We start from the raw sequence: 56,148 nt of genomic DNA, 5'->3' as shown, positions 1-56,148 counted from the left end.
CCACCCGTCGGAAAGCCTGATCGTGATCGGCATGTCCGCCGACCAGGCCCAGATCGCGGCCCGCTGGAGCCTGCCCCTACCCGCGGACGCCCTGGCACCCCTGACCCCGGTCCTGGAGCGCGAAAAGATCACAGAGCTGATCCTCGTCGGCTACGGCACAGGCCAGTTGGTAACCCCCGCCATCGACGAAGCCAGACGCCTGGCAGCGGCAGAGGGCGTGAAGATCGGCGAAGCCCTGCGAGCGGAGGACGGCCGCTACTGGTCCTACACCTGCGACCTCCCCCACTGCTGCCCACCCACAGGCACCCCCTACGACCCCACGACCAGCCCAGTGGCAGCAGAGGCAACGGTCCACGGCATGGTCGCGCTCCCCGACCGCCAGACGTTGGAACGCACCATCGCCCCGTTCACCGGCCCAGTCCGCATGTCAATGCGCGCCGCCACGGCCACCGCCGTAGCCGACCTCCGCGCCCGCCTGGCAGGTGCGAAGGACACCGAGGCCTTCGCCCGCCAGTTCGTAGCCGAGGGCCTGGTAAGGGTCCGAGCCGCCATCGCCTCCCACGCGGCCGGCCGCCGCCTGGAAGACGCGGAAGCAGCCAAGCTGGGCCTGGACCTCACGATCATCCGCATCCGTGACGAGGCCTGGACCCTCATGGAAGACGCCCACGCCCCGCTCTGGAAGGACCTCACCCGCAGGCTGGAGCCCCGCTTCGTCCCAGCGCCCGCTTCCCTGCTGGCCATGTCCAGCTGGCGCTCAGGTGACAGCGTTCTGGCGGTAATAGCCCTGGAACGCGCCCTAACCATAGACCCGGCCTATTCCATGGCCAACCTGCTGATGCACGCCCTGCAGCAGCTCCTGCCGCCTTCACTCCTGCGCGGCCGCCTTCCCACGCCCGCCGAACTGAACACCGCCATGGGCACCCCCAAAGCCGCCTGGCTCCTCCCCCTGACCACCCTCCTGGACGACCCCGCCGACGCCGTAACACCCTGACCCCGCAGCCCGCAGACACCGCCAAGGCCAGCCAGCGAACCCCCACCGGCGCAACCCACCACCCGAGCAGACGCCATGACGACCTAACCCACCACCCCCGAACAGACGCCATGACGCCGTAGTTCGCCACCCCCGAGCAGGCACCGTAACGCCCCCGTCACCACGCAGATACCGTCAGCGCCTGATCCCACCACCTGGGCGAACGCCATGACGGCCTGACCACCCCGCCGCGATCGCTGCGGCGGCCTGACCCAGCAGGCCGCCGCGTCGGCTGACCCACACCCCCGGCACCCGGCACCACGCAGACGCCGTCAGTCCCACCCCGGACGCCACAGGGCATCACGCATCACCACCGACACCACCCAGTGCCGCCACTGAGAGGTGCTGCTCCGGAGCGAGGAGGAAGATTGCGGGCACACGAAAAGGGCACGCGCCAGCCCGGCGCGTGCCCCGAAGGGCAGGCGGCTACAGCCCGCCCTCCTCCCTGCGCCGCTTCTCGTTGTAGGCGCGCATGCGCTGCGGATACCCGGTCAACTGCACGTCGTACACGGGCAGAGCCAGGTCACGGGCGACCTTGTGGATGACGGCGGGCGAGCCGACCCGTCGCCGGGTCCACTCCCCGTCGTCAGCCACGGCGACGGCCGTGGTGTCAGTGGCAAAGGTCTCCGGTTCGACGTAGAACTCGACGCCGCGCCGCGACTTGGCAAAGGCGATGAGCGCTTCGATGTCGGCGTCCGTCGCCTCCCGGTCGAACTTAGCGACCTTCGGCCCGCGCAGACGCCGGAGCCCATAGCGGTCTCGCCATCTCATGGTTCCTTTTTATATCGGTTTCGCGTCCGCCGCGTCGGGGCTGTTCTAAGGGAGACTTCGGGGTTCCTCCCGATCCCACATCACAGGAAAAGGATGCAGCATAGGGAAAGACCGCCTGAGCTAAGGAGAGGCATGGCCGCGATGACAGAGGCATCCACACCCCCGGGCGGCCCGGGACCGGTGCCCCAAGCCCAATTGCGGGTGACCAACCAGGACCGCGAGCACGTCGTGGAGCATGTCCAGGCCGCCTATGCCGAGGGCCGGTTCGACAAGCTCGAGTTCGACGACCGCCTCGAACGCGCCATGACCGCGCGCACGCACGGCGACCTCATGCCCATCATGACCGAGCTGTACGGCTCCCGCCCGGCAGCCCACCTACACCAGCAGACGATGGCCCCGGCACCGCCGAAGCACCACCACGGCCCCACGGAGAGCAACGAACGCCTGGGCGCGTCCGCGGCCCACCTCGTGGCGCTGATCGGTTTCCCCATCATCGGCCCGCTGATCCTGTTGCTGACCGCCGGCAAGACCTCGCCCTACATCCGCCGGCACGCCTTGGAGTCGCTCAACTTCCACCTCACGGTGACCGGAGCCACGTTCTTGCTCCCGTTCACCATCGTGGGCGTCATCTTGCTGCCGGTCATCTGGGTCGCCGCGATCGTCCTGTCGATCGCCGGAGGCGTGGCCGCCCTCTCGGAGAACGAGTTCCGCTACCCGCTGACAGTCCGCCTGATCAAGTAACCCCACCCTCAACCCGCAACCCAAGACCCACGGCCCAAGGCCCAAAGCCCAAAGGCCAAGGTCCAAGGCCACCAGCTACCAGCTACCAGCTACCAGCTACCAGCTACCAGCAAAAGGCAACCAGAGAGGGGCCTCCGGCCTCACACCAAGCGCCAGCCACGCTAGACCTGTGGCCCACCCGGCTCCCGCCCGAAAGCGGGAGACCCGGGCCCACACAGCACCCGGCCCACGCACCGCCCGAGTCCACACGGAAGACCGGGCCCACACGGGAGGACCGGGGCCCACATGCGACACCTGGCCGACAGGCAAACCGGGCCCAGGCGATCGCGGCGAGACCTGGCCCACCGGGCTCCGGGCCACACGGGGCGACAGCTACACCCCGCCTCGGCCAGCACCGGACACCGGACGCGCTGAGCTCAGGCCCACATGGAAATCGCGCCACAAGCCGCCTGTGTCAACCGCATGCAAGGCCGGCCCATCGGCAGTCCGGGCGACACGAGGCACCGCCACAGCAGACCAGGCCCACATCGGACACCGGACTACGCGCCGCGAGAACCGCCCACGGCAGGCACGTTGCCCACCCGGTCCACGGCAATCCGCCGCCGTGTGAGGGCATCCACGCGAAGGCCACCCGCCAGACAAGCAAAAGCGCGATTACCTGGCCAGGACCTCGTACTTGACGGTCATGACGCCCGAGCCGGTGTTGCCGATGGCGTCGAAGGCGGCTTCCGACAGGTCCAGGCACCGTCCGCCCACATAGGGCCCACGGTCGTTGATGCGAACCGTCACCGAGTCGCCGTTGTTCGGGTTCGTGACCCGGACCCGGCTGCCGAGCGGCAGCGTCTTGTGCGCCGCCGTCATCGCGGACGGGTTGAAGCGCTCCCCACTGGCCGTCATCTGGGGCTCGCCGTAGAAGGACGCCCCGCACGTGCCGGTGGAGACGACCCGGGTACGCGGCTTGGTGACCCGCTCCGCCTTGGCCACCTTGGGCGCGGTCGGCGCTTTGCTGGGGCTTGACGACGGCTTGGGAGACGCCTCCGGCTCACCGGGCGATGGGGTATGCGCCGGCTTGCCCTCGGATTGGACCGTTCCGCCGGGCGGCGGCTTCGGGATGGCGGTCTGCGAGGCGGCGGACGGACGGCCCGACGGGGTCTCGGCCGACGGGGCCGAGGGGGTGGCCGTGGTCTTCATGGCGGTGGCGCGCCGGGTGTCGTCACCGTTGGTAACCGCGGCCCAGGCGGTGGTCGAGGCGGCCGCGACGACGGCTACTCCGGCGGCCAGGGCGGTCCAGCGGCGCTTGCCGCTTGCGGAAGACCGGGCAAGGGGGTTCGGACGAGACGGCTTGGTCGAATGCTGACCCAAGGGGAACCACAGTCCTAGATAGGGGACAGGACGGGGAAAGGCCAGGCGAGAAGGGGTATCGGGCGCGCTTCAGCCGTTCCCGGAAGGATGGGGCGAGTCAACGCCCCGGCAACGGAGTGAACATACGCGACAAAGCCCGAGTAAAGGCAACTTAATGAGTCAAGTAGTGATATATATCACTTTGATCACAAGTTTCACTAGAGTTTTGAGGGTACGCGCCTGATCTTGTGGTGTCCTGGATTCCCGGCCAGCACTCTGCGTGATCAATTTGGCCGGGCCGTACCCTGGCACGATGATGAACACGCTCGCCGTCGAGAACTACCGGTCACTGCGCAAGCTGTTCGTCTCACTGGGGCGGCTCAACGTCGTGACCGGCGCCAACGGCAGCGGCAAGTCCAGCCTCTACCGCGCGCTGCGCCTTCTCGCCGACTCCGCGCGCAACGGCGCCGTCGCCGCTCTGGCCAGGGAGGGCGGCCTGGCGTCCACGTTGTGGGCCGGGCCGGAGAGCATCGGCCGGAGCGTACGCGAGGGTGTCCACCCGGTGCAGGGCACGACGCGTTCCGGCCCGGTCAGCCTCAAGCTGGGCTTCGCCGGGGACGACTTCGGCTACGCCGTGGACCTCGGCCTGCCCATCCCCACCGGCGGGTATGGCGGCGCCGGCTCCGCCTTCTCCCTCGACCCGGAGATCAAGGCCGAGGCGACCTGGGCGGGACCCATCCTCCGGCCTGCGACGTTGCTTGCCCAGCGGGGCGGCCCCGCCGTACAGATTCGTGATCGCGGCGGCAAGTGGGAGTTCGTACCGCACGACCTGCAGCCCTTCGACAGCATGCTCAGCGAGATGGCGGACCCGGTGCGCGCGCCCGATCTGCTGGTGCTGCGCGAGCGGATCAGATCATGGCGCTTCTACGACCATCTACGGACGGACGCGCACGCACCAGCGCGACAAGCACAGATCGGCACCCGCACCCCGGTGCTGAGTCACGACGGCGGCGACGTGGCGGCGGCGCTGCAGACGATCCGCGAGATCGGCGACGCGGACGCCCTCGACGCGGCCGTCGACCACGCCTTCCCGGGCAGCCGGGTGGAGATCGCGCTTGAGGGCACGCGCATGGAGCTCACGCTGAGGCAGGACGGTCTGCTGCGTGCGCTGGGCAGCGCGGAGTTGTCCGACGGCACGCTGAGGTACCTGCTGTGGGTGGCGGCGCTCCTCACGCCCCGCCCGCCGGAGATGCTGGTCCTGAACGAGCCGGAGACCAGCCTCCACCCCGACCTCCTCGAACCCCTCGGCGAACTGATCGCCGCGGCCGCCGAGGAGACGCAGGTGATCGTCGTGACGCACGCCAAACCCCTGGTCGCCGCACTGGAACGGCGTAAGGCCACGACGATCGAGCTGGTGAAGGAACTGGGCGAAACCGGAGTGGCCGGGCAGGGACCGCTCGACGGACCCAGCTGGAAATGGCCCAAACGCTGACATCAGACCATGAGTGACCGGACCGTGTCGACGGTGTCGGCCTCATCGACTCGTTTGTCCGGGCGATAGCGAATTACCCGGGCGAATCGCAACGCCATGCCGCCGGGATAGCGCGGCGAGCGCTGAACCCCGTCGAAGGCGATCTCGACGACCAGTTCGGGACGCAACGTGACCGTCCAGCCGTCGGTGGGGCCGTCGGCGATCTCCAGGAACCGTTCGGTCTGCCAGGCGAGCAACTCGTCGGTCAGGCCCTTGAACGTCTTGCCCAGCATCACGAAGCCGCCCTCGGGGTCGCGGGCGCCCAGGTGGAGGTTGGACAGCTTGCCCTCCCGGCGACCGTGACCCCATTCCGCCGCGAGGACCACGAGGTCGAGCGTGTGGCGCGGCTTCACCTTGATCCATCCGGCGCCACGCCGACCGGCCGCGTACGGGGAGGTGAGGGTTTTGACCACGAGCCCCTCGTGCCCGGCGCGCACGACCTCGGCGAAGAACGCCTCCGCCTTGGCCACGTCACCGGTGACCAGGCGCGGGGTGAGCAGCCCGGGCGGAACGGTCCTGGCCAGCGCCTCCTGCCGTGCGGAATAGGGCAGATCAAGAAGATCCTCGCCACCGGCCCGCAGCGCGTCGAAGAAGAACACGCTCAACGGCGTCCGCTCACGCAGCCGCGCGACGTCCAGCTTGCTGGCCACCCGGCTCGCCGTGACCTGGAAGGGGTACGGCCGGCCGTCCGGCTGAAGCGCGATCACCTCACCGTCGAGCACCAGATCGGACTCAGACAGGCCGAGCACGGCCTCCACCAGCTCAGGGACCTGGTTGGTGATGTCGTCAAGCGTGCGGGTAAAAACCCGAACATCCTCCCCAGACCGGTGCGCCTGCACCCGAATCCCATCCAGCTTCCACTCCAACGCCACCACACCCGAGGCGCCATCCTCAGACTGTTGGGCAGCGGCGTGCGACCTCGCCTGAGCAGCCTTCTCCAGCGCAGCGGCGACATTCGCGGCACTACCTGCCAACATGGGAGCCACCGGGCGGCCAACCTCCAGCCGGAACGCCCGCAACGCGTCAATCCCCCCAGAAAGCGCCGCCGCCCCCACCGCGGGCAGCCAGCCCCGCAACGTCAACGCCCGCCGCACATCCGCCGACGGCGCCCCGGAAGCCTTGGCCACAGCCTCGATCATGACCCCATCGAGCGCCCCCTGACGCAACTCCCCGCTGAGCAACCGGGTCAAAAACGCCTGCTCCTGACTGGTCAGCCCCGCGAACAGCTCCGTCACGAGCCCCTTCCGCGCCGCCTGCGACCCCTGCCCGGAAACCGCCTTGATCCGGCTCAGCAACCCATCCACCTGGGCCAGCGTGGCAGTGGCGGCCAGCCGAGGCGGCGGAATGTCCTGAAGCGTCCGCCACCCCACCCCGACCTGCCGCTGCGGCAGCTCACCGGACAGATAGGCGATGGCGATCTCGGCCTCATCGGGGCCAACCCTGCCGAGCAGCTCGGCGAGGTGTCCCACCTTCCCCAGCCGAGCCGACGTCCGCGTCACCGCCTCCGACACCCGGACCACGTCGATCAATAGCACACCCGCTATGTTGCCGCACCCCGCCGACAAAACCCACCAGCGCCGATGCCCCATCCTCAATCAGCCGCCTACGGCGCGTTCGCTCCTCCGTCACACCCCTTAGAGTCCGTCACACCCCTCAGAGCAAGCCCCCACACCCCCACCATCCGTTACGGCAAGCCCACCCACCCCCACCCGCCGCCGTGGGCGGGCGCCGATCGTGGGGATCGCTTCTCACGTCGGACGTGGTCCCCACCGCAACGGCCCACCTTGACCAGCCCCCGTGCCCCACCTAGCCCACCTGCGAAGGGCGCCAAGCCCACCACCCACCAACCCGCCGCACGGCGCCCCAAACCCCCGCTATCGCCACCAACCACGGGCGGAAACTCCCGCGCACACCACACGCACCCAAACGACGGCAAGGCTCGTGATGAGGACCACAGCAGACCAGGACGCAGCACGGATGGAGAGGTCACCCCGGCTTGCGAGCCTCGATCAGAAAGCGGGTGGTAGTGGCCACGAACGGCCCCTCGCTCTCCAGCCGCTCATGCAGCTCCCGCAACCGTGGCAAATACTCCTCAACCGTGAACCCAGGCACCATCCAGATCACCTTCCGCAGAAAGTAGATCACCGCGCCCACGTCGAAGAACTCCGTCCGCAACCGCTCGAACCGCAGATCCACCACCTCAAGCCCAGCCGCCTCCGCACCGGCCCGAGCGTCATCCGGATGCCGAGCCCGCCGCCTCTCAGCAGACAACGGCCCCAGAAAGTACTCGACCAGCTCAAACACACTCTCCGGCCCAACCTGCTGCGACAGATATGTCCCACCAGGAGCCAGAACGCGGCTGATCTCCTCCCACCACACAGTCACCGGATGCCGACTGGTCACCAGATCAAAGGCCCCGTCCGCGAACGGCAGCGGCGGCTCATCCGAGTCCGACACGACAACGCACCCCCGCGGATGCAACAGCCGGGTAGCTTTGGCAAGATTCGGCGCCCAGGACTCGGTGGCGACCATCAACGGCGGAAACCGCCCAGCCCCGGCCAGCACTTCCCCACCGCCAGTCTGAACATCAAGCCCAGCAGCAGCTCCAGCCAAACGTTCGGCCATGAACCGCTGATACCCCCACGAAGGCCGCACCTCCGTCGCCCGCCCATCCAGCCAGGAGAACTCCCAACCCTCAACGGACACCGACGCGGCCTCGTCCACCAGTTCCTCGAACGTGCGCTTCATAAGATCACCTTCGCAGCCCAACAACCCCCCAGTCGAGCACACACCCCAACCAAAGGCCCCCTCACCCCGCCCTCTGGTCCGCCCGAGGCGCACCGCCAAAGGCCGACCTTCACACCAGTGCGTCACGTGCATGCGGCCACGCGGATCGCGGCGTCGGGCGCCCTGCGGCAGGCCTGTTTGGCGGCACACCACGCACAGCCGCCACGCGGATCACGGAGCGCGGCGTGAACGCCCCACGTCGGCTGCGTCCTGCGTCAGCGGCCCCCGCGCAACGCCCTCTCCGCAGCGCACCACATGGCGGCCGCGTCAACACCCCAGGTCGGCTGCGCCGGCAGGCCTCCGTGGGCGCACGGCGCAGCGCGGATCGCGGCATCGGCGGCCCCGTGCAACGCCTTCCCCACAGCGCACCACGTGGCAGCCACGTCGATGACCGTCGCGTCGCCTGCCATGCGGTGCCCCCGTGCAATGCCTTCCCCACAGCGCACCACGCGGCAGCTACGTCGATGACCGTCGCGTCGCCTGCCATGCGGGAGGCGCTCTCCAACGCGAGTCGCCACATGGAGCCCAGCGGCGCGGTGGACACCCGTAGTGTTGCCAACCGCAGCGGCGCCCGGCGGCCTGTTCGGGCGGCAGGGCCGGTTGTCGGTGGGCGTAGGTGGCTAGCCCCTCAAAGGTGGCTACCGCCAGTAGGACGTCACCGAGTGGCCCAGTTCTTCGAACAGGGATCGGGTCAGCGGTAGGGAGATGCCCAGGACGTTGCCGTGGTCGCCGTCGATGCCGTCCACGAACCAGCCGCCGCGGCCCTCGATGCTGAACCCGCCGGCCATCTGCAGCGGCTCCCCCGAATCGATGTACGCCTTCAGCTCGGCCTCGGTCGGCTGGCCGAAGCGGACCACTGTGGTCGCCGTCTCGGCGGCCTCCCGGCCGGCCGCCACGTCGATGACGCAGTGGCCGGTCACCAGGCGGGCCGTGCGGCCGCGCATCATCCGCCAGCAGGCGGCGGTCTCCTCGGGTGTGCCCGGCTTGCCGTACGGCCGGCCGTCCAGCTCAAGGATGGAGTCGCACCCGATGACCAGCCCCTCGTCGAGGTCGGACGCCACCGCGCGCGCCTTCGCCCGTGCCAGCACGAGGCTGAGCGCGGCGGGCGAGTGCGCGGTGTAGGCGTCCTCGTCCACGCCGCTGACGATCACCTTGGGATCGAGCCCGGCAGTGCGCAGAAGGGCCAGACGGGCGGGTGACGCTGAGGCGAGGACGATCATCACCCCAGCTTACCGGTCACCAGTCGGGGTTCGACGTGCCCGGAGCGGCCGAGGTCGGCTGCTGTTGTTGCTGTTGCTGCTGGGGCGGCTGTTGCTGCTGGCTCTGCTGCTGTTCGCCGCCGAAGATGCCGCCGAGCACCGCGCCCAGCAGGTCGCCGAGGCCGCCGGTCTGCATACCGGCCTGTTCCTGGTTGAGGTCGTTGGCCACGGCTCCGGCGTCCATGTTCTGCTGGGAGGCCCGGTTGGCCAGCAAGGACATGATCATGGGTGCGATGAGCGGCAGCAGCTTCATGATGGTGCCGGAGTTGATCCCGGCGAACTGTGCCAGCCCCTGCGCCGCCTGCTCCGTCCCCTGTGAGCCGAGAACGTGCCCCAGGATCCCCTCCCCGTCCCTCGACAGGTTGGCGACGTCACCGCTGAAGGGGTCGGCGTCTACATGCTGGTCGAGTGCGCTGCGCAGCGACTGCGCGCCATCGTTGTCCTCGGCGTTGCGGGCCATGCCGCCCGCGATGGTCCCGGTCGCGGCCTCGACGACGCTGCGCGCCGTGGCCGTGTCGGTGCCGAGCAGGCCGGCGATCTGCTGCAGTCCGGAGTCGCCCAGTTGTGCGAGTAGCTCATCATTGAGTGACACGACAAGTCCCCCCGATCGTTTGTCTCGGGTGGACCTACCCTCCGCTTTATCGAGCTATTTCCCGAATTGACCTAACTGTCTACCAACACCCCTCAGATCAGGTACGGCCCGCCTCAAAACCCACCCGATCCTCCAACCCCTCAAAAACCAAGGGAACCGGACCCTCACACAAGCCCCTAAGGGGTCCGGAACCCGCGAAAGACCAGTCCGAGCCCGGGCTTGGCCAAAGGGCGGGAAATCGGGGCTTCGCAGAAGTCAGGCGGGGGATGGGGCCGCCCTGCGGAAGACCGGCCACAGCCAGGGCCTTCGGCAACATGCTCGGAGCCTCAGGCTAGACCGGCGGAGGACCGGGCCTCTCGGGAGCCCTGTGGACACCGGGGCTCCCTCGAAGGACCGGGCCTCGGAGGACCAGGCTGAGTTCAGGGCTCCGGGAGACGCCTCAGGGCTTGGGTGCGTCGGAGGACTCGCCGGTAACCCCGTTCGGGGTGCCGCCGCTCGGGGTGCCGCCGCTCGGGGTGCCGCCGTTCGAGGCGGACGCGCTCGGCGGGGTGGACACGTCCGAAGCGTCCGAAGCGGCCGCGCCCGGGGCGGGCGTAGCCGACGCGGGCGCGCCCGAGCCGGACACGTCAGAAGCGGCGACATCAGGCACCGGCGACCCGTCGACCGACGGCTCCGGCAGCGGGGCCGGGCCGGACGGGGCGTCCGTGCCGCGGGGAAGCTCGCCGTTGGCGCGCGGAGCCTCCAACGGGGTGTTCACCGGCCGGGTGACCCCGGCCGCCGCGTACGCGCCCGCCTCGTCCAGCGTCTCGTGCTCCAGCAGCGCCACCACGATGGCTTCCAGCTTGTCGCGGTTCTCCGACAGGATGCGCACCGCCACCTCGTAGCACTCGTCCACGATCCGGCGGGTCTCCTCGTCCACGGTGGCGAGGGTGGCGGGTGAGGCCTGGGGTTGCTGGCCGTCGTTCGGGAGGATGGTGAGGGGGCCGACCTTGGCGGACATGCCCCACCGGCCCACCATGCCCCGCGCGATCATGGTGACCTGCTCCAGGTCGTTCTCGGCGCCGGTGGTGATGAGGTCGTACACGACCTGCTCGGCGGCCATGCCGCCCAGGGCGCCGGCGATGCGGCCACGCAGGTACTTCTCGTCGTAGGCGTAGCGGTCGGTATCGGGGGTGGACAGGGTGACGCCGAGCGCCCGGCCACGCGGGATGATCGAGATCTTCCTGACCGGGTCGGCGCCGGGCTGGAGCATGCCGAGCAGCGCGTGCCCGGCCTCGTGGTAGGCGGTCCTGACCCGCTCCTCCTCCGGCATGACGATGCTGCGGGCGGCGCCGAGCTGCAGTTTCTCCAGCGCGTCGGTGAAGTCGGCGGTGCCGACCTTGTCCTTGCCGCGCTTGGCGGCCAGCAGCGCCGCCTCGTTGACGAGGTTGGCCAGGTCGGCGCCGGTCATGCCGGGCGTGGTCTTGGCGAGCTGGTCGAGGCTGACCTCGCCGGCCAGGGGCACGCCGCGGGTGTGGACCTGCAGGATGGCGCTGCGGCCGGCGGCGTCGGGCAGGCCGACCTGGACGGTCCGGTCGAAGCGGCCGGGGCGCAGCAGGGCGGGGTCGAGGACCTCGGGCCGGTTGGTGGCGCCGATGACGATGACGCCCTCCGCGCCGGAGAACCCGTCCATCTCGGTGAGGATCTGGTTGAGCGTCTGCTCGCGCTCGTCGTGCCCGCCGAGGCCGGAGGCGCCGCCGCGGGCGCGGCCGATGGCGTCGATCTCGTCGATGAACACGATCGCCGGGGCGACCTTGCGCGCTTCCTCGAACAGGTCGCGCACCCGGGAGGCGCCCACGCCGACGATCATCTCGATGAACTCGGAGGCGCTGGCGGAGAAGAACGGCACGTTGGCCTCACCGGCCACGGCGCGGGCCAGCAGCGTCTTGCCGGTTCCGGGCGGGCCGGCGAGCAGCACGCCCTTGGGCAGCTTGGCGCCGAGCCTGCGGTATTTGCCCGGGTCCTTCAGGTAGTCGACGATCTCGACGAGTTCGTTCTCGACCTCGTCGATGCCGGCCACGTCGTCGAAGGTGACCCGGATCTTGGAGCTCTCGACCGGCTTGGCGGCCTTCGACTTGCCGAGCCCGCCCAGGCCGCCGCCGCCCATCATGCTGGCGCCGCGCCGCATCACCCAGATCCACAGGGCCGCGAGCAGCAGCACGGGCAGCAACGACAGCAAAAGGTTCAGGAAGAGCCCGCGCCCGCCGACCGGTGCGGCCTTGATCTGCACTCCGGCGGAGGTGAGCTGCTGGTAAAGCTGGTCGGTATTGGCGAAGACCGGGATCTCGGTCTCGAACTTCGTATATTGCTTCTTGTCGTCGGGGTCCGTGGCCGCGGCCTTCAGGTCGCCCTGGACCGCGGTGCCCTCGGCGTAGACGTCCTTGACGTTGTTCGCCGTCACCTGTTTGGTGAACTCGGTGTAGGAGATCGTCTCCACCGGCTCACTGTCGAAGAAAGAGGAGATCAGGAAGAAGCCCGCGTACACCACGAGCAGCGTCACGACGAAGCGCCACCAATTGATCTTGGGACGCCCGGTGCCGGAACCACCCGGGAGGCCCTCGGCACGCCAGGGCTTCTGCTTGTTCTTGTCCTGCTCCTGAGGCGGCCCAGAGCGTTCCACGGCGTCACTCCCCCAAATCGCCGCATCCATGATCTCTACCCTAGAACACGGGCACCAGAGACGACGCGGTAGATGTCACGCCAACGCTTACGTTGCGTGTCCGGTATCGAAGCGAACACCAGTCCCGGCTTGCCCATTCCCCCGTCCAGCACGACGACGGCGGCGAACGAGGACCGCTTGCCGTACTTGACCTGGTAGGTCGTCGCCCAGCCGCCCTTGACCCGCTGTGAGGTCAGCCAGCGGACGGTGGCGCCCTTGGGGTGGAGGTTGAGCGTCCAGCGGGCGGCCAGCAGCGCGGTGTCGCGCGGATCCTTCTGCGCCTCGATCGGGACGGGACAGCTCACGACCAGGCCGCGCTCGGCGCGGCCACGCAACTTGGGGAGCACCTGCTTGCTGGTGAACGGCGCGCCGCGGTGCCGCTTCCAAGGACTTCCCAGCAGAGGTACGGCCACGCCGCTCCGCTTGTCGGCGAGCACGCGGCGGCCCGGCTTGGGCAGCACGGCCTTCTTCGGCTTCGCCGGCACCTCGGGCAGCCGGGCGTCGGCGTAAAAGGCCTCCATGGCGGTGTATCCGGGTGCCAGGGACGTACCGGGCGACGGCGTGGGCCTGGGGGTGGGCCGCGCCGCCGCCTGGGAAACCGACGGCGCCGGACTGGGCAGCGCGGGCACCGCGGCGGAGGGGGTGACGGCGGGCTCGGCCGTACCGGCGGGATGAACGGCCCCGTCGGCCGGCATCCCGGACGGGGCGGCCGGCACGGCACCGGATGCGGTGGCGGACGAGGTCGGCGGGGCGGTCGATGGCGCGGCGACCGGCCGTTCCGCGACCTCGTCCGGCCGCGAGGGAAGTGCGAGCACGACAGCGACGACGGCGACCGCCGCCGCGACGAGCACGACGAGCCCGCGATAGACGTCCCGCATGCGCAGGTCGCCGATGCGGGAACGCCTTGGCGGGGAGGCGTTTTTTGGCTTGTCCGCCGTTGTCACACGGGAACCCACGGTCCCACCTTCCCCATCGAGCACGACGGGAGCGTACGACAAATCCAGCTATTGCGTGCAAGAAGCTATGGAAGTGTCATCATGGCAGGGTGCACCAGGTGGAGCTCCGATTCCATCCCGCCTCGCGGGAGACGCTGACCCACACCAACCTGTCCGCGGTCCGCCACGACGGCGCCGGCCTCTGGCTGGCCGGTGACGAGACCGCCACGATCGAACATCTCGCCTGGAACGGCGAGCGTTACGACGACCAGCGCACCTTCCATCTCGCCGACTACGTGGACCTGCCGGCCGGCCCCCACGACGAGGCCGACATCGAGGGCCTGGCCAGGACCGACGGCCAGCTGTGGCTGGTGGGTTCGCACAGCCTCAAGCGCCGCAAGCCCAAGTCCAAGGACCCGGAGAAGGCGTCCAGGCGGCTGGCGACGGTGCTGCGCGAGGAGAACCGGTTCATCCTGGTACGCCTCCCGCTGGACCCGGTCACCAACAGCCCGCTGCCCGGCGAGATCATGTCGGGCAAGGACAACCTGGCCCGGCACCTGGACGACGACGAGCACCTCGCCCCGTTCCTGGCGCTACCCGGCAAGGACAACGGCCTGGACATCGAGGGCATCGCGGTCATCGGCCGCCGGGTCTTCCTGGGCCTGCGCGGGCCGGTGCTGCGCGGCTGGGCCGTGGTGCTGGAGGTGAACCCGGTCCCCGCCGACCGCGGCAGGCTACGGCTGGCGACGCCGTACAAGAAGCACTTCCTGGACCTGGGCGGGCTGGGCGTGCGGGACCTGTGCCCCTACGACGGCGACCTGCTGCTGCTCACCGGCCCGAGCATGGACCTGGACGGGCCGGTGCGGGTGGTGCGCTGGCGGGTCGGCAAGCACACGGACATGGTCGGCGCGCAGGACCTGGAGACCGTCGCCGAACTGCCGTTCGGGATCGGGTTCGACCATCCGGAGGGCCTGGCGATGCTGCCGGACGGGCGGCTGATGGTGGTCTACGACTCGCCGGGTTCGCACCGCCTCACCCCGCAGGGCGGGGTGCTGGCCGACATCATCGCGCTCTAGAGGAAGCCAGCCAGGGCGCTTCGGCGACGAACGTGCACGAGCCCGGCGCGATCTCGGTGAACCCGGCGTCGCGCACCACCGGCAGCCCGCTGCCGGACAGGGCGTCGAAACGCTCGCGCGAGGACGCGGTGCGGACGGAGACGGCCAGCCCGCGCTCGATCCAGGCCGCCCGCTCGGCCGTGCCGCTGGCCCACCAGGCCAGTTGCGCGGCGTGCCCGGCCTGGGCCATGGCCTTGCCCGCGCTCATCTCCAGCGCGGGGTTCTCCCACAGGACGGGCGGCTCGGCGGCCGGTACGGCGGCGCCGTCGGCCAGGTCGGTGCCGGACACCTGAAGCCTGGACAGGTCCTTGGGCCACCCGTCGAGCGGGACGGGCGGATGCACGCGCACTTCAGCCGACCGATGCTCGACGGTACGGCCTGGCAGCGCCAGCACCCGCGCCCACTCGGCCCCGCGCGCCCGGCGCACCACCTTGCGGATCTTCCCGGTGGCCTGCCAGGCGAGCAGTTCCTCGCTCCACTCCCCCGGGTCGGCCAGGACGCTCAGCACGGCCATGGCGGCCGCCTCCAGCGCGTCGGTGCGCTCGGGCGGCGCGGTCCGCTCGATCCTGACCACCAGCGGGAGGACCCTCAGTTCAAGCTCGTCGTTCATCGCTGACCAGCATGCCCGACGGCGTCCCGGTACGCGGGCGCGACCCCCTCCCGATGGCCAGCGAGAGCGCGGCGGCGACCAGGCAGAGCCCGCCGGCCGCGTACCAGGCCAGGTCGTAGGTGCCGAGCTGGTCGCGGGTGAGGCCGGCGAGCACGGCGGCGATCGCGGCGCCGATCTGGTGGGAGCCGAACACCCAGCCGAACACGACGCCGCCGTCGGCGCCGTAGATCTTGCGGCAGAGCGCGACGGTGGGCGGGACGGTGGCCACCCAGTCGAGGCCGTAGAAGATGATGAAGACGAGCATGCTCGGTTCGGTGGTGGCGGCGAACAGCCCCGGCAGCACCATCAGCGACAGCCCGCGCAGCGCGTAGTAGACGCCGAGCAGAATGCGCGAGTCCATCCGGTCGCTGAGCCAGCCGGAGGCGACGGTGCCGACGACGTCGAAGATCCCCACCAGCGCGAGCAGCCCGGCGGCGCTCGCCTGGGGCATGCCGTGGTCGTGCGCGGCGGGGATGAAGTGAGTGCTGACCAGCCCGTTGGTGCTGGCGCCGCAGATGGCGAAGCCGCCGGCCAGGAACCAGAAGGGCCGCGTGCGCGCCGCCGACCTGAGCACCGACAGCGCCCTGACCGCCGCGTTGACGGCGGGCGGTTCGGTACGGCCCGCCCCGGGCTCGGCCCCCAGCGCGGTCGTGCCCACGTCGGCCGGGTGGTCGCGCAGCAGCCACCACACGAGCGGGACGACGCCCAGCGCGCACCCGGCCACGGTCAGCGAGGCGACCCGCCATCCCGGCCCTTCGGCCAGGTGGGCCAGCACGGGCAGGAAGATGAGCTGCCCGGTGGCGCCCGCCGCGGTGAGCAGGCCGGTGACCAGGCCGCGGTGCCGTACGAACCAGCGCTCGGTGACGGTCGCGGCGAAGACCAGCGCCATGGAGCCGGTGCCCAGCCCGACCAGGACGCCCCAGAAGAGCAGGAGCTGCCACGACGCGGTCATGGCCAGCGTGCCGCCGCTGCCCGCGGCCACCAGCAGCAGGGCGACCGAGACCACGCGGCGCATGCCGAAGCGGTCCATGAGGGCGGCGGCGAAGGGCGCGGTCAGGCCGTACAGGACGAGGTTGATGGAGACGGCCAGCGAGATCGTCGCGGTGGACCAGCCGAACTCGCGCTGGAGCGGCTCTATCAGGACGCCGGGGGTGGCGCGGAACCCGGCGGCGCCGAGGATGGCCACGAAGGCCACGGCCGCCACCAGCCAGGCACGGTGCAGTCTTCTCACCGGATCATGCTGATGGATCCGGCGATGACCGCGAAAGTGGCCGGAGAGCCAATATGTGAAAGAATCAGGCCATGGTGCATCGTGTCGCGGTTGTCGTGCTCGACCATTTCGCCACGCTCGACCTGGGCGTGCCCGGCCAGGTGTTCCGGGTGGCGGAGACGCCGGACGGCGAGCGGCTCTACGAGATCGTGACGTGTTCGCCCGGCGGGCTGCCGGTGCGGTGCGACGCCGGGTACTCAGTGACGCCCGACCACGATCTCGGCGTGCTCGACACCGCCGACACCGTGCTCGTGACCGGCGTGCACGGCGGGCGGGTGATGGTCGACGGCACGCTGCCCGGCGACGTGCGCGCCGCGCTCCAGGGGCACCGGCGGATCATGTCGATCTGCACGGGCGCCTTCGTACTGGCCGCGGCCGGACTGCTCGACGGCCGCCCGGCCACCACGCACTGGCGGGAGGCGGCCCGGTTCGCGACGTTGTTCCCGCTGGTCGAGCTGGACCCCGACGTGCTGTACATCGACGACGGCGACGTGCTCACCTCGGCGGGCGTGGCCGCCGGGCTCGACCTGTGCCTGCACGTGATCAGGCGCGACTTCGGCAGCGAGGTGGCCAACCGGGCCGCCCGCCGGTGCGTGATGCCGCCCTCGCGCGAGGGCGGGCAGGCGCAGTACATCGACCGGCCGCTGCCCGACCCCGCCGGCACCAGCACCGCGGCCACCCGCGCCTGGATGCTCGGCCGGCTGGCCGAGCCGCTCGATCTGGCCACGCTGGCCGCGCACGCCGGCATGAGCGTGCGCACGTTCACCAGGCGCTTTCGCGAGGAGACCGGGCTGAGCCCGGCCAAGTGGCTGACCGGGCAGCGGGTCGGGCACGCCAGGGACCTGCTGGAGGCGACGGACCTGCCGGTGGACGAGGTGGCCAGGCGCGCCGGGTTCGGCACGGCGGTCTCCCTGCGCCAGCACCTGCACGCCGCGGTCGGGGTCTCGCCGCTGGCCTACCGCAACACGTTCACGCGGGCGGTTCAGGTCTGACGGCGCGAGTCCGCGTGCTCCTTGAGGAACTCGACGACGTCCTCGGGCAGCGGGGTGCGCAGCGCGAGCCGGAACGAACCCGTCTCCGGCTCCCGCACGATCAGCGAGTGGCCGGTGTAGACGAGCGTGGCGCGCGTCAGATCGACCCGGACGGTCCGGTACGCGACCTTCCTGACCAGCGTCGTCCCCTCCAGCCAGGCCGCCGTGCCACGCCTCAGGAAGATCCAGACGCCGATCAGCCCCAGGATCGGGACCCCGGCGAACAACCCCAGCGTCACCGCCGTCTGGAACGTCGTCATGCCCGCACCCAGCGCCGACATGCTCGCCATGGCCACAAGGATCAGCACCACGAGGCTCGCGCAGCCGCACCCGCTGCGCAGGCCCACACCCAGCGAGACGTCGAGCTTGATAGGGGAGGTCACGTCCCTAAAATAGCGGCGTGGTCGAATGGGTAGAGCGGCCACCTGCCTTGGAGAGTTGATGATCAATCCCCTCAACGTCCAGCTCTACTCCGTCCGCGACCCTTTGTCAGCGGACCGTGACGGAACGCTGCGCCGGATCGCCGGCATCGGCTACCGCGCGGTCGAGCCCTTCGACCCGATGAACGACCCCAAGGGCATGCGCGAGCTCTGCGACGATCTGGGGCTGGCCATCCCGAGCACCCACGCGTACGCGCTGCTCGGCGAGGAGACCGGCCCCGTCTTCGAGGCCATCGCCACCCTCGGCGCCGAGCTGGCGATCATCCCGGGCGGCATCCCGCACGAGGAGTTCACCGGCCGCGACGGCCTGCTGCGCACCTCGGAACGGCTGCTCGCCCTGGCCGAACAGGGCCGCGAGCACGGCGTGCGCATCGGCTACCACAACCACTGGTGGGAGATCGAGCCGGTGATCGACGGTCAGCACGCGCTCGAGCTCCTGGCCCCCGAGATCTTCCTGGAGGTCGACACCTACTGGGCCTACGTGGGCGGCGCCGACGTGCCCGCGCTCCTGCGCCGCCTCGGCGACCGGGTGCTGGCCCTGCACGTCAAGGACGGGCCGGGGGTGAAGGACCAGCCGCACACGGCCGTCGGCTCCGGCGTCGTGCCGGTGCCGGAGATCCTGTCGGCCAAGCCGGGCGCGCTGCGGATCGTCGAGCTCGACTCCTGCGACGGCGACATCTTCGACGCCCTGGAAGCCAGCCACGCCTACCTCAGCGCGCTGGAGGTGCGATGACCGGCGTGGCGATCGTCGGCGCCGGTGTGATCAGCGCCGCCTACCTGCGCAACCTGGCCGATTTCCCGGAGATCGAGGTGATCGGGGTCGCCGACCTCGACACCGCGCGGGCGGCCGCGGTCGCCGCCGAGCACGGGGTGCCGGTCTCCGGCGACCTGGCATCGGTGCTGGCGGTGCCCGAGGTCGAGGTCGTGGTCAACCTCACCGTGCCGGCCGCGCACGCGGCGGTCGGCCTGGCTGCGCTGCGGGCCGGCAAGCACGTGTACGGGGAGAAGCCGCTCGCGCTCGACCTGGACGAGGGCGAGAAGCTGCTGACGGAGGCCGAGGGGCTAGGGCTGCGTGTGGGCAGCGCCCCCGACACCTTCCTCGGCGCCGGGCTGCAGTCGGCCGGGCGGGCGCTGCGCTCGGGGATCATCGGGGAGCCTGTCGCGGTCAACGCGGCCGTGCAGGGGATCGGGCCGGAGGTGTGGCATCCGAGTCCCGAGTTCTTCTACCTGCGGGGCGGCGGGCCCATGTTCGACCTCGGGCCGTACTACCTCACGGCGCTGGCGGCGCTGCTCGGGCCGGCCGTACAGGTGGCGGGCAGCACGCGCAGGGCGCGCGAGGCGCGGGTGGCGGGCGCGGGACCGAGGGCGGGCAGCACGTTCCCGGTCGAGGTGGCCACGCACGTGCACGCGCTGATCGACCTGGCGAGCGGGCCGTCGGTGTCGGCGACGTTCAGCTTCGACTCGGCCGTCCCGAGGCACCAGATCGAGATCCTCGGCACCGAGGGCGCGCTGTCGCTGCCCGACCCCAACACCTTCGGCGGCCCGCTGCTGGTGCGCGGGCCACGGGAGGCGGACTGGCGCGAGCTTCCCGTCGAGGGTTCGCAGGTCGGCCGCGGCATGGGCGTCCTGGACCTGGTCAGGTCGCTGCGTGACGGCACGCCGCACCGGGCCTCCGGCGCGCTCGGCCTGCACGTCCTGGAGATCATGACCGCGATCACGGATTCGGCCGAGCAGGGCGAGTTCCGGCGCCTGCGCACGAGCGCGCCGCTGCCGGAACCGCTGCCCGACGGCTGGCTCGACTGATCGGCGGGGGTCGGGGAACCGAAGCCGGGATCCGCGCGTTGACCCGGACATGCGTAGCTCCTTCTTCGGCAACCTCGACCCCCAGCAGGCGCAGGGCTCCTTCGCGCTGCAGAACACCAAGATGCTGCGGGTACGGCTGCCGCAGGAAGTCCTGGCCCGCCAGGGCTCCATGGTGGCCTTCCAGGGCCAGATGGCCTTCGACTACGAAGGCTCCGGCGGCGTGGGCAAGCTCTTCAAGAAGGTCATGACCGGCGAGGGCGTGCCGCTCATGCGGGTGAAGGGCGACGGCCTGCTCTACCTCGCCGACAACGCCGACGACATCCACCTGTTTTACCTGGAGAACGAGGGCCTGACCGTCAACGGCCGCAACCTGCTGGCCTTCGAGCCGCAGCTGGCCTGGGACATCAACCGGGTGCAGGGGGCGGGCGTGGCCGCCGGCGGGCTGTTCAACACCACGGTCACGGGCACCGGCTGGGTGGCGGTCACCGCCCACGGCAGCCCGGTCATGCTGGACGCCGGGCAGGCGCCGACGTTCGCCGACGGGCAGTCGGCGGTTTGCTGGAGCGCGGGGCTCCATGTGGGTGTCAACCGTACGTTCAAGGCGGGAGCGCTGATCGGGCGGGGCAGCGGCGAGGCCATGCAGCTGGCCTTCCAGGGGCAGGGCTTCGTGCTGGTGCAGGCGAGCGAGGGCCCGCCGATCCCGAAGGCGTCCTAGGCGCTCAGCTTCTCGCACAGGTCCCAGACGGCGTCGCGGACGCGCTCGTCCAGCACGGTCCTGGGCCACGGGCGGTGCCGCAGGTTCTGGCCGAAGTAGGCGCCGCTCACGCCCGCCACCTCCGCGCTCGCGGCGAGGTGGACGCTGGAGCGCGCGGGCTTGGCCAGGTCGCCGAAGGCCAGCGGGGCGATCAGCCTGACCAGCGGCGCCAGCGGCCGGTAGACGTAGGGGAAGGCGGACATCGCGACCTGCCGGTTCATCGGGGTGTCGCCGTGGCCGGGATAGACGACGTTGACCGCCACGTCGTGCTCGCGCAGCCGTTCCGCCATCCGGTGGCTCATCGCCATGAGCATCGTCTTGGTGTGGTTGTACTGGCTGAACGTCCAGCCCATGAAGCGTTTCTCCGCCTGCAGGTTGTCCAGCTCGATCGGGGCGCCGGGGATGCCGCCGGTGACGTTGACGACCCGGCCGCCGCCGCGCAGCAGCGGGAGCAGTTCCCGGGTGAGCGTGTAGGGCGCCAGCACGTGGGCGGCGAACATCGTCTCCACGCCGTCGGCGGTCAGCCGCCTGCGGTCGGTGTTGGCGCCGGCGTTGTTGACGAGCGCGTCGAGCCGGCCGCCGCGCTCGCGCACTCGTGCGGCCAGGTCGCGCAGGCCGCGTAGGCCGAACACGTCGGCGGTCATGGCCTCGGCCCGGCCGGTGCCGCGGGCCAGCTCTTCGGCTGCCGCCTCGGCGCGGCGGGGGTCGCGGCCGACCAGGATCACGTGCGCGCCGCGCGCCACCAGGGCGCGGGCAGTCTCCTTGCCGATGCCCGCGGTGCTGCCGGTGATCAGGACTGTCTTCCCGTGCATGCCATCTCCTCATCAGAGCGATGGCCTAAAAGTGGCATTCGATGCCACAAATGTCAACGGGTATACTTCCGGCATGACGGGATTGCGGGAGCGGACCAAGCGCGCCGTGCGTGCGGAGGTCGTGGAGGTGGCCAGGCGGCTGTTCGCCGAGCGCGGCTTCGACGAGACCACGGTGGACGACATCGTCCAGGCAGCCGGCATGTCCAAGCGCAGCTTCTTCCGCTACTTCGCGGTCAAGGAGGACGTGGTCCTGGGCGAGATCGACTTCATGGGCGAGCGGATCGCCGCCGAGATCGCGGCCCGGCCGGCCGGCGAAGACGCCTGGACGGGCCTGCACACGGTGCTGCGTACGTGGGAGCAGCGCATCGACGACGAGCGGCAGGCGCTGGAACGCCTGCGGCTGATCGAGTCGAGCCCGTCACTGCGGGCCCGCTACCACCAGAAACGAGATGAGACGCGCGAGCAGATCGCGCGGGCGGTGGCGGCCAGACCGGGGCTGGACCCCTTCACCGCCGACCTGCTCACCGCGGCGGCCGGGGCCGCCCTTGACTGCGTGGCGCGCGCCTGGGCCCGCTCCGACGGGCGAGCCGACCGGCTCGCCCTCGTCGACCGGGCGTTCGCGCTGTTCGCCCCTACACGGGCAGGACGCTGACGTCCCCGGAGCCCGCCTTGACCGAGACCTTGCGGGTGGCGGACGGATCGTTCTTCACCGAGACGGTGGCGTCGCCGGAGTCGGCGACGGCCTGGATGGCGTACGGCCCCGCGGGCAGCTCAAGCACGGAGTTGCCGGAGCCGGTGACCAGGTCCACCTGGTCGGGGGCGGCGGCGTAGGTCAGCTTGGTGTCACCTGAACCGGTCTTCACCGAGACCGTCTTGCCGAGCAGTCCCGTGCCCACCAGATCGCCGGAGCCCACGCTGGCCACGATCGGCCCGGTCACGCCCTTGAGCGCGATGTCGCCGGAGCCGGTCTCCAGGTCGAGCTGAAGCCCCTTGGGCACTTCGATCTTGTAGTCAACGCTGCAGTTGTCCATGGCCGCCGGGCAGTCGTAGCGCATGACCAGCGCGTCGCCCTCGACCTTGTGCTCGGTCTTGGGCTTGTCGGAGTTCCACTTCAGCGTCTCCACGACCTTGATGGCGCCGCCGGTGCCCTCGCGGATCTCGGCGTTGCCCGAGCCGCCGGCCAGGCGGAGCTTCACCACCTTGTCGGTCACCGTGTAGTCGGCCGTCTCCTGGTTGGCCGCCTTGCCGAAGTTCGGCAGCCCGCACCCGGTCAGCAACACCGCGGAGGCCAGCAGGCCGCCCGCCAACACCATCGTCTTCATGACCGTCATCCTGTCGAACCGCCCCACCGCTCCACATCCGGGTACACCCCTGACCCGCCCTCGGGGGAACCCCGGGGGTCAGTCGCCGATCCGGGCCCTGACGCGGTCCACGTCGCGGCGTTCTGCCTCCGGCAGGGGCGCGCCCGCCGACTCGCGCAGCCGCGCGGCCTGCTCTAGAAGCGCGGCTGCCTCGGCGTGGTCGCCCGCCAGCGAGCGGGCACCGGCCAGGCCCTCCAGGGCCAGCGCCTTCGCCCGCGGATCGCCGCTGCTGAGCGCCGCGGCCAGCCCCGCCTCGTGCAGGCGGCGGGCCTGCTCGGCGTCGCCGCGCAACTCGGCGACGAAGCCGAGCTCGGCCAGGAGCAGGGCTTCGCCGTAGTCGGCCTCCAGCTCGCGGGTCCAGTCCAGCCAGCGGTTCAGGTGCGCCTCGGCGTCGTCGAGCCGGCCCTGACGGCGGGCCACCATGCCCAGCCCCACCTCGGCGAACTGCACCCCGAACGTGTGCGAGTGCTCCCGCGCCACCCGCAGCGCGTGCTCGTGGTGGCGCACGGCCGCCTCGTAGTCGCCCGTGAGCATGGCGATGCGGCCGAGGCCGGACAGCCGGAAGGAGACGTCCAGGACCAGGCCGACCTCCTCGGCGATCCGCACCCCCTCGGCGTGCAGGGCTGCGGCCCGCTCGTAGTCGCCGTTGATCTCGGCCAGGAAGCCCAGCGTGTCGCCGATCTGGACCTGGCCCCAGCGCTCGCCCAGCCGCCGGAAGCGGCGCGCGCTGTCGGAACCGTCGCGTTCCAGCCCGGCCAGGTCGCCGCGGAAGGTCGCCTGCCCCGCCCTGATGGCGAGCACCGCCGCCAGGCCCCACTCGTCGCCGGTCTCGGTGAAGTCGTCCAGGGCGACCTCGGCCAGTTTCTCGCTGGCCGACAGGTCACCGAAGTTCAGGTGGGTGAAGGCGAGGAACCACGCCGCCATGCCGCGTGCCCCCGGATCGGCGTCGAGCAGGTCGAGGGCGCGCCGGCGGCGCTCGCAGCGGTCCTCGCCGTCGGCGTTGAGCAGGGCGAAGCCGGTGTGCCAGGCCAGCACCCTGCCGTCGGCGGTCAGCTCCAGCACCGCGCCCATCGCCCGGTGCGCCTCCCGGTGACGGCCCCGCAGGTACCAATACCAGGCCAGCGCGATCACCAGCCGCACCGCGAGCCCGGCAGCGCCCCGGTGGAGCGCCTCGTCCAGGACGTTCCTGAGGTTGGCCGACTCGTCGTCCAGCCGATCCAGCCAGCGCCGCTGGTCCGCGCCCTGCAGGTACGGCGCCGCCCGCTCGGCCAGGTCCGCGTAGTGGTCGTCGCGGCGGCGGCGTACCTCGTCGAGCTCGCCGGCGGCGCGCAGCCGTTCCAGGCAGTAGGCGGCGACGGACTCCAGCAGCCGGTAGCGCGCCCCGTCGGCGGTCACGACCAGCGAGCGGTCCACGAGCCGCGACAGCAGGTCGAGAACGTCGTCGGCGGCCACCTCCCCGCCCGCGCAGACCTGCTCGGCCGCCTCCAGCGTGCAGCCCTCCGCGTGGACGGCCAGGCGGCGCAGCACCACGCGTTCGGGCTCGCTGAGCAGCTCCCAGCTCCAGTCGATCATCGCGCGGAGGGTGCGCTGGCGGGCGGGGGCGTCGCGCCGGCCGGACGCCAGCAGGCGGAACCGGTCGTCGAGCCGCTCGGCCAGTCCGCGCACGCCCAGCGCGCGGACCCTCGTGGCGGCCAGCTCCAGCGCGAGCGGGAGGCCGTCGAGGCGGCGGCAGATCGCGGCGACGGCGGCCGCGTTGTCCTCGTCGAGCGTGAACCCCGGCGCGGAGGCGGCGGCTCTGGCCACGAACAGGATGACCGCGCCGGTCTCGCGCAGGGTGGCCAGGTCGGCGTCCGGCTCGGGGGCGCGCAGCGGTGGCACGGCCAGCAGGACCTCGCCGGTCAGGGCCAGCGGCTCCTGGCTGGTGGCCAGCACACGCAGCTCCGGCACCTCGCGCAGGAGGGTGCCCACCAGTTCGGCGACGGGCTCGATGAGGTGCTCGCAGTTGTCCAGGACGAGCAGGGTCCCCCGGGTCCGCAGCGCGCCGACCAGCCGCCGGGTGATGCGCGGCGCCTCGGCCGCCGGGACCTCAGGCGTCGGGACCTCAGGCGTCGGGGCCTCGTCGCGGAGGTCGAGTGCGGTGGCGATCGCCTCGGCGACCTCGTCCGCGCTGGCGTTCGCCGGGCGGTGCCGTCCCGCGAGCTCGACCACGAGCGCGCCGTCGATGCCCCCGGCGGCGGCCAGCGCGAGCCGGGTCTTTCCCACGCCGCCGGGGCCGGTGAGCGTGACCAGCCGCGCCGTGCCCAGCGTCGCCCTGACCTCCGCCACCTCCTGGTCGCGGCCGATCAGCTCCGACGGGGAGATCGGCACCTGAGGCCGTAGCCGGGGCGCGTGTTCGAGGATCGCCTGGTGGAGTGCGGTCAGCTCGGGACCGGGGTCGAGACCGAGCTCCCCGGCGAGCCGGGCGCGCAGGTCGGCGAAGGCGGCCAGCGCCTCGGCCTGGCGGCCGGCGAGGTAGAGGGCGCGCATGTGGGCCGCGCGCAGGCGCTCGCGCAGCGGGTGGGCGGCGGCGAGCTCGGCCAGCTCGCCCGCGAGCGCGCCGTGCTCGCCCAGCTCCAGGCGGGCCTCGGCGCGTTCCTCCAGCGCGGTCAGCCGCTGCTCTTCGAGGCGGGCGACCGCGGCCGTGGCGAACGGCTCGTCGCGGAAGTCGGCGAAGGCGGGGCCACGCCACAGCGCCAGCGCCCGGCCCAGGATCGCGGCGCGCTCGCGGGGATCGGCGCTGGCCCGGCCCTCGGCCAGCAGCGTGGTGAAGCGGCCGCTGTCCACGGAGTCCGGGTCGGCGCGCAGGAGGTAGCCGGCGGGGCCGTACGCCACGAGGTCCTTGACGCCCAGCGCCCGCCGCAGCTGCGAGACCTTGCCCTGCAGCGAGTTGGCCGGGTCGCCCGGCAGGTCGTCGCCCCACAGGTCGGCGGCCAGGCGGTCGGCGCTCACCGGGCGGCCGGGCTCGACGAGCAGGTCGGCCAGGAGCGCGCGGACCTTCGCCTCGGGGACCCGCACCAGCTCGCCGTCGTCCGTCCGCACCTCGAGCGGGCCGAGCACCCCGAAACGCATGGCTCCCAACCTACCCTCAGACCGCCCTCAGCCGACCGTCAGCGCCCGGGGCCACCCTGACCGCATGAGAACCGACATTGAGCGCATGGCCGGTCCCAAGGAGTGGATCGGCCTGGCCGTCCTGGCCCTGCCCACGTTGTTGCTGTCCTTGGACGTCACGGTGCTGCACCTGGCGGTTCCGCACCTGAGCGCGGACCTGAAACCGTCCAGCACGCAGACGTTGTGGATCATCGACATCTACGGGTTCATGATCGCCGGGTTCCTGGTGACGATGGGCACGCTCGGCGACCGCATCGGACGCCGCCGGCTGCTGCTGGCGGGCGCGGCGGCGTTCGGGGCCGCGTCGGTGCTGGCCGCCTACTCCACCAGCGCCGAGATGCTGATCGCCGCCCGCACGCTGCTGGGCGTGGCCGGTGCCACGATCATGCCGTCCACCCTGTCCTTGATCAGCAACATGTTCCGCGATCCGCGCCAGCGCGGGCTGGCGATCGGGGTGTGGGCGACGATGTTCTCCGTCGGCATCGCGCTCGGGCCGGTCGTGGGCGGGCTGCTGCTGGAGAACTTCTGGTGGGGGTCGGTGTTCCTGCTGGGCGTCCCGGTCATGGTGATACTGCTGGCGGCGGCGCCGTTCCTGCTGCCGGAGTTCCGCGACCCCGGCGCCGGCCGGCTGGACCTGCCGAGCGTCCTGCTGTCGCTGGCGACCCTGCTCCCGATCACCTTCGCGATCAAGGAGCTTCCCGTGTACGGCCCGCGTCCCCTCCCCCTGATCGCCCTGGCGGCCGGGCTCGCGGCGGGAGCGGCCTTCGTGCGCAGGCAGCGGCGGCTGGCCGAGCCCCTGCTCGACCTGAAGTTGTTCGGCAACCGGGCCTTCCGCGGCGCCCTGCTCATCATGCTGATCAGCATGTCCACGCTGGGCGCCGTCTACCTGTTCGTCACGCAGTACCTGCAGCTGGTCGCCGGACTGCCGCCCATGCGGGCGGGCCTGTGGCTGCTGGCTCCGGCGATCGGGCTGATCGTGACCTCCATGGCCGCGCCGCTGCTGGCCAGGCGGATTCCGGCCGGGCACGTGCTGGCCGGGTCGCTCGTGCTGTCGGCGGTGGGGTTCGCGCTGATGACGCAGGTGACGGCGGCGACGCCGCTGTTGCTGCTGGCCGCCTTCTTCCTGCTCTACGCGGGCTCGGGGCCGGTGACCGCGCTCAGCACCGACCTGGTCGTGGGGGCGGCGCCGCCGGAGAAGGCGGGGGCGGCCTCGGCGCTCGGCGAGACCAGCGGCGAACTCGGCCTCGCGCTGGGCATCGCCATCCTGGGCAGTGTCGGGACCGCGGCCTACCGGGGCGCCATGACCGGATCGTCCGCCCTGGACGACGTGCCCGCGGCGGCGGCCGATGGGGTGCGCGAGAGCCTGGCCACCGCGGTCGCGACGGCCGACGGGCTGGGGGCGCCGCTGGCCGGGCAGGTGCTGGGGGCGGCGAAGGAGGCGTTCATCGGCGGGCTCACCACGGTCGCGGCGGCCGGCGCGGTGCTCATGGCGGGGGCGGCGGTGCTCGCGGTGATCACCCAGCGCCGCCCGTGACACACCGGTGCGCGTGCGCAGACCGGGGCGCGTGCGCAGACCGGGGCGCGTGCGCAGACCGGGGCGCGTGCGCAGACCGGGGCGCGTGCGCAGACCGGGGCGCGTGCGCGTACCGGGGCGCGTGCACCTGCCGGCCGGTTGTGCGCGTACTGGCCGGTTGTGCACGTACCGCGACAGGCCCGGACCGCCGCTTGGTGGTCCGGGCCTTTCAGGTGTCGGTCAGGACTGGCGGCCGCTGGTGGCGGCCACGTACTGCAGGTCCTGGTTGGGCAGACTGGCCTTGACCTCGAACGGGGAGACGACCTTGGCGGTGGTCTTCCCTGCCCGCACGATCGAGGCGCTGTGCTTGCCGTACACCAGCGGGAAGGTTGTGGCGGTGATCCCGGCGGCGACGTCGGCCTTCTTGGCCGTCCCGCCGATGGCGGCCTGGACGGTCGCGGCCCCGGTCAGGAAGGCGAGGACCTCGACGGTGTCGCGCGGGGTGCTGGTGCCGCCCCTCGGGACCATGAACTTGGTCTGCGCGCCGCCCGACGGCCGCTGCGCCGCCTTCTGCAGGCGGTGCGTGAGGTAGACGGTGTCACGCACGATCGGCGGCGTCTTGCCGGTCTTGAACTTGGTCAGGTAGTAGGACGTGAGGTCCAGGTACGCGCCGCCGTTGTGCGTGGACGGCGTGAACTGGGTGCCTTCGGAGAAGTCGTTCCAGGTGGTGAGCTGCACCCAGTCGGCCCCGCCGGTGATGGACTTGTCCCAGGTCAGGCGGAGGTTCTCGGTGTTGTTGGCCTCGTCGTAGACGCCCTGGTTGGGCCGCTCGTCCTGGACGGAGACCGGCTGCATCCAGATCTTGCCCAGGTCGTGGGCGAGGTTGATGTTGGAGGCGATGCCCGCCTGCTGCGCGGGGCTGCGGTTGCCCCAGTTGGAGAAGCCGTAGCTGATGGGCGCGTACGCCTTGGCGTGGGTGGAGAAGTTCAGGAAGACGGGCACGAACGCCACCTTGACGCCGTGCTTGGACTGCATGACGTCCATGAACTCCTTCCACCACGAGACCGGCTGGTTCTCCGCCTTGAACGGCGAGACGACCAGGCGCTTGTCGGCCAGTCGGTAGACGGTGGAGTTCTGGGCGAGTTCGGCCATGGACGCGGCGAGCTGGGTGGGGGTGACGCCCTTGAGCCCGTTCATGTCCGGCATCAGGACGATCTTGAAGCCGGGGTCGACGTTCTTGGCGGCCTGGACGAGCAGCTTGAGCCGGGTCCAGTGCTGGCTGGTCAGCGAGAGGATGTCGACGGTGAAGCCGTCGAGCCCGGCCGTTCTGGCCAGGCGGATCTCGCTCTCCATGTCGGCCAGCTGCCAGTCGCCGGTCTTGGGCGCTCTGGGCAGGGGGCGGTCGCGCAGGAGCCCGCCGTACGCGGCGTGCTTGCCGCTCTCGCCGGCCGGGTTGAGGTAGTTGCGGGCGTAGTAGTCCTCGGCGCCCGCCTTGTTGTCCAGCGAGATCGGGTACGGCGTGAAGTAGTGCGCGAACACCTTCTTCTCCGAGGCCCGCAGCGTGCTGATCGACGGCAGGTCGAACGGCAGCGGTCCGGCGGGCACCGGCGGCTTCTCGGCCGCGGAGTAGGTGATGACCAGGCGCGGCGGGACGGCGCCGGTGGCGGTGGCGCGCGAGGAGTGGAAGACGCCCTGGACGCCGCCGGTGCTGGTCAGCGCGAAGGCGTACGTGCCGTCGCCGGTCACCGCGCCGGACAGGTCGATCTTGGCCTGCTGGCCGGCGGTGAAACCGGTCTTGGCGCCGACGGTGGCGCCGAGCGTGGGCCGGTTGGTGTACAGAACGTGCTCGTCCCATGCGGACGTGGTCTTGCGCACGGCCAGCGCGGTGTCGGTGGTGCGCACGGAGTGGATCTCCAGCGTCGCCTTGACCTCGGCGCCTTCCGGTACGCCGGTGACGTTGAAGCGCACCAGGCCGAAGCGCTCGTTGCCGGCTCCGTTGAAGGCCGACATCCAGGTGAAGTCCGCGTGGTCCGCCGTGGGACTGGTCTCGCTGACGTAGGTGTCGGCGGAGGCCTGCACGGTCACGGTCTTGGGCTCGGCGGCGGCCTGTGCGGGGGCCGCCGGAGCACTCATGATCGCGACGGCCATCGCCATGACAGCGGATAACCAGGGCTTGCGCAGCATGTGATCTCCGGGGTGTGGGGTTTTGCTGCGCGTGATCATATTGCCCGCCTTGCCATGAAATGACCCGAAATATCAACATCCGGTCATCCGTTTCTCCGCGCGTTACTATGAACAAAAAACCAGATCGTTCATACGGAGGGAACCACGATGAGGGCCGACCTGCCGCGCATCACCGTGGGCCAGGGCCCGCCCCTGGTCGTGCTGCTGTTCACGCCTCAGGCCGCCAACCCCACCGGGCTCGCCCGCTGGTCGGCGATGCGGATGCTCAAGCCGTTCACCGAGCGCTTCACCGTCCACCTGCTCAACCGCCCGCCGGGGCTGGCCCCCGACACGACCATGGCCGAACTCGCCGCCGTCTACGCCGGCGGCTTCGACGGCCCCGCCCGGGTGCTCGGCGTCTCCACGGGCGGATCGGTCGCGCAACAACTCGCCGCCGACCGCCCCGACCTGGTCGAACGCCTCGTCCTCGCAGGTACGGCAGGCAGGCTGGGCCCGATCGGCAAGCGCACCCAGCGGGCCTACGTCGACCGGGCCCGCCAGGGCAGACGCCCCAGCCCGGCCCTGGCCGAACTCGTCACCCCGTCACCGCTCGCCCGCCGGCTCCTGTCCGGCCTCCTGTGGCTGTCCGACGGCTCGGCCGACCACTCCGACGCCGCCACCATGCTCAACGCCGAGGACGGCTTCGACCTGCTGGGTCGGCTGGCCGACATCAAGGCGCCCACCCTGCTCATCCACGGCGAGAACGACGTGGTCTACCCGCTGGAACTCGCCAGGCGGACTGCGGAGGGCATCCCCGGCGCCCGCCTCATCGTCTACCCAGGCAAAAGCCACAGCGCCACCTTCACCGACCGCCGCTTCGCCCTCGACGCCCTGACCTTCCTCACCTGACGCCACTTCACCCCACCCCCCGCGCGCCGACGCTTCCTCACCCGGTCGCCGCATCGCCGACCGCACGCCAGCCCTCCTCACCCGATCGCCGCTTCACCCCCGCGCGGCGGCGTTTCCTCACCTGATCGCCGAGCCGTCCTCCGGTGCGACCCTGCGCAGGGTCAGGACCTTGCGGCGGCGTAGGGCGGCTGTCCTGATGAACGACTCGGCCTGGTTGACGTGCGGGAACGGGAGGGTGGGCACCGCCGTACCCAGGAAGTCGCAGAGCGGCGCCCAGCCCTCGCGCACGTCGAAGACCAGCAGCCGGTCGGCGGGCACCTCGGCCAGAACCGCGTCGTTGTGCCGGCGGAACACCTCCATGGCGTGCTCCGGCTCGCCGAACCGGCCGCCGAAGGTGTCCTGCCAGATCAGCCGCTGGGCCAGCGCGCGGCGTCTGGCCAGCGACGGGTAGAACGTGTCCTCCAGCCGCATGACCAGGCCGCGCATCCCCGGCTTGCGGGCCATGAAGTGGTAGATGGTGCGGTGCGCGCTGGCGTACCAGCGGGCGGGGTCGCGAACGGTCAGCACGATCTTCGCCTTCGGGAACGCCTCCGCGAGCTCCCGCCAGAACGAGCAGGCCGGCCAGTCGCAGGCGGCGCGGAAGCCGGTCAGGAGGTCCGGCCAGTCGACCGCCTCACCCCGCACGGCCGCCTCCCACCTCGGGATCAGTTCCTCGCGCTCGCCCAGGGACGACATGTGGTGGCAGGGCCGGTACCCGAGCGTCTCCAGCGCCAGGCGCAGGGAGTAGGTGCCGGTCCGCCCCATGCCCGCGCCGATGACCTCGACCATGAGACCGCTCCTCTCATCGTGCACAACGGGCGGGGACGGAAAGCGGTTCAACATTGAAGGAGTTCGCGTGTGATCGACCGGTGTTGCTCTCGCGCGCGTCAGCGGTCGTTCATCCGCGCTTCAGCGGTTGGACGCCGGGCATCGCTAGCTTCCGTGTGCCATTGCCACACTTTTGATCGTTAGGAAGCGTCGTGTCCCGTTCATTGATCGCCGGGCTGGCTGCCGCGGCCGCCCTCACCACCGTCGCGGCCGCCCCCGCCGAAGCGGCGCCGCGGCCCAAGATCACCTCGGATGTCGTCCTGCCCGCCCCCGCCCTGGCCGACTTCGAGAAGGGCCTCGTCCAGGACGACCGCGGGGTCAAGCTGGGCGGGATCGGCAGCGGCCTTTACCCGGCCGGCCGGCGCGGCGACTACTGGATGGTGACCGACCGCGGGCCCAACGGCGAGCCGAAGGTCAACGGGGAGAAGCGGCGCACGTTCCCGGTGCCCGAGTTCGCGCCGGCCATCGTGCGCGTGTCCGTGAAGAACGGCAAGGCCGCGATCACCAGGACGATCACGATCAAGAACGCCGACGGCACCCCGATCACCGGCCTGTCCAACCAGTCCGGCCACGACGAGGTGCCCTACGGCTGGGACGGGCAGGAGGAACTCGCCTACGACCCGGGCGGCCTGGACACCGAGGACATCGTGCCCGACGGGCGCGGCGGCTTCTGGCTGGTCGACGAGTACGCTCCCTCGCTGGTGCACGTCGGCTCGGACGGACGCATCCTGACCCGTTACGTGCCGAAGGGCCTCGGGCTGAAGGGCGCGAAGTACCCGGTCAAGGAGACGCTGCCCGCCGTGTTCGCCACCCGGCAGCAGAACCGCGGCTTCGAGGCCGTCGACGTGTCGCGCCGTGAGAACGCGCTCTACGTGGCCGTGCAGAGCCCGCTGGCCAACCCGGACAAGAAGACCGGCAAGGCCTCCCACACCGCCCGCGTCCTGCGCGTCGACCTGCGTACCGGCCGGCCGACCGGCGAGTGGGCGCACACCATGGAGAACGTCGCCACCTTCGACCCCAAGGCCGAGCAGGGCGACATGAAGATCTCCGCGCTCACCGTGCTGTCGCCAGGGCGCCTGCTGCTGCAGGAGCGTACCGACGCCGTCGCCCGCCTCTACACCGTGGACCTGCGCCGCGCCACCGACCTCGCGGGCGGCCCGCACGACGACCCGGCCACGAGGCCGTCGCTGGAGTCGGCGCTGCCCGCCTCGGTGAAGCCGGCCAAGAAGGAGCTCGCCGTCGACCTGGCTGCCATCCCCGGCCTGCCCGGCAAGATCGAGGGCGTGACCCTGCTCGACCCCAGGACCCTCGTGATCGCCAACGACAACGACTTCGGTCTCGGCACGTTCGGCGAGGACGGCCGGCTGATCGACTCCGGCGTCAAGAGCCACCTCATCACCATCCGCCTCCCGCGCCCCCTCCACTAACCACCCCGCCGAAACGGCACCGTTCCTTGGGACGGTGCCGTTCCCGTGCTTTTCGACCAGGACTCCGCGGCCCTGAGCTTGTCGCCCGAACCTGCCCCAAGCTGCGGGATCACCCGCCGTTACCCGCTGCGACGCCAGAATCTTTAGGAAAGTTTCTTGATTGTTGGCGAATCGTGAGTCAAGCTTGATCTTGATCATGAAGCGGTGGCCCGCACCACCGTGGGCCACGAAAAGCACGCAGGAGGACGCTTGATGCACACGAGAAGGCTCGGTCGTGCCGGAGTCGCCGCCGTCGCAGCGACGCTGACGATCCTGGGCTCCGGCACCATGGCACACGCCGAGACCCCCACCGCCGCGCCAAGCGCGGCCGTCGCCTGCCAGCCTTCGGGTGCGCTGGCAGTCGACGGCGCCGAGCTCGACGTCAACAGCCCCGCCCCCGGGGTCGGCAACTGCTTCACCTTCACCGGCCAGGTCGGTGACAACCTCACCGTCGGCATCTACCTGCCCGGCAGCGCGGGCGAGCGGATCGGCTTCCACAGCAAGCTGATCGTCCGCGACCCGTCCGGCCAGGTCGTCGCCCAGTACCAGGGCGGCCACCCGCAGGTTCAGCCGATCTACCGCCTGGCCGTGCCCACGCTGACGACCGCGGGCACCTACGAGGTCGAGGTCGCCCCGATCGCCGCCGACGGCCTGCTGGCCGCCCGCGTCCTGCTCAACTCGGTGACCGATCTGGGCAGGGTCAACATCGACGGCCCCGGCAAGTTCGTCCACCTCAAGCGGATCGGCCAGGAGCAGCGGATCACCTTCGCAGGCACCGCCGACCAGTGGGTCCAGCTCGACCTGGCCGGTTTCGACTTCGAGACCGGCACCCCCGGGCGCGAGGCGGGCGTCTGGTTCGAGATCTGGAACAAGGACCAGACCCGGCTGCTCTTCCGCGACGTGCTGCGCGCCAGCGGCCGCCGCGAGCTCGGCCCGCTGCGCGTCGGCGGCGACTTCGTCATCCAGGCGTGGTCGGTGTGGGGCTCCGTCGGCGGTGTGACCGTCTCGGTGCCGAGCATGCCTCCGCAGAAGTAACCCGCGGAGCAGATGTGACCTGCTGAACCGTGCGGCGGCCGCCCCTTCCGGGGCGGCCGTCGCCGTCTACCGTCACGATGACAGATTCGCCGGCCCCGCCCTGGTCCGTAATTTCTTCCTCAGAAGGAAACACGACCTCGAAAGGACCGCGACATGGTCACCACCACCGCCCCCGCCGTCACCACCACCGACGCCAAGCTGCTGCGCTTCGCGCTCCGCCTCGACGCGATCGGGACCGGCGCCAACGGCCTGCTCTACCTGGGCGCCGCCGCCGTCTTCGGCGGGATGTTCGGCCTGCCCGCGGCGCTCCTCTACCCGATCGGCGTCTTCCTGTCCGCCTTCGGCGCCGCCCTGCTCGTCCTCGGCGCCCGGCCCGTGATCAGCAAGGCCGCCGTCGGGGTCGTGATGGCGGTCAACGTCCTCTGGGTGCTGGCCAGCGTCGAAGCGCTGATCGCCGGCTGGTTCCCGCTGACCGCTCTCGGCACCGCGCTGGTGATCGCCCAGGCCGCCGCGGTCGCTGGTTTCACCGCTCTGCAGTACGCCGGTCTGCGCAGGGCCTGAACCGCCCTACCATCGAAGATCATGGAGGATCTGGAACTGCTCCGCCAGGAGATGCGGGTGTGCTGGGACATCGACGACCGGGACCGCATCCGGGGCGGAGGCGAGGACCTGGCCGTCGCCGTCACGCCGGACGGCACGATGGCGGCGGCGGTGGCCGAGACCGTGCCGGACGAGGTGGCGGAGCCGCTGCTGAAGAGGGTCGCCGACGGCCCGCCACCGCCTCACGGCCGCCCGCCCGCGCTCGCGCCCGGCGCGAGGGTGTCCGGCGGCCCCTGCTACCTGGTCTCCCCGCCCGTACGCGCCGGCGTGCACGTGGACGTGCTCCGCTCCGACCGCCCGGCCGACGCCGCCCTCGTCCGCGCCCTGCGCCCGGCCAACTGGGAGCCGGAGGAATGGGCGGACCTCGTCGGCGGCGGGCAGGGAGCGCCGTGGGCGATGGTCGTCTCGGCCGGGCAGGTGGTCTCCATCTGCCACACGCCGCACCGGACGGCCGCCGGGGCGGAAGCCGGCACCTGGACCGCGCCCGGCTTCCGCGGCCGTGGCTACGCCGCCGCCACCACCGCCGTCTGGGCGGACCTGCTGGCCGCCGACTGCCCGCGCCTGTTCTACAGCACCACCGCCGAGAACCGTTCGTCGCAGCGGGTGGCCGAGCGCCTGGGCTTGCGGCACATCGGGTGGATCTGGCGGTTCGAGGGGCTCTAAGGTCATGCGGGTGGGCGAACCGTTCGGACAGTTCGGGCAGTATGCGGCGATCGAGGTTCTCGGCGAAGGCGGTCAGGGCACCGTCTACCTGGGACGCGCTCCCGACGGCACGCACGTGGCCATCAAGGTGCTGCTCGGCCAGATCGCCCGCGACGACGACGCCCGGCGGCGCTTCCGGCGCGAGGCCGAGGCGGCCCGGCGGGTGGCGCCGTTCTGTACGGCCCGGGTCCTCGACGTCGGTGTGGCGGCGCGGCCGTACATCGTCAGCGAGTATGTGCCCGGCCCCTCCCTCGACGCCCTCGTCCGCCGCGACGGCCCCCGGACCGGAGGCGGACTCCAGCGGCTGGGCGTGGCCACCCTCACCGCCCTGGACGCCATCCACCGCGCCGGGATCGTGCACCGCGACTTCAAGCCCAGCAACGTGATCATGGGCCAGGAAGGGCCGGTCGTCATCGACTTCGGCATCGCCAGGGCGCTCGACCAGACGGCCACCAGCGGCGTGATGGGCACGCCCGCGTTCATGGCGCCGGAGCAGTTCGGCGGCCACGGGCTCACGGGGGCGGCCGACCTGTTCAGCTGGGCCGCCACGATGGTGTACGCGGCCACCGGCCGCTACCCGTTCCGTGGCGAGACGATGCCCGCGCTGATGCACGCGATCCTGACCACCGAACCGGACCTGTCCGGCGTCCCCCACGACCTCCGGCCGTTGCTGCAGGCGTGCCTGGCCAAGGAACCCTCCCGGCGGCCCACCGCGGCCACCGCCCTGGGCACGATGACGGCGCTCCCCAAGCCGGCCCGCCCGGCCGACGCCGCTCCGGCACCGTCCCATCCCACCATCGCGGTTCCGGTGGCTCAGGGCCGGCCGACTGCCCCGGCTCCCCCGGCCCGGCCCACCGTCGCCGATCCCCGGCGTCACGCCGCCGCTCCGGTGGCCGAGGCGCCGGGGATGACGAGTCTGGCCGGGGCGGTGTTCGCGCTGGTGGCCGTCGTGCCGCTGCTCTACTACAGCGTGCTGTTCGCCCTGGCCACCCTGGACTACAGCGCGTCGGCGGAGCCGTACCGGCTGGACATGCCCAGGGCGATCGCCTTCTCGGTCGTGGTGTGCCTGCTCTGCGTGGCGGTGCACCACGTGTCCATGGTGGCGGCGCTGGTGGGGCTGCTGCACATCCCGCTGTCGGTGGTCTTCGCGCTGCCGTCGCTGCCGGGGGCGACGCGGGCGGCGTTCAGGGAGATGGCGGGGTTCGACGTGATGGTGCTGGTGTCGTTGTCGTCCGTGCTGACCGCGCTGGTACTGCTCGCCACCGCGCTGCCGCAGTGGCGATGGAGCCGGCTGGTCGCGGTGCCCGCCGTCATCGGGAGCGCGCTCATGATGATCGGCGGCCTCACCGGCGTGCTGGCCGAACTCCGGCTGGCCCGGCCGCGGACCGGCGCCTACACCACGGAGGCGCTCGGGCGGCTGGCCATCGGGCTCTGGGTGCTGGCCGCGGCGGGGATGGTGGTGGCGCAGGCCGTAAAGGCTAGGCGGCGACCTTCGGCGCCGCGGCCCTTCCCGCCCGCAGCACCAGCAGGGCGGGCGTGACCAGGGCCCATGCGCCCAGCGTCACGCTCGTGGCCATCGACTCCAGCTGAACCAGGTCGTAGAAGAGGTCCGGGAGCGAGCCGGGCAGGCGGACGACGAGGAAGCCGAGGGCCTCGACGGCCACCAGGCCGCCGGCGGCCACACCGAGCAGCGCGGCCACCAGGCTGAACCGCCACAGCAGGAGCGCCGACACCGAGATCATCAGCCCGATCAGCACCCCGGGCACGACCGCCAGCAGGAAGGCGGGCAGGTCGTTGTCCCCCAGGGCGAGCCCCCAGAAGATGAACACCAGCGCCGGTGGCACTGTCATCGCCATGCAGATCGCCGCGGCCACGCTGTGACGCCAGGCCGCGACGGTGTAGGCCGGGATGTAGAGGAGCAGCGACACCACGGTGATCATGAGCCATGAGGTCATGCCCAGGAACGTCTCGTAGTCGTCGTCGATCCAGTTCGCCACGGTCTCGATGGTCTGGCCGAACAGGCTGAGCGCGACCACCGCGCCGCAGATCAGCGCGGTCACCGCGGCGATCCGGTGAACGACGCCGGCCGCCGAGCGCCCGCCCCCGGCCACAGGCGCCGGAGGCTGCCGCCGTAGCGGCGGCCCGGCCTCCATCCGGATCGTCCCCTGGACAGGCGCCCCTTGAGGCCCGGAAATCGGCACCGTGGGCATGGCCTGCGGTCCCGAGGGCGCCCCGGTGAGCGTGGCCAGCAGTCCGTCGGCGGTGGGCCGCTGGGCCGGGTCCTTGTTCAGGCACGCCTGCAGCAACGGCCGGAGATCGTGGGGAACGCCGGACAGATCAGGTTCCGCGGTCAGGATGGCGTGCATGAGGGACGGCATCGTGTCGCCCTTGAACGCCTGCGCGCCCGTGGCCGCGAACACCATCGTGCTGGCCCAGCTGAACAGGTCGACCGCAGGCCCGGACACCCCGCCCGCGAACTGCTCCGGCGCCATGAACGCCGGCGTCCCCATCACGCTGCTCGTGGCCGTCTGGTCGAGCGCCCGCGCGATCCCGAAGTCGATGACCACCGGCCCCTCGGCACCCATGATCACGTTGCCCGGCTTGAAGTCGCGGTGCACCACCCCGGCCCGGTGGATCGCGGCCAGCGCGGTGAGAGTGGCGACGGCCAGCCGTTCCAGCCCGCTCCCGAACCGCGCGCCGTCGCCCTTGACCATCCGCTCCAGCGACGGCCCCGTGATGTGCTCGCTCACAATGTACGGCCGGCCGTCAGAGACCCCCACATCCAGCACCCGAGCGGTACAGAACGGCGCCACCCGCCGCGCCGCCTCCGCCTCCCGCAGGAACCTGCGATGCGCGTCCTCGTCGGCCACCTGGGAGTGAAGCACCTTCACGGCTACCTTGACCCCGGCGTCGTCCTCCCCCAGGTACACCGATCCCTGACCACCCCGGCCGAGCACTCCGCTCAGCGAGTAGACGTCGATCTGACCGGGGTCCGCGGCGGCGAGGGGCAACACGCAGACGACATTAGTGCCACCTCACCGCTGCGGCCACCGCGTACCTCGGCACCCCGCGTGGACCGGACGCGACTGAAATTCGGTTGCCTCAGGCGGGGTTGGAGTCCTAGCTTGTGGCGGTCGTTCGCGCACCGGGAGGTAACTACGTGTTTGACGCCGCCGTCCACGCCTATCTCAGGTCGGCCGCCGGGGACGGGGCTCGCCGGGCCGGGCCGTTCACGGTGCGCTTCGACGAGCACGACGACGCGCTGCCGTTCAACTACGCCATCCCCGACGACGACGTCGCGCCCACCGCGGCCGAGGTCGGCGCGCTGATCGAGCTCTTCCACGAGCACGCCCGCGTGCCGCGGCTGGAGTACGTGCCGCAGGCCGCGCCCAAGGTGGAGGCCGCGGTGCTGGCGGCCGGGTTCGAGCCCGAGGGGCGCTACCCCCTTCTGGTGTGCACACCCGACTCCGTGGTGGACGCCCCTGTGGCCCCCACGATAGAGGTGGCGCTGGTCACCGCCGACGACGACCTCTGGCAGGCCGCCCGGGTCATGAACACCGCCTTCGACGCCCCCGACGCCACCGAGAACGACGTCGCCCGCATGCGGCGCATCCTCGGCCGGGGCGGCCTGGTCGCGATCGCCACCGACACCACGAGCGGCACGGTCGTCGGCGCCGGCCAGATCGGCGGTCCCCACGAGGGAGTGGCCGAGGTCGCCGGGATCGCGGTGGCCACCTCGCACCGGCGCCGTGGCATCGCCGGCGCCGTCACGGCCCTGCTGACCAGGGCGGGCGCGCCGACGGCGTTCCTCACCCCGGCCGACGACGCGGCCGGCCGGGTGTACGCGCGAGTGGGCTACCGGAAGGTCGGCGAGATGCTGCACACCTCGCTGCGCTGACGCGGGAGCTAGCCGACGAGGGTGCATGCGGTGACCGGGCCGGCCGAGACGCGGTCGCTGATTCCCGCCTCCATGCTCATGAACGAGCCGCGGACCATGAACTCCAGGACGGCGGTCTGGCCCGGTCCCACCTTGGACGGGTCGAGGCGGAAGCCCGCGCCGCCGCTCTCCTCCTCGCCGGTCTGCGGGGCGGCCAGCCGTACCCCTTCCACCCAGGTTGTCGAGCGGGGCTGGGGTGAGCATCTCTTGCCCTCGGGGATGAAGTCGACGACCGCGTTGAGGCCGCGGGCCCGGAGTTCGGCCTGCAGGCCCTTCGGGTTCTCGGCCTGGTAGATCTTGACGGTGATCGTGCCGTCGGGGTTGTCGGTCACCGCGTAGGCCGGGCCGGTGTTGAGCAGGACCGCCGCGGTGGCGGCCGCCAGGCCCAGGGCCGCGGCGGCCAGGACGAGCGGGGTTCTGCGGCGGGGCGGGGTGGCGAGGTCGGTCATGACGCGCTCCTTGAGCAGCTGGAGACGGCCGGGGTCCAGGCTGGCCTGGGGCGCGGGTGACAGCAGGCGGGTCAGTTCGTGGTGGTCGTTCACCTGTCGTCCTCCCGTCCGGCCGCGGCCGCGCCGGTCGCGCGGTCATCTGTTACCTGCTGCTCGGGCTTGATCAGTTCCCTGGCCAGGCGGGCGCGGGCCCGGGACAGCCGGGACTTGACCGTGCCGACGGGGATGCCCAGCGCCTGGGCGGCCTGCTCGTAGTCCAGACCGGCCCAGATACACAACGCCACCACGTCCTGCTCGGGGCGGCGGAGCCGGTCGAACGCCTGCCGTACCGCGTGGATCTGGGCCGCGGCGGCGGCGCGGTCGGCGACCTGGTCCGCGAAGTCCGGCACCAGCGCGCCGGGCGGCAGGCGGTCGGCCAGCGCGCGCCGGCGGCGCTCACCGCGCCGCGCGGCGCGCGCCAGGTTGGTCGCGATGCCCAGCAGCCAGGGGCGCAGCGTCCCGCCGTCCGTCTCGATCTTGTGGCGGGAGCGCCACGCCTGCCCGAACGTCGCCGCCGTCACGTCCTCGGCCGTCGACCAGTCGCCGGTCAGCCGGTACGCGTGCGCGTAGACCTGCTGGGCGAACTCATCGAAAAGCACCGAGAAAGCGTCATGATCACCCGCCCGGAGACGGGCGCGCAGCGAAGGCTCCACACTGATAACTGTCCGCCAGAGGGCCCCGGGTTCCGTAATGTTCGGGTTCATGAGCTTCGCCGGCACAGCGCGGCCACGTCCCCGCTGGTTCCACGCGCAGACCGACCTGGACGACTTCGCCATCATCAGCTACCGGGTGGACACCGACGCCCTGGCACGCCACCTGCCCAACGGCTTCACCCCGATGACGCTGGACTTCGCCGACGGCCCCGGCAGCCTGGTCTCGGCCGTGGCGTTCCGGGACCGCGACTTCCACTTCCGGTTCCTCCCGCAGGTCGGCATCGACTGCGGCCAGATCAACTACCGCGCCTACGTCACCGCGAACGGCCGGCCGGGCGTCTGGTTCTTCGGCACCAGCCTCGACCACCCCGTGGTCCTGATCCCCCAGCACGTGTGGGGCATGCCGTGGCGCCGCGACCGCATCCGCATCGGCGCCGACTGGGTCGCCAGCCCCGCCCACTGGCGCCTCGACGCCGGCGACGCGAGCTGCGAGGCCGAGGAACTGCCCGAACCACCCGCTTCCCTGGACGGCTTCGCCGGCGAACCGGACTGGCTCGAACGGCTGACCCACCCCATGGACGGCTGGTATCGGCGCCGGGACGGCGGGGTCGGTGTGTACAGCATCTGGCACCCGGTCATGCGCCCCCGATACCTGACGGCGCTCTCGGCCAGGTTCCCCGTGTTCGAGCGCCTCGGGCTGATCACCGCGGACACCCCGCCGCACTCGGTCCTGGCCCAGCGGCACCTGCCGTTCGACATCCACACCCCGCCCCGCCGCCTTTGAACCTCATCCGCACTTGTTCCAGACCCACTGCACCGAGCGGGGCACGCCCATGCTGACGTTGCCGCCCGACTTGTTCTTCGTGCATCCGATCCGGCCACCGCCGTAGTTCGTCTTGCGGTAATAGGCGATGCCGGTCGATCCGTCGGCGCTGGTGCCGTTGTTGTAGATCGATTTCGGAGCCGTTCCGTTCCTCATCCAGTCGCAGTCGATGTCGCCTTTGAAAGTGTCAGGGTCGGCGAATTCCCAGGTGCAGATCTGTCCCTTGAAGTCTTTCTTGGTGTAGAAGCAGGCCACCCCCTCGTCCCTGCAGTTGCTCGGGGGCGCCGCCGTGGCGGCCGCCTGCGCGGTGACGGGAATGAAGACCAGGAACGCGGCGACGCCTGCGATCATCGAGGCCTTGGTCAGCGACATGTTCTCTCCTTATTTGAGTTTCGCCCAGAAGGTGGGGTGATCTGTCCAGTCACTCATGTCGGAGACCCCGGTCTCGACGAAGGTTTTCGTGGTGATGACGTGCTGTTTTCCGCCATCGCTCCTGCGTGTGTGTCCCACCGCGCATTCCCTGAGCTTTTCCTGCTCCGCGAGGGCGTTCCACTCCAGGTTGAGGTCCCCGGCCACAATGAGCGGGGCGCCGTCGGCGAATGCGACGGCCTCTGTCATCAGCTCCACACATTGCTCGCCGGTGACCTTCAGCCGATGGATGTACTCGGCGCCCTTTTTCAGCTGATTGGTGTGCGCGGTGCACACGGTGCCCCAGGGCATTTTCCGGCAGCCCATGACACGTTGCTCATCAGAGCCGGTGTATTGAGCGGCGAACAGCTTCTCGAACCGGTAGGTCGAGTACGGCTTGCGCAGCGGCTCCCGCGTCAGAATGGCCGAGCCGTAGATCCCGCCACCGTTGCGGCCGCCCCCGCACTCATAAGGCTTGTCTCCTTTGTAGACCTGGAAGAAGGAGTCCCCCTGGAAGCCGATCCGCTCCTTGAGCCCGTTCAGGTCGTCGCTGCAGATCTCGTTGAGCGTGATCGCGTGCGGCTTGGTCGCGAGGTCATTGATCTTGATGACCGCTTGGTTGATCGTCTCTTTCGCCGGGTCCTGATTGGGCGCCTTCGGTTTGTCGGCCCAGCACGCCGCATGGCCGCTGTTGCACAGATTCATCTGCAGGACCCGCACATGCGGGTCGGGAGCGGCGGCCGCCGGCGGGGCGACGGCGAGCGGCAGAAGCAGAGTGAGCCCCGGCAGAAGTTGTCTGGGATTGGGCATGCTCCCCCTTTGGTTTCGCGGTGCCGCGTTTTGCGGCACAGCGAAATACTGCGGGGATCACCTCCCGCGGGGAACCTCGCACATCAGAGGACGGTCAGCAGCGGGCGAGCCACTGGTGAGAACGCGCCATGTAGGTCCCGGCGAGATTGCCCTGCGCGTGAACAGAGGTACAGCCTTTACGGCGCTGATGGTCGCGCTCCATGAAAAAGGCCAGGGCGTGGTAAGGGTCCAGCTCGTTCGCGTTGTTGAAAACCGACCTGATCGGCTGGGTCAGCGCCCATTCACAACGCCCCGGCCCGGCCGCCCAATCCTTACTGGCCTCAGTCCAGCTGCACATCTCACCCTTGCCGTCCTTCTCCGAGAAGAAGCACGCGCTGTTCGCCGGACAGCGGTAATACCCGGTCGCCCCCGGCGGCTCCCGCAGACCCCCGGCGCCGAAGCCCGCGAGCGCGCCGATGACCAGCGCGGCGGCGGTGATCGCCAGGAGCGGCGGACGCCGGCGCCGCCGCGGGCTGGTCGAGGCGGCAGCCGCCGCCACGCGGGGCAGCAGGGCCGCGCTCGGGTGCGCCGCGCGCTCCTCGTGGGTACGCGCCAGGCAGTCGCGCACGATCTGCCGCCAGGGCTCGGGAAGATCCGGGGACAGCCGCATCCGCTCGGCGCCCCGGCCGTAGGCCTGCACGGCGTCCCGGCGAGCGGTCGGCGTACCGCCGGGAAACGGGTGTGCACCGGTCAGGAGGAGATGGGCCATGATCCCGAACGCCCAGACGTCCGCGCTGGGCCGGATGACCTGGCCCCGCTCGCCGATCTCGGACCAGAGCAGCTCCGGCGCGGTGTAGTCAGGGGTGGAGAACGCGGGCGCGTACGCGTGTGTGCCCTCCATCTCGGCGGCCAGGTTGAAGTCGCCGAGCCGTACCGAACCGTCGGCCATGAGCAGCACGTTGCCCGGCTTGAGATCGCCGTGCACCCACCCGGCGGCGTGCAGGTCGGCCAGGCCCTCGCAGACCTGCGCGAGCACCAGCGGCGCGCCCGGCACCGGTGCGGGCGCGACGAGCGAGACGACGGAGATCAGCGCGTCCAGCGAACTCTCCGCGCGTTCCAGTACGAGGACGGTGGCGCCGTCGAGCTCCGGCTGTCCGGCGTCGTCGACGACCAGGGTCTGGAACATCCTGATCAGGCGCGGGCGGTGGACGGAGCGGTGGAGCTCCACCTCGCGGCGTACCAGGTCCTGGTAGTGGCGCAGCTGGCGTGGCGTGCCCGTGCCGGTGGGCAGGAACTTCAGCGCCGCCTCCGCGGGCAGGTCGTCCGACGCTCCCACCCGGTGCGCGAGATACACGCTGCTGAACGCGCCGGTGGCCAGCGGCCGGCGTACCTCCCAGTCGCCCACCCGATAGCCGGAAGGGACCGAGACGGCGAAGAGCCCGTCCGACCGCCCGATCACGACGCGCCCCCGTCCAGCAGCGCCAGGTCGTCCTCATTGACCAGGTCGAACCGCAGGGCCAGCGAGACGAGGCTCGCCTTCTTGCTGTTCACCCGTGAGCCGCGGTACGCGGTCTCCGGCGCCGGTTTCAGCCGTAACTTGACGGCCAGGTAGTCGATGTTCCACTGCACGGACGTCCGTGACACATCCGGCCATATGGGCCGTAAGCGCTGCACCAGCTGCTCCACGGTCGGCGGCGGCGTGTGCAGTTCGCCCCGCAGCCGCGACTCACCCAGCGCCACCAGAACCAGGAAGTACCGCGTGCCACGGTCCAGCGGGAACGCCGGCGCGGTCAGCGCACCCGCCAGCTCACGATCGTCCACGGTGCGGTAGTCGTGCCGCGGCGCCCACACGTCGAACCCGACCAGTTCCTCCCCTGCGGGCAGCACCACCCTGGAGAACTCGAACGGCACCGGCGCCTCCACCCGTCCGGGCGCGATCTTGATGTGCTCGCCCGCGCCCTCCGGGTTCTCCACCACGTACGTCTGGCGACGGCTCAGATTGCTCAGCGTCCAGAACGTGCCGGTCGCCGTGACCTCTCCGGCGACCCGGGACACCCCGCCATGAGCGATCATCAGCTGGGCGCCGGCCCCCGCCGGAGCCCGCCCGAAGACCAGCCTCTCTCCCTGCGCCAGCCTGATGTGCCCATCCGGCCCCGCACAGCCCGCGGGCACGACGATGATGCTGAACATCCACAGCCCCTTCCCCGTGTGCCGTGCATGCCCTGATCACCTACGGGCGCGGCGCCTCGGCCAGGTGCTGCTCACGGGCGACGGCTCGGTGGCCGGCCAGTCGCGCGAAGGGCTGCCCGCTCACGAGCAAGGGCTCCTTCACTCAGGGCTGGTCCGCTTCAGAATAGCCGCGGAGATCGAACGCGCCACCGTTCGGCCCAAAGCCCGCCGACCCGGGCGGGTCATGCTTCAGCCATGCGGATGTCGCGGAACCAGACGGCGTCGCGATTCCGCAGCCCGATGCGCCCGTCCTTCAGCGAGCGCGACAGAAGTCCGTCCTCGCCCCAGGTCAGGCCCCTCGCCGCACACCACCGCCGAACTCCCCATTTCGGCCCCTTTCCCCTCCTGTCCCCGTGGGACAAAATCAGTGTTCTCCGCCGACCGTCGGCATGGACAAGGGGATGATCGCGTGTCCGAGCCCGGTACGGCCCCCACCCCGGAGCGGACTCCCGCCTGGCGCTACGCCATCGGAATGTTCGGCACCTCGATCCCGATCAACATGATCAAGGGATCGATGATCTTCTTCTATGTCGACATCCTCGGGCTCGACGTGCGCGCGTACGGCGTGGTCATGGTCATCTACGCGGTCATCGACGCGCTCGACAACCCGCTGCTCGGCCACCTCTCCGACCGCACCAGAAGCCGGTTCGGCCGCCGTCGGCCCTGGCTGGTGGTCGGCGCGCCGCTGCTCGCGGCCTGCATGATCGCGTTCTTCTCCGCACCGACCTCGCTGGAGGGTTTCGGCCTCGTGCTGTGGTTCGCGGTGTTCGCGATCCTGTGCGAGGCGTTCGACTCGATGCTCAACGCCAACTACGGCGCCCTGCTCCCCGAGCTCTACCCGCGCGAACGCGACCGGGCCGTCGCCAACAGCCTGCGCCAGGGCTTCCAGCTCGTGGCACTGGTGATCTCGCTCGCGGTCACCCCGTTGCTCACGACGCAGGTGTTCGGCACCGAGGAGTCCACCGAAGGCTTCCAGATCACCGCGATCATCTACGGCGCCATCGCCGTCGTCGTGATCGTGTTCATGGCGCTCAGCGCCCGCGAGAACCCTCGCTACTCCACCCGGGAGAGGCTGCTGCCCAGCCTGTGGTCGATCATCCGCAACCCGGTCTTCTGGAAGGTCGGCCTCACCGGCGCCTGCTACGGCGTGGCCATGGCGCTCGTCCTGGCCGGAATCCAGCTCTACGTCCGCTACTCGCTCGGCCTCCCCGTCGCCAACGCCCTCTACCTCCAGGGCATCGTCATCCTCATCTCCGCACTCGGCCTCGTCGTCTGGACCCGCGTCGTAGCGCGCCGCGGCGCCCTGTGGACCTGGCGCCTCTCCTTCGCGATCCTCGCGATCAGCTTCGCCGCCCTGTTCTTCGCCACCGACCTCATCACGGCCGTCGCCGCGGGCGCGCTCGTCGGCGCCGGATGGTCGGGAATGCTCGCGACGAACGACCTCATCGTCGCCCGCGTGCTCGACGCCGACGCCGCCCACAACGGGGAGCACCGCGAGGGCCTCTTCCTGTCCGCGTTCGGCTTCTTCGGCCGCCTCAACGGCATCGTGACAGGCCTCGCCCTGACCTCGCTCGGCGTGTTCTTCGGCTACAACTCCGGCGACGACCCCGGCACGGACCCGGGATTCGCGTTCCGCGTCTACTTATGCGTCTACCCGTTCGTCCTGACGACGATCGGCGCGGTCGCCGCCCGTTTCATCTCCATTCCCCTCGAACCCGCACCCGAACCCGAGGTGAAGGAAACCCGATGACCCGCAGCGTCATCCACCCGAGCCCCGCGTGAAGAAACCCCGATGACCCGTCGCGTCCTCCACCCGAACCCCACGTGAAGGAAACCCGATGACCCGTCGCGTCGTCATCACCGCCGACGACCTGGGCCGCGAGGCCGGAACGACCGAGGTCATCCTCGCCCTGCTCGCCGAGGGCCACGTCAGCGCGACAACCCTCATCCCCGTCACACCCGTCGCCAAGCAAGCCGCCGACCAGATCCGCGCCCTCGGCGTCGTCCCCCGCCTGCACGTCACACTCACCAGCGAGCACGGCCTCCCCCGCTGGCGCCCCCTCAACGGCGCCGCCAGCCTCACCGACCCCGACGGAACCCTCACCGACGACCCCTTCACTCTCGGAGCCCGCGGCGAGACCGAGGACGTCATCCGGGAAGCGGACGCCCAGTTGCGCTGGATGCACGACCGCGACCTCACGCCCGTAGCCGCCGACTCCCACTCCGGCACCTTGTACGGCCTGCACGGCCGATCATGGCTGGCCCCGGCGCTGGAGTGGTGCGCGCACCACGGCCTGGCCTTCCGGCTGCCCCGCGACGCCGGGCCGTACTTCGGCGGACCGCTCCCGCCGGAACTGGCGGCGGCGCACGAGAACGCCGTCGCCCTCGCCGACACGCTGGGCGTGGCCATCCCGCAGACGATCGCCACCAACCGGCAGACCTTGCATGAGCTCGGTTCCTATAAGCGACTGCGGGACGGCTATCTCCGCCGGCTCGCCGACCTTCCTGAGGGGACCAGCGAGTTGTTCCTGCATCCGTCCCATGAGGACGCTGTTAGTGGGCCGGACGGTGTGCTGCGTGCTTGGGAGACGCGGCTGCTGCGTGATGCCGCTTGGCACAAGGCCCTTGAGAGCGAAGGGGTCGAGGTGGTTGGGGGCTGGTGGTGAGGCTGCGTCGTGGGGTGATTCGTTACGTGAGCTCCCGCGCATAGCGAGGACCGACGCGGATTCAACTCCAGCGTCCGCCGCTTTCCTCGTCTCCATCGCATCATGCGGACCCTCTACCTCCTCGACTGCCTAGCGCCGTGACCGGAAAGGTTCACCGGGTTCGTGATTGCGGGCCGGTGAGGGACGCCACGCACGGTGTGAGCATCCAGACGAACTCGTCTCATGGGATCATCTGGCGGTGACATCGAGGCCGTGGAAGGACAGATTGGTGGTCACCGCCGTCATGCTGGCGATCTTCGCTGTCCTTGGCCTAGCGGTACTCCTGTGCGTGTTCATCGTCTTCAGCGTCGATTTCGAGTGATCAGGGACATGGCGTTGGCGCAAACCTGCCGTATCCCGTCCTGGCTGCCAGACACGGCATGCATTGCCCCGGGACGACCACCCTTTCGGATGACGCCGGCGAACGGGCGAAGCGCTGGCGCAGCTGTCGCAGTACGTCGAGCGCGAGTACGCCGGCGAGCTCCTGTCTGACGGCCGCGGCGGCATCGGCTACCTCCTGAAGGACCGGATCGGCCGGGTGGCCGAGTTCATCGATGCCCTGCCCGTGTCGCGGCCGACGGCACCGCCATGGACCCCCATGCGCCGCGACGTGACCTGACCAGGTCCCGCGGATTGCAGGAGGCCCCAGCCGTGTGGAATCCGATCACCGCCCGGCGTCGATGAGGTCGTGGGCCTTGGCCTGGATCTCCACTGGGGTGAACAACGGCATTGGAATGGAGATCCGCACCCCATTGCGTCGCTGGCGCCAAGCCCGAATCCCCAGGCGAATGAGCCCGATCAGGGCCAGGACCAAGGATGACTTCACCGAGTCAATAGCGATCTGGTGGGCGAGTTGGGCTCCAGCCCGGCGATTCAAATGTCCGGAACCGGCTGTTGTCACGAACCGCCGTAAGCCGCTCCTGCGGGTGGTTCAGAATGGCTGTCAGCCAGGTGTCAGCACGAAGTGCCGCGCCTGCGGCAAGGACGAGCCCGTGCAGCAGGTCCACCGTTCGCTTTTCTGGAGCCGGCGGACTTCCGCCGAGCTCCGCCACCGTTCAGCGACCTCACGGGCGCGGCCGGTGAACTCGTCGACAGCGACCAGCGCTCGGGCGGAACCACAGGCCACCGCGAACACGAGGAGCACCACGACCGGAAAGATCCGCGTATCTGCTTAAGGCCTACGCCGAGTTCTCGGCGCCGACCGGCCGGGGGCGTGTCAGCCGCGCTGGGCTTCGGGTTCGTGGGCCGCGGCCCATGTCCTGGTATCGAAGCCTTTTGCGATCAACCAGATGGCCAGGACCAGGCTTTGGAGAGCCAGTGGCGCATTGATGGCCAGGTAGACGGGCGTGACGACATCAGTCAGACCTACCAGAACCAAGAAGCTGGCCAGGATGGCCGACCCGGCCCCGGCAAGGCCCCAGACGGACAGCCAGCGGGGGACAAGCCTCGATCGGTACAGAATCCCGAACAGCAAGAGATCCCCGAGACCCAGCGAGATGATCAGCGCGACATGGTTGACGAAGTCGCGCGCGGTCCGAAGCAGTTCGCCCAGGGTCTCAAGGTGAGCCGCGCCCGAAGCGCCGGCTTGGGCGAATTCCTGACCCAGCACCAGGAACAAGGGCAGGAGAATCACGCCGATGAAATGGAACGTCGCGGCGATCAGCCTGAATCCGAGAAATCCCAGGCTGAGCGTTTCATTTACCTTTCTCAATGTGGGGTACAGGCACAGCGCGAACCCGACATAGGCCGGGATCATGACGAACTGAGAAACGGCGCCGACGATGATCTGGTTCTCGTGTGCCGAGATGAGAGCCAGGTAGTCCGATTCTTCGATGACGGGAACGACACTCAGCATTCCCGCGATCATGCCCACGATGACCAGCGCGCCGGCCATGGCGACTGCGCGCCTGTTTACCTTCATGGCACTCTTCTCGCATATGTCGAAGCAGGTTGGCCTCACCCTTCACTTACACCGTAAGGGCAGGTGATGCCGACCTTACCCTTACACAATAAGGTTCGCAAGGCGTCCTCCGTGGAAACCAGCGCGGGGACATGGGCGAGCGCGGGGCGCCGAACTACAGGCCGGTGCCAGGCGCGGCCGCGAGCGGGTCATCGGCCGCGACGGTCACCCGGGCGTGCGCCTGAACCCAGTTGGCGAGGCCTGCGCGGGCTGCGTGCAGCAGCGCGATGCCGGTCGCGCCCTTGGACAGGGACTGGGCGCGCCAGCGCGGGCTCAACGGATCATTGTCGAGGTCGCTGCTGGGCGGGAGGTACGGCGAGCGCGCCGGCGATCTGCTCCGCCGTGGCTGCGGCTCGTTCGACGACCCCTCCGCGCAGGGTCCGGCCCATCATCCCGGACATCACCCGGGCCGTCGTCTTCATCCTTGGGTTCCTCTCCAGCGGGCCTGGGCCAGGGCGATGGAGCGGCCTCGGCTGGGAAGCACCGCGCAAGCCGCGCGCCGAAGGCGCGCACGATCAAGCGCCCGAGCGAAGCGAGGACCACAGACCTGGGTGGGCTCCAACTGCCCAACCACCTAGTTGGGCAACGGGTGGGACGCCAGAAGAACGCGCGAAGCACCATGCCCTTGGCCAGAAAGAACGCCCGACCGGAGGGAGGACCTGCAGGGGTCGAGCTTCAGCTCGACTGGAGAAACGCCTGGAACCCACACGCGCGAAGCGCACCAAAGGTGAAAGACCTTGTCTGTGGAGCTATGGGGATTCGAACCCCAGACCCCCTCCATGCCATGGAGGTGCGCTACCAGCTGCGCTATAGCCCCATGCCGCATCACGGCACCGCATCAGTGTATCCGACTCCCAGACTCCCCGAGTTCGGGATTAGCATGCGTCACCGGCTTGCTACCGTGCGTAACGTGACGACTGTGGAGGCTGTGCCTTTGACGGCGCGGTGTGCGCGTATTTTCTCCGGGCGGGAGCATGCCCTGCTCGGGATTAGCGCTATGAATGGATATTTCAGTCTTGGGGCTATTACGGGGCTGCTTGGGTGGGCTCGGGGGTACTTCAGGCGGGTTGATGTGCTTGTGCCTGGTATCGAGCTGGCCGGGACGCTTGCCGCCCGGGGGGATCTGCCTCCGCACAAGGCCAACAAGAAGGCCCGTGCGGCGATCAACAACACGCGCAACCGTGTGCTTCATGCGCTTTCCGCCCTCGAAGCGGCCGATGTCGGTGTCTACTCCTGGACCGATCTGCACGACCGGCCCGCCTACACCGGGCTGCGGCGGCGGCTGGATGAGCTCTACCTGGGCGATTCCGTCTTCCGGGAGCTCTGCGACGCCGCGCTGGAGCCTGTGCTCGGGACGTCCCGGCCCACTCCCGATCAGGTCCGCGAGGCCATTCCGTTCCTTTTGTCGGAGTTGCCGCTCATGCTGGACACTCCGGCGATTTTGGAGACGGAGTCGTCGTTGTTCTGCTATCCGCGAATGCTCCCGGTAGCGAAGTGGCTTTATGCCGGGATGATGCCGGTATATCCGAGCGCTGGTCAGGGAATGTTGACGACTCGGTTGACAGGTATTGATGCAGGTGAGAACCATTAGTCCTGAGTCATTTACCGGGGTGGGGCGGGGCGGCCATGGATCCTCACGCGCGTAACGCGGGGTATGCATTCGACAGTAGTGACATGGGTCACGACGGGTTCCTCGACGAGCACGACATGATGCTCGTCGGCGTCGCCGTCTGTGATCGGCTCAGCGTTCCCGAGCCGTCCGAGCAACGCGACGCCGTCGTCGCCGCCTACCGCCAGGCCTGGCAGCACGCCGTCGATCTCATCGGCACCGACGACCAAGGGCGCATCAGCCGCGCTTCCTATGTACGGCACGCGATGCGCCCCTCCTCCGGCCGCATGACCTTCGTGGCCCGGATCGTCTGGCCCATCGGCGACGCCCTGTGGGACGCCCTGGACACCGACGGCGACGAGCAGCTGACCCGGGCCGAGTATCTGCGCCTGTTCGCGGCCTACGACGTGGCCGGCCGTACCGCCAGAGAGGCTTTCGAGCGGCTGGACGGCAACCGCGACGGCCGGCTGTCGAAGGACGAGTTCGCGCAGGCCCTGTACAACTTCTACTACGGCCGCGACCCCGAGATCCCGATCTTCGGCCGCCCCGGATAAAAGACGCCCCCGGATAAAGGACGCCCCCGGACAAGAGACGCCCCCGGGCAAGGACGCCCCGAGCGAACGGTCAGGCCACCTCCGCCGCCTTGCCGATCAAGGTTGACAGCTCGGTCACCATCGGGTCCTCCGCCGCCGTCGACAACCGCCCCGCGTGCTGCCCCAACGTCCGAAGGTTCAGGCCGAAGGCCTCCCGGTCCCGCATGTACACCGCGAACGCCGCAGCCACCACGTCCACCTGCAGCCGCACCGGCGCCTTGCTCCAGAGGTCGCCACTGAGGTCACCGACGTCCACGGTCCGCCCGGCCTCGGCCGGATTGCGCGTGTCGGGATCCTGCCAGCGCACCGAAGCCGCCGCGAGCTGACCGGCGGCCCCAGGCTTGAGCTTGACGGAGTACAGGGCCGTCACCGAGTGCCCGGGACCGATCTCGCCGCCGTCCTTGCTGTCGTCCCGGAATTCCTCGGCCGCCAGCGCCCGGTTGTCGTACCCGATGAGCTGGTAGGACTCCACCGCGCGCGGGTTGAAGACGACCTGGGCCTTGGCGTCGCGGGCGCGGAGTTCGATGGTGGTGGTGAGCTGCTTGCTGAAGATCTTGGCGGCGTCCTCCTCGGTGCTCATGTAGACGGCCGCGCCGTCGGCGTTGTCGGCGAGCTGCTCCATGAGCTCGTCGCCGTACTCGCGCCCGACGCCCACGGTCAGCAGCGTGATCTGCTTGCCCGCCTGCTCCTTGACCTTGTCCAGCAGCGACCGCCACTGGGTGTCGCCCTGGTTGGCCAGGCCGTCGGAGAGCAGGATGACCCGGTTGGTGGCGGCGGAGCGGAAGGCCTTGGCGGCTTCGTCGTAGCCGAGGCGCAGGCCGGACTCCAGGTTGGTGCCGCCGCCGATGGACAGGGAGTCGACGGCCGCGTGCAGTTCGTCGCGGGAGACGAGCGGGGTCATGGAGGCCAGCAGCGTGCCCTGGTCGCTGAAGGACACGATGGACACCTGGTCGCCGGGCGCGAGCTGGTCGAGCAGCGTGTGCAGCGACTTGCGCACGAGGTCGAGCCGGCCGGGCTCGTCCATGGAGCCGGAGACGTCGACGACGAAGGTGAGGTTGGCGGGACGGCGGGCGGCCGCCTCCGAGGCGCGCGTCTGCAGCCCGACGCGGACGACCGCGTTGTCGCCCTCGCCCATGCGGGCGCCGTCGACGTGCACGGTGAAGCCGTTGTCGGCGGGCTGCGCGTAGTCCTGGCGGAAGGAGTTCACGAACTCTTCGGGACGGATCTGGCCCGGTTCGGGCCAGCGTCCTTCCGCGAGGGTACGGCGGGCGTACCCGTAGGAAGCGGTGTCCACGTCCAGCGCGAACGTGGAGACCTGGGCCGTGGTCGTGTCCGAGTCGGTCCGGGTGGCCGCGGGCCGGGGCTGATCGGGAGACGAGTTCTGCCGGGGCGCGACCTGCGGGGGCGCCTTGGCTTCGGATCCCGAGGAGCCGCCGCCGGGCCCGCCGCACGCGGCCAGCAGCAGCACCCCCGCCAACCCGAAACCCACCGCTAAAGGACGAAATTTCATGGATAACCACCTCCACGCCCTATGACGGACCCGCATAACCGCTGGCCGGGCCGGTGACGCAAGCGAGCGCAAACCGTGTTCACCACGTGATCGGTGTTTTCGAACCGTGACCCGTTGTGCCAGGCCAGGGCGGTCCGGTAGGCATGGATGCCGTGCGCGTCTATTTAGGACTGGCCGCAAAAGGCCGGACGATAGATCCTCGTATCCTCGACCGGGCCAGGTCCGTTATCGAAACGGCCTTCCCCGTGCCCCCCGACGTCATCCGCGGCCAGGAGTGGCACGGCGCGGGCGTCTCCCTGTTCGCCTGGTCCAACGAACCCGGCGACACCCACCACCCACCCCTCCTCCACACCAACTCCGCCAAAGTCACCGGAGTCAACGGCCACCTGGCCGACCCGGCAGACGTAACCCGCCTCCCCAATGCACACGTAGGCGGCTGCTTCTCAACATGGACAGCCGGCGACCGGGAACTGACAGCCACCACCGCCGCCAACCGAATCTGCCCCGTCTTCTACACGCAGACGGCAACCCTGCACATAGCAGCCAGCCGCGCCCTCCTGGCCCACCTGATCGCCCAGCGAGACGAGCGCCTCGGGTTCGACGTGATGGCCCTGCAGACGATGGTCAGATCCGGCTACTTCCTGTCGGACGAAACCCCATACGTAGGGGTGGCCACCCTGCCGCCAAACTCCCGGCTAGACGTCCGCGGCGGCAGCCGTACCATCACCAGACAAGAGCTGCCAAGGGCAAACCCCGCACCCACCACGCGCCGAGAGAAGCGAGCGGCCCTGGACGAACTGGCGGCGGCGCTGCTGGCGACGGTGGCGCCGCTGCGGTCGGCGGCCGAGCCGGTGAACCTGACGCTGACCGGCGGGCGCGACACCCGCATCCTGGCGGCGCTGCTGCACGCGGCGAAGGTGCCGTTCCGGGTGACGACGAACGGGCTGGACACCCACCCGGACGTGATCCTCGCCCGGCGGATCGCGGCCGAGCTGAAGCTGGAGCACACGGTCATCACGCCGCCGCAAACAGAGGACCGGGACGCGATGCTGGTGGAGCACCCGCTGGCACGCGCCTGGGAGACGTTGCGCACCTGTGAGGGCATGACCTCGGCCTACGAGTCGATCGTGGGCTACCTGCCCTACTCGACCAGGCCGACCATGTCCGGGCAGGGCGGCGAGACGCTGCGCGCCGGGAGCCTCAACCTGCTGCAGACGGACCTGAGCGACAGGGCGCTGCTCAGGCGGATCGGCGCCACCTTCCTCAAGGACGAGAAGCTGTTCACCGCGGCGGCCAACGAGCACGCGCGCGAGCAGGCCCGGCCGTGGCAGGAGCGCCCGGACAAGCTGGAGGCGCTGCACCACATCTACCTGTCGTACCGGGTGGGCCGCTGGCAGGCCAGCGCCCGCGCGGGCGCGCTGCGGCGCGGCGACTCGGTGCGGCCCTACCTGGACAACCGGGTGGTACGCGCCGCGCTGAGCCTGGACCAGCGCTGGAGCCTGTCGGAGGAGCCGATCTACTCGCTCATCCTGAGGTTCGCCCCGAAGCTGCGGAACGTCCCGATCGAGGGGAAGCCGTGGCGGTTCGTCGAGGGGCGGGCCAGGCGACGGCCGTGGGAGCACGTGCCGCCGCCGCATCTGCCGACGGCCAGGACGGGCGGCGGCTGGAGCTGGCGTACCAGCCCGGGTCCGGCGCTCACCGCGGTGCTGCGCGAGCAGGTGCTGGGCAGCCTCGACGCGCTGGAGGCGATCGTGAATCCGGACGAGGTACGCGCGATGTTCGCCGACCCGGTGGTGAAGAACCCGGCCACCGCCTGGAACCTGTACACGGTGAGCACGCTGCTGACCGGTCTCTACCCGGGCAAACGCCCCGAAGCGCCCGAACGCATCAAGGTGTACAGACCGTAGGTAATATCCGGCCATGATGCCGTTCAGGCCGCACACCGTCGCCGTGCTCGCCTACGACGGGATGGCGCCGTTCGAACTCGGCTGTGTGGTCGAGATCTTCGGCCTGCCCCGCCCCGAGCTGGACGGCCCCTGGTACGACCTGAAGGTCTGCGCCGAGTCCGGCGGCCCGCTGCGCGTGGTCGGCGGGTTCACGATGCGCGCCGAGCACGGCCTCGACGTGCTCACTTCGGCCGACACCGTCATCATCCCCGGCACCGACGTCACCAGGCCGGTCTCCCCCGCGCTCGTCGGTGCGCTCCGCGAGGCGCACGCCCGCGGCGCCCGCGTGGTCTCCATCTGCTCCGGCGCCTTCACCCTGGCCGCCGCCGGCCTGCTCGACGGCCGGGCCGCGGCCACCCACTGGAGGTACGCCGATCTGCTCCAGCGACGCCACCCCGAGATCCGGGTCAACCCCGAGGTGCTCTACGTCGACGACGGCGACGTGCTGACCAGCGCGGGCAGCGCCGCCGGGCTGGACCTGCTCATCCACCTCGTCCGCAGGGACCACGGCGCGAGCACCGCCAACACCGTGGCCCGCCGCCTCGTGGTGCCGCCGCACCGGGAGGGCGGGCAGGCGCAGTTCATCGAGGCCGCGGTGACGCCCGTCGGCGAGGACGACGGTGTGGCCAGGGCGATGGCGTGGGCGCTCGACCATCTCGCCGAGCAGATCACGGTGCGGGAGCTGGCGGGGCGGGCGCACATGTCGCAGCGCTCGTTCATCCGCCACTTCAAGCGGCAGACCGGCACCAGCCCGCTGCGCTGGGTGATCTCCCAGCGGGTGGCGGCCAGCCTGAGCATGCTGGAATCCTCGACCGCGCCGGTGGAGGCGATCGGGGCGGCTGTCGGGTTCGAGAGCCCGGTCACCTTCCGCCACCATTTCACCCGCGCGATGCGTACCTCTCCGTCGGCCTACCGGCGCGCGTTCAGCGCGTGAGGGTCAGCCGCCACAGCGAGGTGACCTCGGCGGCGCGCGCCCGGTGCAGCGGGTCGTCGCTCTTGGCGGCCCGCCCGTGCCGAGGCTTGGTCTGGAGCTGACCGGCGACCGTGAGCCCGGCCTCGTCGAACCAGTCGAGCAGCTCCTGCCGGGAGCGCAGCTCAAGGTGTTCGGCCAGGTCCGACAGGATCAGCCACGCTTCGCCGCCGGGCGACAGGTGATCGCGCAGCCCGTTCAGGAAG

52 protein-coding genes, 1 tRNA gene and 1 pseudogene (2 of these 54 running past the window's edge) are annotated in these 56,148 nt (G+C 70.6%); 25 read left to right on the top strand and 29 right to left on the bottom strand.

Annotation, left to right across the window (positions count from 1 at the left end; genetic code table 11):
* Positions 1–991: the 3' portion of a DUF4192 domain-containing protein gene (locus HNR40_RS46405; RefSeq protein WP_184973394.1), read on the top strand. It extends 68 nt beyond the left edge of the window; 991 of the gene's 1,059 nt are visible here — the last part of the coding sequence; its start codon lies beyond the left edge, outside the window; its stop codon occupies positions 989–991.
* A gap of 465 nt (positions 992–1,456) precedes the next feature.
* Here HNR40_RS46405 and HNR40_RS46400 read toward each other — a convergent pair whose 3' ends face one another.
* The gene (locus HNR40_RS46400; protein ID WP_184973393.1) at positions 1,457–1,801 is read right to left on the bottom strand and encodes a hypothetical protein; all 345 of its coding nucleotides are present in this window, start codon (positions 1,799–1,801) and stop codon (positions 1,457–1,459) included.
* 132 nt (positions 1,802–1,933) lie between these two features.
* On the opposite strand from HNR40_RS46400, the gene HNR40_RS46395 reads away from it, so the two are divergent.
* Positions 1,934–2,542 carry a DUF1707 and DUF4870 domain-containing protein gene (locus tag HNR40_RS46395; protein WP_246510581.1) on the top strand — a complete coding sequence of 203 codons (609 nt, stop codon included), beginning with the start codon at positions 1,934–1,936 and terminating at the stop codon, positions 2,540–2,542.
* Positions 2,543–3,196: 654 nt separating this feature from the next.
* On the opposite strand, the gene HNR40_RS56865 is transcribed toward HNR40_RS46395, so the two are convergent.
* Positions 3,197–3,904 carry a septal ring lytic transglycosylase RlpA family protein gene (locus HNR40_RS56865; RefSeq protein WP_281395836.1) on the bottom strand — a complete coding sequence of 236 codons (708 nt, stop codon included), beginning with the start codon at positions 3,902–3,904 and terminating at the stop codon, positions 3,197–3,199.
* Positions 3,905–4,196: 292 nt separating this feature from the next.
* On the opposite strand from HNR40_RS56865, the gene HNR40_RS46385 reads away from it, so the two are divergent.
* Positions 4,197–5,375, top strand: a complete 1,179-nt coding sequence (locus HNR40_RS46385; protein ID WP_184973391.1) for an AAA family ATPase — start codon at positions 4,197–4,199, stop codon at positions 5,373–5,375.
* 2 nt (positions 5,376–5,377) lie between these two features.
* Here the strand turns inward: HNR40_RS46385 and HNR40_RS46380 are convergent, their stop codons facing one another.
* The 6 genes from HNR40_RS46380 to HNR40_RS55665 all read right to left on the bottom strand — a co-directional run bounded on the left by HNR40_RS46380 (position 5,378) and on the right by HNR40_RS55665 (position 13,628).
* Positions 5,378–6,949 (bottom strand): ATP-dependent DNA ligase, encoded by a 1,572-nt coding sequence (locus HNR40_RS46380; protein ID WP_184973389.1) that lies wholly within the window; start codon positions 6,947–6,949, stop codon positions 5,378–5,380.
* A 451-nt stretch (positions 6,950–7,400) separates the two neighbouring features.
* Complete coding sequence (locus tag HNR40_RS46375; RefSeq protein ID WP_184973388.1) at positions 7,401–8,162, bottom strand: class I SAM-dependent methyltransferase; 762 nt, start codon at positions 8,160–8,162, stop codon at positions 7,401–7,403.
* Positions 8,163–8,839: 677 nt separating this feature from the next.
* A complete protein-coding gene (locus HNR40_RS46370; RefSeq protein ID WP_184973386.1) occupies positions 8,840–9,421 on the bottom strand; it encodes a Maf family protein in 582 nt (193 codons plus the stop codon).
* A gap of 16 nt (positions 9,422–9,437) precedes the next feature.
* The gene (locus tag HNR40_RS46365; RefSeq protein WP_184973384.1) at positions 9,438–10,052 is read right to left on the bottom strand and encodes a DUF937 domain-containing protein; all 615 of its coding nucleotides are present in this window, start codon (positions 10,050–10,052) and stop codon (positions 9,438–9,440) included.
* 439 nt (positions 10,053–10,491) lie between these two features.
* Positions 10,492–12,741, bottom strand: coding sequence for an ATP-dependent zinc metalloprotease FtsH (gene ftsH / locus HNR40_RS46360; protein ID WP_246510579.1), 2,250 nt, complete (start codon positions 12,739–12,741; stop codon positions 10,492–10,494).
* Between the two features lie 5 nt (positions 12,742–12,746).
* A complete protein-coding gene (locus HNR40_RS55665; RefSeq protein WP_246510577.1) occupies positions 12,747–13,628 on the bottom strand; it encodes a hypothetical protein in 882 nt (293 codons plus the stop codon).
* 176 nt (positions 13,629–13,804) lie between these two features.
* Between HNR40_RS55665 and HNR40_RS46345 the strand changes: the two genes are divergently transcribed.
* Positions 13,805–14,761 carry a DUF3616 domain-containing protein gene (locus tag HNR40_RS46345; protein ID WP_312896784.1) on the top strand — a complete coding sequence of 319 codons (957 nt, stop codon included), beginning with the start codon at positions 13,805–13,807 and terminating at the stop codon, positions 14,759–14,761.
* Here HNR40_RS46345 and HNR40_RS46340 read toward each other — a convergent pair.
* Entirely contained in the window at positions 14,748–15,410 is a 663-nt protein-coding gene (locus HNR40_RS46340; protein WP_184973378.1) for a peptidyl-tRNA hydrolase, read from the bottom strand. The two genes, HNR40_RS46345 and HNR40_RS46340, sit on opposite strands and share 14 nt — an antisense overlap.
* Positions 15,394–16,680, bottom strand: coding sequence for an MFS transporter (locus HNR40_RS46335; protein WP_184973376.1), 1,287 nt, complete (start codon positions 16,678–16,680; stop codon positions 15,394–15,396). Before HNR40_RS46335 ends, HNR40_RS46340 begins: the two co-directional genes overlap by 17 nt.
* Positions 16,681–16,751: 71 nt before the next feature.
* Here HNR40_RS46335 and HNR40_RS46330 point away from each other — a divergent pair, with 71 nt between their 5' ends.
* Positions 16,752–17,711 (top strand): GlxA family transcriptional regulator, encoded by a 960-nt coding sequence (locus HNR40_RS46330; RefSeq protein WP_184973374.1) that lies wholly within the window; start codon positions 16,752–16,754, stop codon positions 17,709–17,711.
* Here the strand turns inward: HNR40_RS46330 and HNR40_RS46325 are convergent.
* Positions 17,702–18,133 carry a hypothetical protein gene (locus HNR40_RS46325; RefSeq protein ID WP_184973372.1) on the bottom strand — a complete coding sequence of 144 codons (432 nt, stop codon included), beginning with the start codon at positions 18,131–18,133 and terminating at the stop codon, positions 17,702–17,704. The two genes, HNR40_RS46330 and HNR40_RS46325, sit on opposite strands and share 10 nt — an antisense overlap.
* A 58-nt stretch (positions 18,134–18,191) precedes the next feature.
* Here HNR40_RS46325 and HNR40_RS46320 point away from each other — a divergent pair, with 58 nt between their 5' ends.
* From HNR40_RS46320 to HNR40_RS46310, 3 genes are read left to right on the top strand one after another with little or no spacing between them, the layout of a single operon-like run.
* A complete protein-coding gene (locus HNR40_RS46320; protein ID WP_184973370.1) occupies positions 18,192–18,923 on the top strand; it encodes a sugar phosphate isomerase/epimerase family protein in 732 nt (243 codons plus the stop codon).
* Entirely contained in the window at positions 18,920–19,993 is a 1,074-nt protein-coding gene (locus tag HNR40_RS46315) for a Gfo/Idh/MocA family protein (protein WP_184973369.1), read from the top strand. The genes HNR40_RS46320 and HNR40_RS46315 overlap by 4 nt, the downstream gene beginning before the upstream one ends.
* A 49-nt stretch (positions 19,994–20,042) precedes the next feature.
* The gene (locus HNR40_RS46310) at positions 20,043–20,708 is read left to right on the top strand and encodes an AIM24 family protein (RefSeq protein ID WP_184973367.1); all 666 of its coding nucleotides are present in this window, start codon (positions 20,043–20,045) and stop codon (positions 20,706–20,708) included.
* Here the strand turns inward: HNR40_RS46310 and HNR40_RS46305 are convergent.
* Positions 20,705–21,559 (bottom strand): SDR family NAD(P)-dependent oxidoreductase, encoded by an 855-nt coding sequence (locus HNR40_RS46305; protein ID WP_184973365.1) that lies wholly within the window; start codon positions 21,557–21,559, stop codon positions 20,705–20,707. The two genes, HNR40_RS46310 and HNR40_RS46305, sit on opposite strands and share 4 nt — an antisense overlap.
* Before the next feature lie 73 nt (positions 21,560–21,632).
* Between HNR40_RS46305 and HNR40_RS46300 the strand changes: the two genes are divergently transcribed.
* Positions 21,633–22,211 carry a TetR family transcriptional regulator gene (locus HNR40_RS46300; protein ID WP_221341646.1) on the top strand — a complete coding sequence of 193 codons (579 nt, stop codon included), beginning with the start codon at positions 21,633–21,635 and terminating at the stop codon, positions 22,209–22,211.
* On the opposite strand, the gene HNR40_RS46295 is transcribed toward HNR40_RS46300, so the two are convergent.
* A complete protein-coding gene (locus tag HNR40_RS46295) occupies positions 22,192–22,881 on the bottom strand; it encodes a DUF4097 family beta strand repeat-containing protein (protein WP_184973363.1) in 690 nt (229 codons plus the stop codon). The two genes, HNR40_RS46300 and HNR40_RS46295, sit on opposite strands and share 20 nt — an antisense overlap.
* Before the next feature lie 78 nt (positions 22,882–22,959).
* On the bottom strand, positions 22,960–26,028 hold the full coding sequence (locus HNR40_RS46290; RefSeq protein ID WP_184973361.1) for an ATP-binding protein: 3,069 nt from the start codon (positions 26,026–26,028) through the stop codon (positions 22,960–22,962).
* A 64-nt stretch (positions 26,029–26,092) separates the two neighbouring features.
* Between HNR40_RS46290 and HNR40_RS46285 the strand changes: the two genes are divergently transcribed.
* Complete coding sequence (locus HNR40_RS46285; RefSeq protein WP_184973360.1) at positions 26,093–27,601, top strand: MFS transporter; 1,509 nt, start codon at positions 26,093–26,095, stop codon at positions 27,599–27,601.
* Between the two features lie 219 nt (positions 27,602–27,820).
* Here the strand turns inward: HNR40_RS46285 and HNR40_RS46280 are convergent, their stop codons facing one another.
* Entirely contained in the window at positions 27,821–29,764 is a 1,944-nt protein-coding gene (locus HNR40_RS46280; RefSeq protein ID WP_184973358.1) for a glycoside hydrolase family 71 protein, read from the bottom strand.
* A gap of 147 nt (positions 29,765–29,911) precedes the next feature.
* Here HNR40_RS46280 and HNR40_RS46275 point away from each other — a divergent pair, with 147 nt between their 5' ends.
* Entirely contained in the window at positions 29,912–30,652 is a 741-nt protein-coding gene (locus tag HNR40_RS46275) for an alpha/beta fold hydrolase (RefSeq protein ID WP_184973355.1), read from the top strand.
* A 117-nt stretch (positions 30,653–30,769) separates the two neighbouring features.
* On the opposite strand, the gene HNR40_RS46270 is transcribed toward HNR40_RS46275, so the two are convergent.
* Positions 30,770–31,480, bottom strand: coding sequence for a sulfotransferase family protein (locus HNR40_RS46270; protein ID WP_184973353.1), 711 nt, complete (start codon positions 31,478–31,480; stop codon positions 30,770–30,772).
* 191 nt (positions 31,481–31,671) lie between these two features.
* Between HNR40_RS46270 and HNR40_RS46265 the strand changes: the two genes are divergently transcribed.
* The 5 genes from HNR40_RS46265 to HNR40_RS53995 all read left to right on the top strand — a co-directional run bounded on the left by HNR40_RS46265 (position 31,672) and on the right by HNR40_RS53995 (position 36,862).
* Entirely contained in the window at positions 31,672–32,946 is a 1,275-nt protein-coding gene (locus HNR40_RS46265) for an esterase-like activity of phytase family protein (RefSeq protein ID WP_184973351.1), read from the top strand.
* A 252-nt stretch (positions 32,947–33,198) separates the two neighbouring features.
* Positions 33,199–34,020 carry a hypothetical protein gene (locus tag HNR40_RS46260; RefSeq protein WP_184973349.1) on the top strand — a complete coding sequence of 274 codons (822 nt, stop codon included), beginning with the start codon at positions 33,199–33,201 and terminating at the stop codon, positions 34,018–34,020.
* Positions 34,021–34,173: 153 nt separating this feature from the next.
* Entirely contained in the window at positions 34,174–34,581 is a 408-nt protein-coding gene (locus HNR40_RS46255) for a hypothetical protein (protein WP_184973347.1), read from the top strand.
* Between the two features lie 21 nt (positions 34,582–34,602).
* Positions 34,603–35,283 (top strand): GNAT family N-acetyltransferase, encoded by a 681-nt coding sequence (locus HNR40_RS46250; RefSeq protein WP_184973345.1) that lies wholly within the window; start codon positions 34,603–34,605, stop codon positions 35,281–35,283.
* 10 nt (positions 35,284–35,293) lie between these two features.
* Positions 35,294–36,862 (top strand): serine/threonine-protein kinase, encoded by a 1,569-nt coding sequence (locus HNR40_RS53995; protein ID WP_312896783.1) that lies wholly within the window; start codon positions 35,294–35,296, stop codon positions 36,860–36,862.
* On the opposite strand, the gene HNR40_RS46240 is transcribed toward HNR40_RS53995, so the two are convergent.
* A complete protein-coding gene (locus HNR40_RS46240; RefSeq protein ID WP_184973343.1) occupies positions 36,801–38,336 on the bottom strand; it encodes a serine/threonine-protein kinase in 1,536 nt (511 codons plus the stop codon). The two genes, HNR40_RS53995 and HNR40_RS46240, sit on opposite strands and share 62 nt — an antisense overlap.
* A gap of 146 nt (positions 38,337–38,482) precedes the next feature.
* On the opposite strand from HNR40_RS46240, the gene HNR40_RS57665 reads away from it, so the two are divergent.
* Positions 38,483–39,220, top strand: a complete 738-nt coding sequence (locus HNR40_RS57665) for a GNAT family N-acetyltransferase (protein ID WP_184973341.1) — start codon at positions 38,483–38,485, stop codon at positions 39,218–39,220.
* An 8-nt stretch (positions 39,221–39,228) separates the two neighbouring features.
* Here the strand turns inward: HNR40_RS57665 and HNR40_RS46230 are convergent, their stop codons facing one another.
* Together HNR40_RS46230 and HNR40_RS46225 are read right to left on the bottom strand one after the other, a co-directional pair.
* Positions 39,229–39,801 carry a hypothetical protein gene (locus HNR40_RS46230; protein WP_184973339.1) on the bottom strand — a complete coding sequence of 191 codons (573 nt, stop codon included), beginning with the start codon at positions 39,799–39,801 and terminating at the stop codon, positions 39,229–39,231.
* Entirely contained in the window at positions 39,798–40,346 is a 549-nt protein-coding gene (locus HNR40_RS46225) for an RNA polymerase sigma factor (RefSeq protein WP_221341644.1), read from the bottom strand. The genes HNR40_RS46230 and HNR40_RS46225 overlap by 4 nt, the downstream gene beginning before the upstream one ends.
* A 103-nt stretch (positions 40,347–40,449) precedes the next feature.
* On the opposite strand from HNR40_RS46225, the gene HNR40_RS46220 reads away from it, so the two are divergent.
* On the top strand, positions 40,450–41,184 hold the full coding sequence (locus HNR40_RS46220; RefSeq protein ID WP_184973336.1) for a DUF2071 domain-containing protein: 735 nt from the start codon (positions 40,450–40,452) through the stop codon (positions 41,182–41,184).
* 3 nt (positions 41,185–41,187) lie between these two features.
* Here HNR40_RS46220 and HNR40_RS46215 read toward each other — a convergent pair whose 3' ends face one another.
* The 4 genes from HNR40_RS46215 to HNR40_RS46200 all read right to left on the bottom strand — a co-directional run bounded on the left by HNR40_RS46215 (position 41,188) and on the right by HNR40_RS46200 (position 44,610).
* Complete coding sequence (locus HNR40_RS46215) at positions 41,188–41,595, bottom strand: peptidase inhibitor family I36 protein (RefSeq protein ID WP_184973334.1); 408 nt, start codon at positions 41,593–41,595, stop codon at positions 41,188–41,190.
* Positions 41,596–41,604: 9 nt separating this feature from the next.
* Entirely contained in the window at positions 41,605–42,441 is an 837-nt protein-coding gene (locus tag HNR40_RS46210; protein ID WP_184973332.1) for a hypothetical protein, read from the bottom strand.
* 94 nt (positions 42,442–42,535) lie between these two features.
* Positions 42,536–43,879 (bottom strand): serine/threonine-protein kinase, encoded by a 1,344-nt coding sequence (locus HNR40_RS46205; RefSeq protein ID WP_221341643.1) that lies wholly within the window; start codon positions 43,877–43,879, stop codon positions 42,536–42,538.
* Positions 43,876–44,610: an FHA domain-containing protein gene (locus HNR40_RS46200; protein WP_184973330.1), complete on the bottom strand. Its 735-nt coding sequence runs from the start codon at positions 44,608–44,610 to the stop codon at positions 43,876–43,878. The genes HNR40_RS46205 and HNR40_RS46200 overlap by 4 nt, the downstream gene beginning before the upstream one ends.
* A gap of 448 nt (positions 44,611–45,058) precedes the next feature.
* Between HNR40_RS46200 and HNR40_RS46195 the strand changes: the two genes are divergently transcribed.
* From HNR40_RS46195 to HNR40_RS55655, 3 genes and pseudogenes are all read left to right on the top strand, one after another.
* A complete protein-coding gene (locus HNR40_RS46195) occupies positions 45,059–46,399 on the top strand; it encodes an MFS transporter (RefSeq protein ID WP_184973328.1) in 1,341 nt (446 codons plus the stop codon).
* 88 nt (positions 46,400–46,487) lie between these two features.
* Positions 46,488–47,315, top strand: a complete 828-nt coding sequence (locus HNR40_RS46190; protein WP_184973326.1) for a ChbG/HpnK family deacetylase — start codon at positions 46,488–46,490, stop codon at positions 47,313–47,315.
* A 460-nt stretch (positions 47,316–47,775) separates the two neighbouring features.
* Positions 47,776–47,978: pseudogene (locus HNR40_RS55655) on the top strand (DNA-binding response regulator); the annotation flags it as partial.
* Between the two features lie 592 nt (positions 47,979–48,570).
* Here HNR40_RS55655 and HNR40_RS46185 read toward each other — a convergent pair.
* The 4 genes from HNR40_RS46185 to HNR40_RS46170 form a co-directional block, all read right to left on the bottom strand.
* A complete protein-coding gene (locus tag HNR40_RS46185; RefSeq protein ID WP_184973323.1) occupies positions 48,571–49,275 on the bottom strand; it encodes a DUF4386 domain-containing protein in 705 nt (234 codons plus the stop codon).
* A 154-nt stretch (positions 49,276–49,429) separates the two neighbouring features.
* Complete coding sequence (locus HNR40_RS46180) at positions 49,430–49,591, bottom strand: hypothetical protein (protein WP_184973321.1); 162 nt, start codon at positions 49,589–49,591, stop codon at positions 49,430–49,432.
* A gap of 4 nt (positions 49,592–49,595) precedes the next feature.
* Positions 49,596–49,736: a hypothetical protein gene (locus tag HNR40_RS46175; RefSeq protein ID WP_184973320.1), complete on the bottom strand. Its 141-nt coding sequence runs from the start codon at positions 49,734–49,736 to the stop codon at positions 49,596–49,598.
* Positions 49,737–50,058: 322 nt separating this feature from the next.
* A tRNA-Ala gene (locus HNR40_RS46170) sits at positions 50,059–50,131 on the bottom strand.
* Positions 50,132–50,224: 93 nt separating this feature from the next.
* Here HNR40_RS46170 and HNR40_RS46165 point away from each other — a divergent pair.
* Entirely contained in the window at positions 50,225–50,905 is a 681-nt protein-coding gene (locus tag HNR40_RS46165) for a tRNA-dependent cyclodipeptide synthase (protein WP_184973318.1), read from the top strand.
* An 83-nt stretch (positions 50,906–50,988) separates the two neighbouring features.
* Positions 50,989–51,477 (top strand): EF-hand domain-containing protein, encoded by a 489-nt coding sequence (locus HNR40_RS46160; RefSeq protein WP_184973317.1) that lies wholly within the window; start codon positions 50,989–50,991, stop codon positions 51,475–51,477.
* Positions 51,478–51,547: 70 nt separating this feature from the next.
* Here the strand turns inward: HNR40_RS46160 and HNR40_RS46155 are convergent, their stop codons facing one another.
* Positions 51,548–53,026, bottom strand: a complete 1,479-nt coding sequence (locus HNR40_RS46155; RefSeq protein ID WP_184973315.1) for a vWA domain-containing protein — start codon at positions 53,024–53,026, stop codon at positions 51,548–51,550.
* Between the two features lie 245 nt (positions 53,027–53,271).
* Here HNR40_RS46155 and HNR40_RS46150 point away from each other — a divergent pair, with 245 nt between their 5' ends.
* Complete coding sequence (locus HNR40_RS46150; RefSeq protein ID WP_312896782.1) at positions 53,272–54,933, top strand: asparagine synthase-related protein; 1,662 nt, start codon at positions 53,272–53,274, stop codon at positions 54,931–54,933.
* A 13-nt stretch (positions 54,934–54,946) separates the two neighbouring features.
* Positions 54,947–55,906, top strand: a complete 960-nt coding sequence (gene ftrA, locus HNR40_RS46145; RefSeq protein ID WP_184973311.1) for a transcriptional regulator FtrA — start codon at positions 54,947–54,949, stop codon at positions 55,904–55,906.
* On the opposite strand, the gene HNR40_RS46140 is transcribed toward ftrA, so the two are convergent.
* On the bottom strand, positions 55,896–56,148 hold the end of the coding sequence (locus HNR40_RS46140) for a methyltransferase (RefSeq protein ID WP_184973310.1). Its footprint extends 839 nt past the window's final position; only the last 253 of its 1,092 coding nucleotides appear in the window; the start codon falls outside the window, past its right edge; it ends in the stop codon at positions 55,896–55,898. The genes ftrA and HNR40_RS46140 overlap by 11 nt on opposite strands.

This window comes from Nonomuraea endophytica (assembly GCF_014203235.1).
GTDB lineage: Bacteria > Actinomycetota > Actinomycetes > Streptosporangiales > Streptosporangiaceae > Nonomuraea > Nonomuraea endophytica.
Note: the sequence above shows the minus strand (reverse complement) of the source record. Positions and strands in the feature narration are given on the sequence as shown.

Bases quoted from the DNA above. Each gene is read 5' to 3' on its own strand.
- HNR40_RS46280 (WP_184973358.1), bottom strand. From the start codon at position 29,764: ATGCTGCGCAAGCCCTGGTTATCCGCTGTCATGGCGATGGCCGTCGCG.
- HNR40_RS46330 (WP_184973374.1), top strand. From the start codon at position 16,752: ATGGTGCATCGTGTCGCGGTTGTCGTGCTCGACCATTTCGCCACGCTC.
- HNR40_RS46375 (WP_184973388.1), bottom strand. From the start codon at position 8,162: ATGAAGCGCACGTTCGAGGAACTGGTGGACGAGGCCGCGTCGGTGTCC.
- HNR40_RS46210 (WP_184973332.1), bottom strand. From the start codon at position 42,441: ATGCCCAATCCCAGACAACTTCTGCCGGGGCTCACTCTGCTTCTGCCG.
- HNR40_RS55665 (WP_246510577.1), bottom strand. From the start codon at position 13,628: ATGCGGGACGTCTATCGCGGGCTCGTCGTGCTCGTCGCGGCGGCGGTC.
- HNR40_RS46400 (WP_184973393.1), bottom strand. From the start codon at position 1,801: ATGAGATGGCGAGACCGCTATGGGCTCCGGCGTCTGCGCGGGCCGAAG.
- HNR40_RS46300 (WP_221341646.1), top strand. From the start codon at position 21,633: ATGACGGGATTGCGGGAGCGGACCAAGCGCGCCGTGCGTGCGGAGGTC.
- HNR40_RS46155 (WP_184973315.1), bottom strand. From the start codon at position 53,026: ATGAAATTTCGTCCTTTAGCGGTGGGTTTCGGGTTGGCGGGGGTGCTG.
- HNR40_RS46270 (WP_184973353.1), bottom strand. From the start codon at position 31,480: ATGGTCGAGGTCATCGGCGCGGGCATGGGGCGGACCGGCACCTACTCC.
- ftrA (WP_184973311.1), top strand. From the start codon at position 54,947: ATGATGCCGTTCAGGCCGCACACCGTCGCCGTGCTCGCCTACGACGGG.
- HNR40_RS46220 (WP_184973336.1), top strand. From the start codon at position 40,450: ATGAGCTTCGCCGGCACAGCGCGGCCACGTCCCCGCTGGTTCCACGCG.
- HNR40_RS46185 (WP_184973323.1), bottom strand. From the start codon at position 49,275: ATGAAGGTAAACAGGCGCGCAGTCGCCATGGCCGGCGCGCTGGTCATC.
- HNR40_RS46260 (WP_184973349.1), top strand. From the start codon at position 33,199: ATGCACACGAGAAGGCTCGGTCGTGCCGGAGTCGCCGCCGTCGCAGCG.
- HNR40_RS46175 (WP_184973320.1), bottom strand. From the start codon at position 49,736: ATGAAGACGACGGCCCGGGTGATGTCCGGGATGATGGGCCGGACCCTG.
- HNR40_RS46255 (WP_184973347.1), top strand. From the start codon at position 34,174: ATGGTCACCACCACCGCCCCCGCCGTCACCACCACCGACGCCAAGCTG.
- HNR40_RS46250 (WP_184973345.1), top strand. From the start codon at position 34,603: ATGGAGGATCTGGAACTGCTCCGCCAGGAGATGCGGGTGTGCTGGGAC.
- HNR40_RS46275 (WP_184973355.1), top strand. From the start codon at position 29,912: ATGAGGGCCGACCTGCCGCGCATCACCGTGGGCCAGGGCCCGCCCCTG.
- HNR40_RS46320 (WP_184973370.1), top strand. From the start codon at position 18,192: ATGATCAATCCCCTCAACGTCCAGCTCTACTCCGTCCGCGACCCTTTG.
- HNR40_RS46305 (WP_184973365.1), bottom strand. From the start codon at position 21,559: ATGCACGGGAAGACAGTCCTGATCACCGGCAGCACCGCGGGCATCGGC.
- HNR40_RS46190 (WP_184973326.1), top strand. From the start codon at position 46,488: ATGACCCGTCGCGTCGTCATCACCGCCGACGACCTGGGCCGCGAGGCC.
- HNR40_RS46310 (WP_184973367.1), top strand. From the start codon at position 20,043: ATGCGTAGCTCCTTCTTCGGCAACCTCGACCCCCAGCAGGCGCAGGGC.
- HNR40_RS46160 (WP_184973317.1), top strand. From the start codon at position 50,989: ATGGGTCACGACGGGTTCCTCGACGAGCACGACATGATGCTCGTCGGC.
- HNR40_RS46290 (WP_184973361.1), bottom strand. From the start codon at position 26,028: ATGCGTTTCGGGGTGCTCGGCCCGCTCGAGGTGCGGACGGACGACGGC.
- HNR40_RS46395 (WP_246510581.1), top strand. From the start codon at position 1,934: ATGGCCGCGATGACAGAGGCATCCACACCCCCGGGCGGCCCGGGACCG.
- HNR40_RS46285 (WP_184973360.1), top strand. From the start codon at position 26,093: ATGAGAACCGACATTGAGCGCATGGCCGGTCCCAAGGAGTGGATCGGC.
- HNR40_RS46385 (WP_184973391.1), top strand. From the start codon at position 4,197: ATGATGAACACGCTCGCCGTCGAGAACTACCGGTCACTGCGCAAGCTG.
- ftsH (WP_246510579.1), bottom strand. From the start codon at position 12,741: ATGGATGCGGCGATTTGGGGGAGTGACGCCGTGGAACGCTCTGGGCCG.
- HNR40_RS46340 (WP_184973378.1), bottom strand. From the start codon at position 15,410: ATGAACGACGAGCTTGAACTGAGGGTCCTCCCGCTGGTGGTCAGGATC.
- HNR40_RS46315 (WP_184973369.1), top strand. From the start codon at position 18,920: ATGACCGGCGTGGCGATCGTCGGCGCCGGTGTGATCAGCGCCGCCTAC.
- HNR40_RS46370 (WP_184973386.1), bottom strand. From the start codon at position 9,421: ATGATCGTCCTCGCCTCAGCGTCACCCGCCCGTCTGGCCCTTCTGCGC.
- HNR40_RS46200 (WP_184973330.1), bottom strand. From the start codon at position 44,610: ATGTTCAGCATCATCGTCGTGCCCGCGGGCTGTGCGGGGCCGGATGGG.
- HNR40_RS46295 (WP_184973363.1), bottom strand. From the start codon at position 22,881: ATGAAGACGATGGTGTTGGCGGGCGGCCTGCTGGCCTCCGCGGTGTTG.
- HNR40_RS46215 (WP_184973334.1), bottom strand. From the start codon at position 41,595: ATGTCGCTGACCAAGGCCTCGATGATCGCAGGCGTCGCCGCGTTCCTG.